Raw genomic sequence first — 57,671 nt, 5'->3', positions numbered from 1 at the left:
TCCTTTTCGCAGTGCGTCGACAGGCAGTTCCGGGATGACGTCCTGATCTATCCAGCCTTTGAAAAGCGAGACATTGCCGTCAGTGAATTTGGCCCATTCTGGATCTGCAGCCAGGCGTCCGGCAATTTTGGGCAAGTCAGATAGTTTTTCGAACGGCACTTTGGCAAGCGATTCACGCGTGGGTTCTGCTCCAAGACCTTGAGCAACGAACTCTGCGGCCCGATCGGCCTGTGCGTCGGAGCGCCATTGGGCAACTGCTGAGGGGCTCTGAATGATTGCCCCGCGAAGGAGTCCTTGCGCATAGGGGGATGCGACAACGTCAACCAGGTGCGTGCCGCCGGCAGACTGGCCGAATGCCGTGACGGACTGAGGGTCGCCGCCGAATGCCGCGATATTGTCCTTCACCCAGCGCAGTCCCATGATGATGTCGCGTACGCCCAGATTCGAGTCGCCGCCGCGGATTTTAAGGAACCCGTCAATGTTCACGCGATAGGCGAGCGTAACCAGAATGCAGCCGTGGGCAGCAAAATGCGTTCCGTCAAATCGCTCATCGTTTTGTGCACAGCGAATGGAACCGCCCCCAGGCACCCAAACCATGACGGGAAATCGGCTCCGCGGAGTGGCGTCGCGCGGAACCCAGATATTGAGGCAGAGCGGACCGTCGCCGCCGATCATGGCGCCGTTGGGTCCGGGCTGAAGCGGAAGAGCTCCGTGTTTAACGCAGTCGAGCGTATCGGCAATCCGTTCCATGGGCTGCGGGGCAAGAAAGCGCCGCACAGGCTCATACGGATTTTTCATGAACGGAATGCCAAGATAAACCTGAATGCCGGTATCGGGCTGTCGTACTCCGCGGAAGCGTCCGGCAGGTGCATCTGCGCTGGGACGGTCATCAGAATGAATATTTCGCTCATAGACTGCACAGCCCGGAAGGAGCGCTAGGGACGAAAGAAGCGGCAGACTCGCAAGTGCGGAGTTTTCAAGGAATCGACGGCGTTGCATGGCGTGAAAAGCAAGTTGACTCGATAGCACCGTGCGGTTTGCCGCGGTTAATTTCTCCCGTTGCAGAGCAGAGTGCATTTGGCCAACAATAGACCTTAGGTTAAAAAAGCTTGGCGATCATTTGTATATCGGTTTCAGAATGCTGTTCCATTATTGGAAACACCTTTACGTGCGTAAGTTGATGCCGCTCACGAAGCGCTTAGTCTTTCTGTCGCTTGTTTTTTCGACGCTTTTAGGTTTCCCCGATATCGATGCTGCTGCTGCGGATTCAATTCTTTCTGACCGTGTCGACGCTGTTTCCGGCGATCCGACAGCATCGTCCTCTGGGACGAAGGTGCGGTTGGGACTTCTTGATTTCGAATTTGAATCCTCTTATCTCAGCCGTGTGGAGGATATCCAGGCCACTGTGCTGAAGCATTTACAGGCTTCAACGCCTGGGATTGTGATTGAACCGCGTTATTACAAAACCAAAGATCTCGCAGAGGCTGTTCGCAAGGGAGAAGTGGAATTTTTTCTCGGTAGTTCGGGCTTCTTTGTTGAAATGCGGCCTTATGGCGTACGAGATATCGGAACGATTGTATCGTCGAGTTTCCCCGATCCTAATCAGTGTGTTGCTGGTGTGATCTTCGTGAGGAATTCACGTACGGATCTGCAGACGATTACAGACCTCGAGCACCGAACGGCTTCGGCCACGGATCCTCGAAATTTCATGACATATCAGATTGGCATGGGTGAGATTGCCAAAGCTGGATACGATCCGGATAGTTTTTTCCGTCGAACGATCTTCACCGACAGTGAGCCGCAGAAAGTAGTGGAGAATGTATTGTCCGGCAAGGCGGACGTCGGTTTTCTTCGTGCATGCATGCTCGAAGCAATGGAGCGGCGCAACCCGCAGTGGCTGGGAAAGCTGCGCGTGATTAATGAGCGTACTGGTCCCCGTGCTGAACGTTTAGGGTGCCGTTATTCCACCGACATGTATCCCGGTTGGACCTTTGCGGTGACGCCTCACACGCCGCCCATTCTGACCCGCCACGTAGCGACGGCACTGCTGTCGCTGGACCCGAAAAGTACGCCGTCGGGTTTTGAGGTTTCCTTTGCAACCGACTATGCGCGCGTCAATGATCTCTTAAAGACACTCAGAATTGGGCCCTATGCCTATTTGCGCGAATGGACGCTCAGAGGCTTTCTTAAAGTCTCCTGGCCGTTTTTGATGCTCGCTGCAGCACTTGCGTTTGCGTGGATCCTGCATTGGCTGCGGCTTGAAACGTTGGTCCGTCAGCGTACTGCCGAACTGGAGAAAGCATGGGATCGCGAGCGGATTGCCGAAGTACAGGCAAGAAAGGCCGCCGACAAGCTCGATCGCATGCACTGCGTCTCGGTTGTCGGAGAGCTGTCGTCTATTTTTGCGCATGAGCTTGGACAGCCGCTTTCAGTCATGCGATATCTCACGAGAAGTCTCGGAGTGCTCATGAAGAAGCCCGATCCGGATCGAAAACTCGTAGAGGAATGTGTCGGCGGTCTGCAGAAACAAATTACTCATGCCGCAGAGATCCTTGAGCGGGTAAGAAAGTACGCCAAACAGGGGGCAAAACGGGGGCAAAATATTGATCTCACGGCAGTCGTGCGTGATGCTTTGAGTGAACTTGAAGAGTCGCGCCGACTCACTCATGCGGCAGTGTTGGATGCCCCGGATCCCGTTATGATTCGGGGCGATCCGGTTGAGCTTCGGATACTCGTTCGCAACCTTCTCAAGAATGCGGACGAGGCGCTTTGCGCAATGCCCGACGATGAGCGTGAGTCGCTTTTGCTCCGCCTTTCCCGTCTAGGGATCGCCCCAATACGCATCACCGTGAAGCGGATTGCTGCGCAGGAACGTGCAGAGCTCAGTGTTGAAAATTCTGGTTCAGTTCTTTCTTCAGAGGCGCTTTCGCGGCTAACTGAATCTGGGCGATCCGAAAAGGAAAATGGTCTGGGTTTGGGACTTCTCATCTGTCGCTCAATCGTTGAGAGACACTTGGCAAAGCTGAGCTTTGAGGCCATTGCTGCAGAAGCGGGCGGAGGACTGAAGGTATGTGTTTCCTTTGCCGTTGTGGATATGACACATCAGATACATCACCATTCGGAGAACCAGAAAAATGACGCAGTCGCTCCCTGATGCAGCCGAACAGGTAGCTGCCGCAGAAAAAGAATCCGCTCTCGTGCGGATCATTGATGATGAAATCGATGTGCGTGAGGCACTTGCTTTAATGCTGCGTATTGAAGGGTGGACGGCAAAAACTTATCCGAACGCACGAGCCTTTCTCATTGAGGATGACGTCAGGCGTCCCGGGTGTCTTGTTCTTGACGTGCGTATGCCTCTGATGACGGGACTCGAACTCCAGAACGAAATGCTTCGTCGAGGTCTGATGCTGCCCACCATCTTTCTGACGGGGCATGCCGATATTGATGTGGCGGTTTCGAGTCTCAAGCGGGGAGCGGTCGACTTTCTTATTAAACCCGTGAACGATGAAATACTTCTGGAGTCTATCGCTGCAGCTGTTCATTGTGATTTTCTGCGCCGTGCGGGTGTCGCCGGCGGAGAAGGCGTGCGTGAAAGGCTGAGACTTCTTTCGGCGCGCGAACTCGACGTACTGGGATATTTTCTTAACGGCGAGACCGATGAGCAGGTCGCAGATAAGCTTTCGCTTTCTGAACGTACGGTTGAGGGACATCGAGCCCGGATATACCGCAAATTCGGCATTCACACCGCTAAAGAGCTCGCACTGCTGATGCCTGATATCAAGGCGGTTTGGCAGAGGTGAGCACTTCGGCACGGGACACTGACCGAAGTCATCTTACGTGCGTAAGGCTGCGGGCAAAAATGCGGACGGATCAAAGATAACAGGCAGGCTTTAGCCTCCGCGTCATGTTTTTTTGAGAGGACCGCTATGAACGAAAAAACCATCTCCCGCCGCAGTCTCTTGAAGCTTGCTTCTGCTTCCACTGTAACTGCCGCTGCCGTGCTCCCGAGCGCAGTTCGTGCAGCTCAAACCGATCAGTGGGACGAAACTTATGAAATCATCGTTGTCGGTGCCGGCGGAGCCGGCATGGCAGCCGCAGTCAAGGCTGCACAAAAAGGCGCCAAGCACGTTGTGGTGCTTGAGAAGCTGAATTTCCCTGGCGGCAATACACTCATCTCTCAAGGTTTCATCAACGCGGCCGACCCGGTTCGCCAGCCGAAGCAAGGTATCAAGGATTCTTGGCAGCACCATGCAGAGCAGACGCTTGAAGCCGGCGACTTCCGCGGGCAGAAAGATCGCGTGGACGTGCTTTGCCGCAATGCGTATCCGACGATCGAGTGGCTCGAGAGTCTTGGCATGCAATTCAAGCCCAAGGTGATTCAGATTTTTGGTGCGCTCTATCCGCGTTCGCACGTTCCGGCGCTGCCTAAGGGACAAGGCTATGGGACGGTGCTTTCCAAGGCCGCAAAGGAGCTCGGCGTAGAAGTGCGCACCGGCATGGGTGTTGAGGAAATTATTCGCGAGAAACCTTTTGAAGGTGATGTGCTTGGTGTGGTCGCAAAGAACGCGAAGGGAGAAATCAAGCGTATTCGTGCTACCCGCGGTGTTGTTCTCGCTGCCGGCGGTTTCAGCGCCAACAAATACCTGCGTGAACTCCATGATCCGCGCGTTGCAGGTCTTGGTACCGACAATCTGCCCGGAGCGACGGGCGAAGTTGCAATGGCAGCCGTCCGGGTGGGCGGTTATCTCGTAGGCATGGATTTCATCCAATCGACGCCGGGTGCTCCGGCAGGCAAGAAGATGAAGCTGCTGCTCAACTTTAACGTCAACGGTTCCATCTATGTTGACAAGCGCGGTGCCCGTATTGTTAATGAAGGCGCCCGACGCGATGTGATTCGTGACGCTGTGCTCGGCACACCTGAACGCTACGCCTATACGGTCTGCGACAACGAAAACTTCACCTCCTACGATGAAGTAAACCGTGCGGCAATTATGAAGGGCATCGAAGCAGGGGAGGCTTGGACGGCTCCGACGATCCGCGAACTTGCGCAGAAGATGGGCGTCGATCCGGATGGTCTGGAGAAGACGATCAAGCGCTATAACGACGTCTATGTGAAGAACCAAAAAGACGAGGACTTTGGCAAGACTGCAGTTAATTTGACGAAGCGCATCGATCAAGGCCCCTTCTGGGCTTGTTATACCGGCATGACCGTTCACCACACAATGGGCGGTCTCAACACCAACGTCAAGGCGCAGGTACTTGACTGGACGGGAGCAGTCATTCCAAGACTCTACGCCGCAGGCGAAATTACCGGCGGCATCCATGGGACGAACCGAGTCGGAGGCAATGCTGTGCTCGATTGCTTCGTCTTCGGTCAGATCGCTGGTGAGAACGCTTCCCAAGAGACCATTGCGGCATGAGTTTGACGCACTGAGTCATGCCTATTGAGAGGGAATGGGCGTCAGCCCATTCCTTCCTGTACTGCGTGAAAATTCCACCGTCAGCTTGCGCCTCGCTTTATTTCTGACGTTTGTTGGTCAGAATGGCGCTGGCTGCCGGGTGGGTCATGGCAGTCTTCAGCCCGTTGGGCCGCCTGCTTGGAGAGCTCAAAAAGGTGAAGCACCAATACGCTTCTCAGTTAAGGAGCATGCTTGGAATGCTGGGTTTGGGCGTAGAGTCCGGCTTAATGAGCGGGCGCTGAAGATTGTGGATGGAGTTATAGAGCCGGTCCATGGAGTCCGGTTCGGCAACGAGCAGCGGGCAAAGCTCACCGACCGGGTGGCGGAAGCGAATGCCTTCAAATTCAAACGAAGCGCGTACCAATTTGGCGAGCTCTTCTGCCGACTGTTCCGTCATGGGCGACGGCAGCGGAATCGGCACGCCGTTAATGAGTTCATCCGGGGCGCTGGGGAGCGCAAAAGCAACGCGCAGCTCCGAATACCCGCGCACCGGATCGGTGAAGGCGCCGAAACTCACAATCAGATCTTCGGGGTTGACATTGGCGTCTAGCGCCGTACGCGTGAAGGCCACCATGACACGCTTGAGGCCTACGACGTAATCGAGCTGACGAACCGTATCGTTGAGAAGGTAGGGTTCAGTGACGGCATAACGCAGCCCGCGTCCGCAGCGGCGGGAAATGAGGACGGAAAATTCTGCGCCCCAAGGCGTAGCGAGAATCATGTCGTTTGAGAGCGAGATGTTTTCACCCTTGGGCACCGCAAAGCCGTTAAAGCGGAAAGGCGTCTTCTGCATCGGCTTAGAAGCGTCCTTTTGCTTGACCGTGAAGAGTACGACGCGGAAGCGGGCGGCAATGTCGCTGTCGTCCTCTTCGTCATAGTTGGCCGATACGCCAGGGTAGTCGACTGACGGCGCTGTCGGTACGAAATGAGATTTCGCCGTGGCCATCACTTCGAGAAACCGCTGACTTTCATCGGGATTGGCAATGATCAGGTGATTGAGCGGAATGAGATGCTCATAGATGCGAATCTGAGCATTGGATTCGTCAAAATATTCGCGGTAAAGCAGTTCGCGAAGCTTTTCGCCGTCTTCGGGTTCAAGCAGCTCACTCGCGAGCGGCTGATTTTCCAATCCATAGGCAAAAAAGCCCGCTGCATAAACGGCGATCGTTGTGCCGTCGCTTTTCGTTTCGGCGACCGCCTGATCTTCCAACTCCGAGAGCGCGGCACTGTCAATCAAGTCGGCGCTTTCGTGGGGGTAGATCTTGCGGATTTCCGCAATCGCCGCGTCGTAGGCATCCAGGAAGGCGTTCGGCTGTTCGGCGAGCATCCTGCGGAAGCGCTTCATGGCAAGCTCCCGGTCGCTGTAGCAGACATTGCGTCCGAGGAACGGGAGAAGCTTAATGAGCTGGGCAACGAGCGGATTGGTGTTGGACATGACGGCGATGGACGCAGCAGACAATGCTGCACAGATAGAACAATGAGAAAAAGGAACCCGCCATTTTAGCGCGGAGGTGAGAGCGGTATTTCTTAAGAACGCAGAGATTTCTGAGACTTTGCAAAAGGAAAAGGGACGCTTGCAATGACAGCAAACGTCCCTCGTAAACCTAATTCACTTTGAGCGGACTAGAACTTATTCCTGCCAATCCGCCTGATAGAAGTCGAAGCTTCCGTCGGGGAGCACGGCAAAGTTTTTGAGCGGCTTGACAGCGCCCGCCGTCATCATTTCGAAAACAAGGGGCGCCCAGGGACTGTCAGCATTGACGGTATCCTGAAGTTCCTTATAAAGCGCGGCGCGCTTTTGCGGATTGGGTTCGGCAGCTGCCTTATCGAAGAGTTCGTCTACCTTCGGATTCTTGTAATAGGAATCATTATTCAAAACCGGCGGCGCACTGCGGCTGTCGAGCAACGGACGCAGACCCCAGTCGGGCTCCGCGGCAGAGTTGGTCCAGCCGATCAGATAGAGCTGATGCTGACTGTCGGCCGGTGTCTGGGCGCTGTAAATGAGCGAGCGCTGGCCGGCTTCAAGTGCGCGGGTCTCGACATGGATGCCGACTTGAGCGAGCTGCTGCTGCAGGAACTGCAGCGTTTTGAGCGTCTTGCCGTCGTTGTAGGCCGACCAGAGCGTCGCATGGAAGCCCTCCGGGAAGCCCGCTTCCTTCAGAAGTTCGCGAGCAGCCTTGGGGTCATACGGGAAGGGGCCGTAGTTGACAGCGCCCTCAATCTGCGGGGGCAGATAGCCGGTGGACGGCACCGCAAGGCCGTTATAGGCCACCTTGATAAGTGCGTTGCGGTTGATGGCAAGACTGATGGCCTTGCGTACGCGCACGTCGTTAAAGGGCTTCTTCGTCTCGTTCATGGAGATGTAGCGGGTCACTACCGAAGGCGTCTTTTGAATGGAAAGCTTGTCGTCGGCTTCGAGTGCCTTCACTTGTTCCGCCGGCACGGGCCAGATGAATTGCGCTTCACCGGTGCGAAGCATCATGGCGCGGGTGGAGTTTTCAGCAACAGGAACCCAGCGAAGACTGTCGAATTTGGGCAGTCCCGCGACGCGGTAGTTGGGGTTCTTTACCACTTCGAGCACTTCGGTGGGTTCAAAGTGCTTGAGTGTGTACGGCCCCGTGCCGCAGGCTTCATAGGCCGTTACTTTCTTGGCTGCTGCAGCATCACCGGCGGCAGCCGCCTTCTTGAGCAGGCTCGGGCAGACCATTGAGGCGGTGCCGTTGGAGAGACGAGCAATGAAGCCGGCGGTGGGCTGCTTGAGCGTAAAGCGGACGGTAAGCGGATCAACGGCCTCCACCTTGTCCACGAACGAGAAGAAAGTGCGGCGGGTAAGCTTGGAAGCGGGATTCATGCCGCGGTCAAAGTTCATCTTGACCGTTTCGGCGGTGAAGTCCGAGCCGTCCTGATACTTGACGTTCGGACGGAGCTTGAAGGTGTAGACCAAGCCGTCGTCGGACACGGTATAGGACTCGGCGAGCTGCGGCTGAGGCGTGAGGTTGGTGTCGAACCGGTAGAGCCCTTCGTAGATGGAGGACGAAACGGCGCGCGACAAGTTGTCGATCGCGTCCCAGGTGTCGAGCGTCGAGAAGTTGGAGTTCACGGCCGCCGTTAAATCCCGTGCCTGCACGTTAATCGAACCAGCCGCGGCAATCCCGGCCGCCGCAATGATTGCAAAAACGGACGAAAGGCGGAAGGTGCGGGTGCGCGCGCTGCGTGAGAAGTGTTGAACAGCCATGATTTTTTATCCTAAATATGCTGTTGATATCGTTGAAATGATCGATGCGGAATGAAGGAAACTGCATCGATTGACCTAAAGGATGAATAGAAGCATAGTCAGTGCAAAAATTCAAAAACTGCAGACTATCTATTTGTTCTTAAGGGTTCTATCCTAGTTTCCTGCTGCCGGGGTCAAGCTCTGAACGAATAAAAAATGTCAACACTTCTGGAACGACAAAACCCGACGTTCGCTTGAACGTCGGGCTTTGAGAGGAGAGGCTGCGTGCGCCGCAGCGCACGCGGGAAATTTAACGCACGCCTGCGGCCTTCACTTCAGCCTCTACGGCGTCGAAAGTTTCGGCCACTTCGTCATCAGGTTTGCGGTCAAGCATGCTGCCGAGATAGATCGCAATCGAGGCAAAAAGGAATCCGGGAATGATTTCATAGAGCCCAAACCAAGCGAAATGGTTCCAAATGAGCACCGTGGCAGCTCCCACCACCATGCCGCAGAGCGCGCCCATGCGGGTCATGCGCTTCCACCAGAGAGAGATGAGAATCACAGGACCAAAGGCTGCGCCAAAGCCAGCCCAGGCGTAAGAGACCAGTGAGAGCACCAGGCTCGAGGGGTCGCTTGCCATCCAGACAGAGACCACCGAAATGGCGAGCACCATGGCGCGGCCTACCCAGACGAGTTCGCGCTGTGTGGCCTTGGGGCGAAGGAAACTGCGGTAAAAGTCCTGCGTCAGGGTGGAGGAGCAGACGAGCAGCTGGCAGGAAAGCGTGGACATAACGGCCGCAAGAATGGCTGACATCAGCAGACCGGCGATCCAGGGGTTAAAGAGGAGTGAGGAGAGAACAATGAAGACGCGTTCGTGATTTTCTTTGACGAGGCCCGCTACATCCGGGTGAAGCGAGAAGTACGCAGCACCGAAGAAGCCCACGCCCACAGCGCCCGCCAAGCAAAAGAGCATCCACAGCGTGGCGACGCGGCGGGCATTCGGAATTACCTTGATGGATTTGGCGGCCATGAAGCGCACGAGAATATGCGGCTGCCCGAAGTAACCGAGTCCCCATGCCAGAAGACTGATGACGCCGATAACCGTCTGACCTTCCATCATGTTGAGCATGCTCGGGTTGATTTCTGCCAGACGTGCTGTCGTCGCAGAAAAGCCGCCCGCGTCGTACATGACGGCAATCGGGGTGACGACGAGTGCAACGCACATGATGGCCGCTTGAATGGTGTCGGTCCAGCTGACCGCGAGGAAGCCGCCGATGAACACGTAAAGAATCGTCGCTGCCGCACCAATGATGAGTGCGGTTTCGTATTCCATGTGGAAGGTGTTTTCAAAGAGGCGGGCCCCTGCGACGACGCCTGATGCGCAGTAGATCGTAAAGAAGATGAGAATGACGGCAGAGGCAATGATGCGAAGAGCGTTGGACTTGTCTTCAAACCGATGCGTCAGATAATCGGGCAGCGTCAGGGAGTTATGCGCTTTTTCGGTATAGACGCGCAGTCGTGCAGCGGCAAATCGCCAGTTGAGCCATGAACCCAGAATAAGCCCGATAGCGATCCAGCTTTGAGAAACGCCAAAGAGGAAAACGGCGCCGGGGAGTCCCATCAGCAGCCAGCCGCTCATATCGGAAGCGCCGACGGAAAGCGCGGTCACAAAGCCTCCGAGACTGCGTCCGCCGAGAATAAAGTCGGTGTAGCTGCGGGTGTAGTAATAGGCAAAGACGCCGACGCCGACCATCACGATGAGGTAGCCGATGAAGGTGACGGCTGTAGGATTGGAAAACATAGGACTCGCGCGCTCTCTTGGTAGCTTTTTGTTTGTTAGCGGACGTCTCCCGATCCTGATCGGGTTCAGGAGGACGCGTGTTTTTGAGGGACGGCAGGCGCGAAGAGCCCTCAAAACCGACTCCTCGCCCATGCTGAGCCTGTGAAGTATAGGGCCCGATTGCGGTCAGCCGAGGGAGATCGCCTAATTGAGAAGTCGGATGCAGACCGATATTTACCAATAAAATGGCAAATTTCTCTGAAAACAATCGAAAATGATCTATTTATTCAATGGGCGGCGGCATCAGCCGCCAATATAGTTCATTTCGACTTTCTGACGACTCGGCGCCGCTCCCATGGAACGCAGTTCCGAGTAGCGGTCTTCTCGCGCGGACCAGATTCGGCCGATGGCAGTCTCGAGTTCGCTGTCCGTACAGCCGCCGCGAAGCATGGTGCGCAGGTCGCAGCCGATCGAGGCAAAAAGACAGAGGTAAAGGCGCCCTTCCATTGAGAGGCGCACGCGTGAGCAGGTACGGCAGAAGGCCCGCGTGACGGAGCTGATGACGCCGAATTCGCCGCCGCCGTCCAAGTAACGCCAGCGTGCGGCAGTTTCGCCGGGTGCTGTGGGTGAAAGCGATTCCACCGGCCAGCGTTGGGCAATGCGTGCCACGACTTCGCGTGAAGGGACCACTTCGTCCATGCGCCAGTCGTTGGCATTGCCGACGTCCATATATTCAATAAAGCGCGGCGTCACGCCGGTGCCGCGGAAGACTTCGCAGATCTTGAGGATTTCCCCTTCATTGACGCCTTTTTTGACAACGGTATTGACCTTGACCTTGAAACCCACCTGACGGGCGAAGTCGATGGCCTCGAGTACCTTCGCGGCGGGGTAGCCTACGTCGTTAAAGCTCTGAAAGATGTCTTCATCGATGCCGTCGAGACTCACCGTGATTCGGCCAAGGCCGGCGTCCTTCAAAGCCTGCGCCTTTTTGATGAGAAGCGATCCGTTCGTCGTCATGGCCAGATCGATGGGCTTGCCCGCGGGCGTCCGCAAAGCGGCAAGCTGCGCTACGAGGTTTTCAATGCCCTTGCGTAAGAGCGGTTCCCCGCCGGTGAGACGAATCTTCTCAATGCCGTTGGCAACAGCAATGCGCGAGACACGCAGAATTTCGTCAAAGGTGAGGAGCTCCGTCATCGCCAAAAAGTTGTGGTTCTGGGCATATTTTTCCTTCGGCATGCAGTAGCGGCAGCGGAAGTTGCAGTGGTCGGTGACGGAGATCCGCAGGTCGGTGAGCGGTCGGCCAAGGCGGTCGATCCAGCGCGTGCCGGGAAGTCCGTCGGGACGCGGCGCACGCGCAACGGGGCCGGACTGCGGAATGGGCAGCGCTGGGCGAGGCGTGATGCGGATGACCTTAGGCGCTTTGGGCGCTGAAGGCTTTGGATCCGTGCTCGACAGGGTAGGGTCGGTGATCATGACTGGTCTGTATTCTTTATCCTTGCGGCCGCTTATTGGGCGGCGAAAGATTGTAGGAAGAGATCGGCCGCAAAAACTATCCGTCGAGAGAAGTAACCTGCTGCGGAATTGACGATGTCCAAAGATCCTCTGCCGAATTTGCTTCAGAAAAAAGGGCAGCCGTTAGCGAGGCAGCGGATCCGCATCCTTAGCCGCTGCCTCATAAAAGGCGTAGCGGGCGGGGTCAATCAAACCGGCCTCAAGTGCTGCTTTGACGCCGCAGCCGGGTTCATGGAGATGGCGGCAGTTGAAGAAGCGACAGCCGACGGCGTGCTCGGCGATGTCAGGCATGGCGCGAAGAATGTCTGAAAGCGACAGATGAGCGAGCCCGAACTCCTGAAAACCCGGTGTGTCGATGACGGCACCCTGCCATTCAGGGGCTGCATGCCAGGCAGCCGCCGTCGTTGTCTGCTTGCCGAGGTCAAGTGCTTCGGAAAATTCTCGCGTCTGCGCATTAGCTTCCGGCACGAGGAGATTGAGGATCGTCGACTTGCCCATGCCGGACTGTCCGACGAGGAGCACGGTTTTGCCCGTAAAGACTTCGAGCAGTTTGGCGCGGGCTTCATCAGGCCGCTCTGACGCTGATATTTCAATCGTCTGTGCGCCGATCGAGCGCAGCAGCGCTGTTTGCTGGTCGGCGGCCGTTCGGCCGTCTGACAGATCGAGCTTGTTGCGGATGACAACTGCCGGAATCCCGGCTTGGTGGGCAGCCAGCAGCGCTTTCCAGATGAACCACGGATTAAAGGTCGGCCGCGGTGCAAAAACGACGGCGCAGAGATCCGCGTTGGCGGCTAAGGTTTTTACGCGCCACTCGTCAGAGCGGTATAGGAGCGTTCGACGATCTTCAATCGTCTCAATTGCGGCAATGCCCGAGACGGGAGGCGTGCAGCCCACCCGGTCCCCCACGGCGACATCTCCCTTTTTCCCGCGGCGGTGTGCTACGAGCTGTTCACCGGTATCGAGCGTGACGACATAGTGGCGCCCGTGACCGGCAGTGACTCGGCCGAAAAGGAGTGTTTCGGGCTGTGCGGCAGAGGCCGGACGTCGGCCGGAAGAGTTGCGTTTAGCCATGCTGAGAAGGTGAGGATGCCGCAGGAGTCACTGCGGCAATATGGGGGACGTCAGGCATTGAAATTGAAGCTTTCGGTGTTGGGCGTTCGGATTTTCCGGTTTTGCTGGGATCGTCATCAAAACCGTCATCGTCAACCCAATCGTGCTGCGTGAGCAGTTCCTGAGTGAGCGCTTCTTCGGCTTCCCGCCGGGCAGCGTTAAAGGACGTGCGTTCACGGCGCAGCGCTCGTGTAATGGCTTGCTCCTGAGAGAGGACCGTTGGGAGCGCTGGTGCCGGATCTGCAAGGTGCGGCTCGAGTTTGCGTGCACGCATGTACTTTAGAAGATGCGCAACGCGCATGGCAGCATGCGGGTGATCGTAGTGCAAAACCGAATAAAAGCGCGAGGGTGTAAGCGTATTGGTGTAGTCGCGGTGAAGCTTGGCGAGTGCCCGTGCGAGCGTATCGCCGCCCATTTTTGCCGCGCCGCACCGGTCTGCGGCGTAGCGAAGCTGCCGGATGATGAAGTTGTTGAGCGCCCGCAGCGGAAAGAAGACGATCGGGAAGGCAATAACCGCCGCAGCCATGGCAAATCCGGCGTGGGTGCCGGGCTGCATGACGGTGAGAATAGGTGAGAATCCAAGCCCTTCAAAAAATACCGGCGTGTTTGCGGCCCAGCCGAGTACAGCACAGGTGATAAAACCCCCTGCTGCCGAGAGCGCAATGCGCCAGGGGCCGTGGTGAAACTTGATGCGCGCAGCCTGCGAAGCAATGACGGCGAGCAGTTCGTCCTCCGTGAGTTTGGCTGCTGTATCAGCAAAAACAACGACGCGGCGAAGTTCTCCGCTGCCCGGCAGCAGCACGTGTGCGTACTTCCAGGCCGGCGGCCGCGTCATGATGACCAAATCCTCCATGCGAAAGCCCTCCTCTGCGAGCAGCGAGCGGACCTTGCGGCGAAGGGCTTCATTTTGGATTGGCCGAGAAGCTCGGCTCCAAAGTTGTCCGCGCATCAGCGAAAGCCGCCAGCGCCAGAAAAGCCACGCCAGATAGAGCATCCAGAGGAGGAGCCACCAATAGGGGCCCGTCACTTCGCACAGTATGAGCAGGAGCGCTGTTGCGGGGAGCGCAGCTGCCAAGCCGGCGGTTGAAATGCCGACGGTTCGCTTAAACCATTCCTTGCGCGATCGCCGCTGATAGCCGAACCGTTCCCGCAGTCGGTACCGAATCAGCCACTCCAGCGGAAGAGACACGACGACCATGAGCCCCATGATGCTCACAAGGAGCGACCATTGCACGAGAAGCGTGTTGTCCGTGAGGGTTTCAAAGAGGGCTGTGAGATAGGTGAGACCATGCCCCGTGGTCATCAGCACGGCGAATGCCGCGGAGACAAAGGCGAGCACCAGGCGCGACTGGGCCGATTCACTTGTAAAAGCTGCGGCTTTCTGATGAGCCGCCAATGACAGTTTGTTTCGGAATCCCGTCGGCACCTTGCCGATTCCGCGTTCTGCAGCAATGACCTGACGCGCGCAGGCAAAGCACTCGACAAAGACGTAGAGCGCGCAGGAGATGAGAAGAATGTGCTCGATGTTGTTGGCAGAAAGTTGCATTCGTTGACAGGAGGTCTCTGACTTCAGGCGTTTTGATCGCGCGGCAGCCGCTGTGGTTTGGCCAAATTATCGCAGGTCGGATGGCTGATGCTTCATCTTGACGGCAGGAAGTATTCGCCGCCTGCGTTAGACTTCCGGCAAGTTGACTTGCAGGTCGGCGGTGAGCAGACGGTCTGGCGTCGCAGTTTCCCAATGCCGGCACTTATTTATTAGAGATTAGAGCGAAGATGACTACAGAGCCTTGCGCAAATGCCATGGAACGGGATCCGTCCTATGCCGACGACAACCTCATTTGGATTGATATGGAAATGACGGGGCTGCAGCCCGAGGTGAATCGCGTCCTGGAGGTGGCTGCGATCATTACGGACAAGAATTTGAACATTCTTCATGAAGGTCCTGTCGTGGCAATTCATCAGCCCAAGGCCGTGCTCGACGGGATGGATGCTTGGAATACGGAAACGCATACTAAATCCGGACTTGTTGCACGATGCCTTGAAAGTACGGTGGATGAAGAAAAATGCGCGCAGATATTCACTGAGGTCTTTCGCCGCTATGTGCCAGAAGGCAAAAGCCCAATGTGCGGCAATACGATCGGTCAGGACCGCCGTTTTATGGCGCGCTGGATTCCCGGCATGGAGCGTTATTTCCACTATCGCTCGATTGACGTGTCAACCATCAAGGAACTCTGCCGCCGGTGGGCTCCGGAAAAAGTTTGGGTCGGAACTTGTGTCAACAAGCATCAAGCCCTTGCGGATATTGCGGAAAGTATTCATGAACTTTCTTGGTATCGGCAGGAAGTATTTCGTATCTAATTGATAAACGCAGTTATTACAAAAAAATGTGGTCTACCACGCGTATCTACTAGTCCTGAAGTATGCAAAACCGTGCATAATGAACTCGCCTAATAATAAATAATTAGATACAACATTTCTTCCATCAAGGAGATCTCGCCATGGGTATTACCGAATGGGTTGCCGTATTGGTGATATTTGCAGTCGTGTACTGCCTTATCAAACGCTATGAAACACGCCTTGTGCTGATTGGCTCCGGCCTTCTGCTCTGCTTGATTTCATGGAACCTCGTCGGCGGCCTGAATGCCTTCGCCAAATCGATGACCAACGCCTCGCTGGTGATGGCCATCTGCGGCTCGATGGGCTTTGCTTTCGTTGCTAAGTACACAGAGGCTGACCGCTCGCTCGTTCACTACCTCTCCGCGCCGATTCGCGGTCTTGGCATCTTCCTCGTTCCGGTCTGCACGGCGATTACCTTCTTCGTTAATATCGCCATCCCGTCAGCTGCCGGCTGCGCGGCAGCCGTCGGCTCCACGCTGATTCCGGTGATGCTCCGCGCGGGCATCAAGCCTGCCGGCGCCGCTGCTGCGGTGCTTGCCGGTACGATCGGCTCATACCTCTCGCCGGGTACGTCCCACAATCCTTACGTGGCAAACATGGCGCACATTGACGTGATGGAGTTCATCGGCTTCCATGCGCCGTACTCGATCATGATCGGTGCTTTCGGCGTGATCGGTACGCTCATCATGTGCATCCTGCTGGGTGACGGCAAGGGCGACAAGAACGCCAAGATTGATGAGTCCAAGGCACAGAAGACGGACGACTTCACGCCCAATCCCATTAAGGCGCTGGTTCCGCTCGTTCCGATCACCATTCTGGTTGTCGGCAACCTCTGGTGCCCGTTCATCAAGATGGGCGTGGCGCAGGCCATGGTGCTCGGTGCGGTGATCGCGCTGGCGGTTGCTCGTCCGAATCCCGAAACCTTCACGAAGGAATTCTTCAACGGCTGCGGCAAGGGCTATGCTGACGTGATGGGCATCATCATTGCTGCGGGCGTGTTCGCTGCTGGTCTGCGTGAAGCCGGTTTGATCGATGTCTTTGTGCAGTCGCTCAAGGAATCCAATGAGATCGCCCGCTGGGGCGGTTCGATCGGCCCGTTCATCATGGGTGTGATCACGGGTTCAGGCGACGCGGCTACGCTGGCCTTCAATGAAACGGTTACCCCGCATGCTGAAGACTTCGGCATGTCAATTCAGGGTCTGGGCGGTCTCGCGTTCCTTGCTGGTGCTGCCGGCCGTACGGCCTCTCCGCTTGCCGGCGTGACGATTCTCGTCTCCGGTATCGCTATGGTCTCGCCGATCGAAGTGATCAAGCGCACGGCTCTGCCGATGCTGGCTGCGACCATCGTCTGCGCGCTGATCATGGTTTAATGCCTGCGCAATAGCGCTCGAACGTCAGGGCGGCAGTTCCGCCGCTCTTGACGTGATGGTCCAAAGCAAAAGCCCGTTTGCGGAAATTCTTTTCCTCGGACGGGCATTTTTTTGGTATACGAACATGCCGTTCTCATGGACTGTGTGCCGCTTGATACACTTTCCGACCGCCGGCGGGCAATCCTGCCGGCTATGTGCTTCACAACTCTTCAAATCTCCAAGATTCCGCCATGATCAGCGCCTTTGACATCTATAAGATCGGTATTGGTCCCTCGAGCTCACACACCGTTGGGCCCATGAAGGCCGGTGCTGCTTTTCTCAGCGAGCTCGTTGAGAAAAATCTGCTAGAGCAGACGGCGCGCATTCAGGTGGATGTCTACGGGTCACTTTCGCTTACCGGCCGCGGTCACCATACAGACCTCGCTGTCATCCTCGGGCTGGAAGGCTATTTGCCTGAGACCGTGCCGCTCGAAGAGATTGCTTCAATCATCAAGCGGGTGGAGCAAGACGAACGCATTGATCTTGGCCGCCGCCATGAAGCGGCGTTTCTCAGGGCTTCGGGGCTGGTCTTTCATGCGGAATTTCTGCCTAAACATGAAAACGGCATGAAGATTTCTGCCTGGGATGATGCCGGCAGACTGCTCTATTCGAATACCTACTATTCGATCGGAGGCGGCTTCATCGTTGATGATGAGCACTTTGGTTTGGAGCCGCAGGCCGAAAAGCCCGTGCCTTACCCCTATAAGAATGCTGCGGAACTGCTTGCCGCCTGTGAAAGAACGGGGCTCTCCATTTCCAGTCTGGCGATGGAAAACGAATTGGTGTTTCATACGCGCGAAGAAATCTACGCGCACTTTGCGCGAATTCGCGAAGTGATGGAAGAAGCCATTGCGCGAGGCATTCATACTGAAGGGCTGCTGCCCGGTCCGCTGAGAGTGCAGCGCCGTGCCCCATCACTTAACCGTGCGCTCGAATCGACCGCACGTCTTTCCGTGGATCCTATGGCGGTGCTCGATTGGATCAACATGTTTGCGCTTGCGGTGTCTGAAGAAAACGCTGCCGGCGGCCGTGTGGTTACAGCGCCCACCAACGGAGCCTGCGGCGTGATTCCGGCAGTGCTTGCGTACTGGGCGAAGTTTATCGGCGAGCCCAAGCCCGAACCCTGCCTGCGCTTCTTTCTGGCTTCAGCTGTAATAGGCGGACTCTTCAAAAGAAACGCCTCCATTTCCGGTGCAGAAGTGGGCTGCCAAGGGGAAGTGGGGGTTGCTTGTTCGATGGCGGCAGCCGGTCTTGCAGAAGTGATGGGCGGTTCGCCCTCGCAAGTGGCAATGGCTGCCGAAATCGGCATGGAGCATTCGCTGGGACTCACCTGTGATCCGGTGAACGGTCAGGTGCAGGTGCCCTGCATCGAACGCAATGCCATTTTTGCCGTTAAGGCTGTTAATGCCGCTCGTATGGCGCTTCGGCGCACGAGTGCACCGCGCGTGCCGCTCGATGAAGTCATTAAAACGATGTATGAAACCGGCAAGGACATGAACGCCAAATACCGGGAAACGAGCCGCGGCGGACTCGCGAAAATTCTGCGCTGCGAGTGATTCGGCTGCGCTTTCATTCTTGCGGCGGCTTCTTAAGCCGCCGCAGTGCTTCGTGAGGCTTAAAGCTTTTCGCTGTCCGCGGCCGCAGGCTGTTCCGCCGCAGAGGCTTGCTCCGCAGCATTGGCTAGCGCAATGACCGGGCGCTTAAGCCAGGCCGAGAAGAGCGCAATGCCGACGGCAAGCAGAAGCGGCCCGAGGATGAGGCCGAGGAAGCCGAAGGCGAGCACGCCGCCGAATACGCCGAGAAAGATGAGCGCGATCGGCATTGAAGTGCCGCGGGCAATCAAGAGCGGCTTGATGAAATTGTCTACGCTTGAGACGGCAAGTGTTCCCCAAAGAACGAGAAACGCCGCCATGCCAAGTTCCCCTTTGCTCCAAAGCCAGACGGCTGCCGGCAGCCAGATGAGCGGAGGGCCGATTGGAATGACAGACAGCACGCAGACGGCAAAGGACAAGATGAGTACGCCCGGAACTCCCGCAATCCAAAAGCCGATGCCGGCAACGAGTCCTTGACCAATGGCAGTGCCCACGATTCCGAAGACCACTGAACGAGTGGTGTTGACGAGAATCTTGGTGATTTCTTCGGCAATTCCGCCCGAAACGCGTTCAACCACGGCTGAAATGCGGTCGGCAAACCACGAACCGTCGCGATAGAAGAAGAACACGATGAAAGTCACAAAGGCGAGCTGCATGACGCCCGAGCCGACATTGACTGCGGCGTTAAGCACCCACGTGGAAAGCGGCTCGAGAATGCGCTGCATTGTGTGCGCAAAGGTCTGCGGATCGATGGCTGAAACGAGTTCTCCGTAAAGCCAATCGCCCGCATAAGGGATGCTCTGCACGGCCTGGAGAATCGGCAGCGGGTCCTTAAGCCAGGCCGCTGCGGCCTGCACCCCGCGAGGCACCTGCTGAGCCAAGGCGACGAGCAGGAAGGAGAGCGGGATGAGCACCAGCACCACAATCGACAAAACCATCACCGAGGCTGCGGCGGTAGACGACTGCCGCATGCCGCTGCGCAGTTTGTTGAAAACCGGCCAGGTTACGACTGCAAGTACGGCTGCGATCAGAATGGCCGTCAGGAACGGTTCGAGCACAAGGTAGCAGCCGACGGCCACCACGACCATAAAGACGATCCGAATGATGAGGTCGATGCGTTCCGTGAAGCCTTCTGAAAACCGTTTGGGAATTTGAGCGACGAAATCGCCGCGCACTCGCTTGGCGGCAGCAGATCGAGCAGTGCTCCTTCTTCGTTCTGCTGCGCCGGGGGCCGGCTGCTGGTCATCGGTCATGGCGGATTCCTTGGTTTGAGTGCTCGAAGCCGTCGAGATCAGCGCAGAAGTGCGGGTTCGTTAAGCGGCACGCAGCCATTCAGGCGAAGCTTCTTCATCTGCTCGCGCAGTGCGTCCACCGCCGCCATGCGGGTGAAGCTCTTGCGCCAGACGAGCACAACGCGGCGCGTCGGCGTGGGATTCTTGAACGGAATGATCTTTACAGTGTTGGAAAGCCCCGCAAGATAGGGCACGGCCGACGACGGCAGCACGGTGATGCCCAGGCCCTGAGCGACCATGTGGCAGATCGTCTGCAGACTAGAGCCTTCAACGGTGCGCTGCACAGTGGAGGCCGAAGCCTGGAAGCGCGCCATGGTGGGGCAGATGCCGAGAATTTGATCACGGAAGCAGTGGCCGGTGCCGAGCAGGAGCATCGTCTGGTCTTTGAGCTCATCGGGACCCACATAGGAGCGGTTCACCCAAGGGTGATGCGCGGGTACGGCCACGACCATGTTCTCTTCATAGATCTCTTGGGTCATGAAGCCTGTGTCGGAGAGCGTGTTGGCGGTGACGGCCACATCAATCTGCCCCGAGCGAAGCTTGTTGAGCAGCTCAGAAGTGAAGTTCTCTTCAAGGAAGAGCGGCATTTTGGGCGTGGCAACGGTCATCGCACTGATGAGCTCAGGCAGAAGATAGGGCGCAATCGTATAAATCACGCCGAGGCGCAGCGGTCCCGAGAGCGGATCCTGACCGCTGTGGGCAATGTCGATGATGCGGCGGCTTTCTTCGAGCACCTTCTGGGCTTGAGCGATTACTTGAGAGCCGATGGGCGTGACGGCAATGTCGTTCGAACGACGTTCGAAGAGCGTGACGCCGAGTTCTTCTTCGAGCTTTTTGATAGCTACCGAGAGGGAAGGCTGGCTCACGCAGCAGCTTTCTGCGGCGCGGCCGAAGTGCCGCTCCCGCGCGACAGCGATAACGTATTTCAGTTCAGTGAGTGTCATGATGGAAATGTTGGGAAGGTGTTAAAAAATCAGTACTTAACCAGCTGCAGTCAAGCTTTTAAGAGCTCCGCTTTAGCGGAAAACCACCTTGCGGCGTGGCGCGCGGCCTGCTCGGGGTATTGCTTGAGCATCAGGTCGGCCGTGCGTGATGCTGTCTCAACGAGCTCAGCGTCGGAATCCAGATCGGCAAACTGAAGCATGGGCATGCCGGACTGCTGTTCACCGAGAAATTCCCCCGGACCGCGCAGCTCGAGGTCGCGCCGGGCAATTTCAAAGCCGTCATTGCTTTCTCGGATGATTTTCAGGCGTTCTTTGCCCGTTTCGGAAAGATTGCCGTCAAAAAGCAGAACACAGGCGGCAGCCCCGCCGCCGCGGCCGACGCGTCCTCGAAGCTGGTGAAGCTGAGCAAGGCCGAAGCGCTCTGCATGCTCAATAATCATCAGAGTGGCGTTGGGTACGTCGACCCCCACTTCGATCACTGTTGTGGCGACTAAAAGCTCAATGCGCCCGGCGGCAAAGTCCGACATCGCTGCTTCCTTTTCAACTGCGCTCATTGCGCCGTGAAGGAGACCCACGCGAACGTTCGGAAGTCTGGCTGCAAGCTCTTCGGCGCATCGCGACGCAGGCGTCAGGTCCAGCATTTCGCTTTCTTCAATCAGCGGACAGACCCAGTACACCTGCCGTCCTTTGCTGACGGTATCGTTGACAACGGCGAGAACGGCATCGCGTCGGTCCAGACGAACGAGCTTGGTGGCAACGGGGGTTCGGCCCGGCGGAAGTTCGTCGATCACGGATACATCAATGTCGGCGAAATAGCTCATTGCCAGCGTGCGCGGAATGGGCGTAGCAGAAAGCATCAGAAGATGCGGACGGCGTCCGTCCGGCATGAGACGCGTGAGTGCTAAGCGCTGCTCGACGCCGAAGCGGTGCTGTTCGTCGACAATCGCGAGGCCGAGTGCCTTAAAGGCAACGCCCTCTTGAATGAGCGCATGCGTGCCGATAACAAGCTGAGCCTCGCCGGACGCGGCAGCGGCCAGCGCGGCGGCTTTTTCCGAGGCTTTGAGGCGGCCGGTAAGGCGCACGATTTTTACGCCGAGGGGCTCAAGCCAGCGGGCGATTTTCTCCAAATGCTGGTCGGCCAGAATTTCCGTCGGCGCCATTAAGGCTGCCTGCCGTCCGGCTTCAATCGCGCGAAGCGCCGCCATGGCGGCAATGACGGTCTTGCCGCAGCCGACATCTCCCTGAACCAAGCGGTGCATGGGACGAGGCTCGGCAAGATCGTGCGCGACTTCATCCCACACGCGCGTTTGGGCCCGTGTGAGTGCGAAGGGCAGCGCATTGAGAAAGGCTGTCGTGAGCTTTGCGGCCGAATCGGTGAGTGCTGGGGCACTTTCCTGCCCCACGGCTGCGCGCAGTTGTTTAAGCGTGATCTGCTGGGCCAGCAGCTCATCGAATTTAAGCCGCTGCCAGTGCGGATCCGTACGGTTCATCAGCGGTTCGTGGGGCGCATCGGCAGGCGGATGGTGCAGGTATTCAAGCGAAGCTTTGAGACCGGGCAGCTGCAGCGCTGCGGCAACTTCCGCCGGCAGCGGATCATCCATCCCCATTAGATCGAGAAGCGCACGGTTGATACGCTTTCTCAGCCAGGTTTGCTGTACCCCTTCGCCGAGCGAATAAACCGGCGTGAGTGACGAAGGAAGCGCATCTTCACCGGCCACGGGCTTCTTGAGTTTGGGATGAATGAGTTCAAGTCCGCCGGAATAGGCCGGACGAGGTTCGCCGAAGGCCCGCAGCGTCGTCCCTATTGTGAGCAGCGAGCGCGTCGTCGGGTAATAGTGGATGAAGCGCAGCGTCACCCTCCCGGTCTGATCAGCGAGTTCAGCCACCAGCTGCGGACCGCGGGCCGTTGAAATGGTGCTCGAACGCACCACTTCACCCTGAATTTGAGCCGTTTCCCCCGCCCGCAGGAGACCGATCGGATCAATGCGGGTTTCGTCCTCATAGCGCAGCGGAAGATGCAGCACGAAATCCCAGTCGGAGACAAGTCCTAAGCGCTTGAGACGCACCGGCAGCGGGTCAAGCTTGCCGCTCTTGATCTCGCCCGCAGGACGAGAGCCTCCTCGGCGCTCAGAGGCGGCTGAAGAGGATTCGGCGGCAGGCCGGGCATAAGGACGCGGCGGCATGGGTGCGGGGGCCTTCACGCTCAGAAGGGCTGACCGATGCGATCAACGATTGCCTCAATTTCAACGAGGCCGCCCTTCGGGAGCGCCGCCACGGCAAAGCAGGAGCGGGCAGGGAACGGCGCCGGCACAAAGGTTTTCATGGCTTTGTTGACGGCGTCGAAATTGGCCATGTCGGTAAGGAAGATCGTTACTTTGACGATATCGGCCATCGTGAGACCGGCTTCCGTGATGACTGCGCGCAGATTCTTGAAGGCCTGCGTTGCTTGTTCTTCAATGCCGTCAGCCAATTTCCCCGTGGCCGGATCAATGCCGAGCTGCCCTGAGCAGTAAAGCGCAATCTGCGTGAAGGCGCCCTGGCTGTACGGACCAATGGCGGCGGGAGCGTAATCAGTCTGAACGATACGGTTGGCCATTTGAGTTCTCCTCTTGTAGGTGCTTCCGAGAGCATCTAGGAAAAAAGTTCTGATGCTTGATTCTATCGATTTTGGGGAGTTAATAGAGGTCCTGGTTATGAATGTTGTTAAGCACAAACTATTTATGACCCATGATGCGATCTAAGTGAAATGTCGAAAGGCATATCTCGTTAGGGTTTTCCGAAGAGATTTATAAAATGTATTTCTAAAAATAATTTATTAATATTTAATTAGAAGTGAAATTTGAAGAAATATAGGTAAAAAGACTTATATTCGTAAAGCAAAACCGAACAATATGTTCGGTGAGTTATACTATGGTGTTATTAACGTAAATACCTACCTACAATAGAGTGCCAATGCTTTAGATCCCTTCTATCTGTAATAGAGACTTAAAGATTTTATTATTTATATGAAATAAAAGGAATAAAACAGAATTTTTCTGCATTCGACAGAACAAAAGCTTCGCTTTAAAAGTCAGGCTTTATTAGGGGTTTATACGAATATTCTAGGGATAGGTCGACGGCTAAACTGCGCGCCGACGACTCAATACTTATCCGTTAGAAATAGATCAGAAGGCCAAGGGAAATCCACGGGTTCTTTGCGTTGGAATAAGCAATTAACGCAGTCTGAACGTAAAACACTGTGGTTCCAGATGCAACAGGTTGTTAGACTTCTAAGTAGAAGAGCTTAGAGACCCAACAGTTTTGTGCAGACCGTTCAGGATCCGTTTGCCGGAAAAAAGATCGGGTTGCCGCAGAAACGCCGTCAGGAATGGCTTCGGATGCCTTTAGTTTGACTGAGCCGCTCGAAGGAGAACAGCGACTCAGGTGAATTGGGTGCAGATGTTTTCATCCCTCCCTAAGCGTCTTCCGGGTTCTAGCCGCGGGGCTTCATCATGATGCCTCGGGTTTTGATGTCCTCCTTGGGTGCGAGTCCCAGAAACGGAACGTCGACAATGCGCTTTAAGACCTGTATAGGAAGTTTTCCCCGCTTCCAATACAGAAGTTCCGTTCAGACGAACGCGGGCAGATGCGGCGGCGGCGGCGAAAACCAACGGGAATAGGCTCAAAAAGCCGGAGCGGTTCTGCGAACGGCCTCGAAAGAAGGCAGGCGCAGGGCTTCTTAGAAGACTGGGCGGATGCGCAGACAGGAGCTGCGTTCCGATCCTCCCGCCCAATAGGCGGGATTTCCGAGGAAAAACTCATGAAAATCATTTACACCGACGTGCTGGTCATCGGCGGCGGCCTTGCTGGACTCCGCATGGCTGTTGCTGCCAAGCGCCGCGGTCACGACTCGATCGTCCTTTCCCTCGTTCCGCCGAAGCGCAGCCACTCCAAGGCCGCTCAGGGCGGTATGCAGGCATCGCTCGGCAACGTGATCAAAGGCTTGGGCGACAATGAAGACGTCCATTTCGGCGATACGGTCCGCGGTTCGGACTGGGGCGCTGATCAGGAAGTCGTCCGCATGTTTGTGAACACCTCGCCCAAGGCTGTGCGCGAACTCGCCGCCTGGGGCTGTCCCTGGAGCCGCATCACCCCGGGCGACCGTCAGGTGATCATCAACGGTGAAAAGGTCACGATTACCGAACGCAAGGAAGCAGCGGGTCTCGCCAATCAGCGTGACTTCGGCGGCACGAAGAAGTGGCGTACCTGCTACGTCTCCGACTGTACCGGCCACGCCATGCTCAACGTGGTGTCCGACCGCCTCATCGCAGAAAAGGTTCCGGTGATCGAACGCGTTGAAGCGCTTCGTCTGATTCACGACGGCAAGCGCTGCTACGGCGCTATCGTCCGTGACCTGATCACGGGCGAACTGATGGCCTACGTGGCCAAGGCCACTGCCATCGCCACCGGCGGTGCCGGCCGTATCTACCGCGTCACGACGAACGCGGTCATTTGCGACGGCGTGGGTTACGACCTGGCGCTCACCACCGGCGTTGCCTCGCTTTCGAACATGGAAGCCATTCAGTTCCACCCGACGGGCATTTTCCCGGCCGGCATTCTGGTGACGGAAGGCTGCCGCGGTGACGGCGGTCTGCTCCGCGACGTTGACGGCTACCGCTTCATGCCGGACGTGGAACCGGAAAAGAAGGAACTCGCCTCCCGCGACGTGGTTTCCCGCCGCATGGAAGAACGCATTGCCATGGGCAAGGGCGTCAAGACCAAGTACGGCGAACACCTCTGGCTCGACATCACGCTGCTTGGCGAACATCACATCAAGCATAAGCTTCGTGAAGTTTACGAAATCTGCCACTACTTCCTCGGCGTTGATCCGACGAAGGAATGGATTCCGGTTCGTCCGGCCCAGCACTACACGATGGGCGGCGTCCGCACGAACCCGACCGGCGAATCTCCGCAGCTCAAAGGTCTCTTCGCTGCCGGCGAAGCCGCCTGCTGGGATATGCACGGCTTCAACCGCCTCGGCGGCAACTCGGTTGCTGAAACCGTCGTCGCCGGCATGATCGTCGGTGAATTCATCGCCGACTTCTGCGAAAAGCCTGAAAACGGCATCGACATCCCGACTTCGATCATTTACGAGTCGCTCGCCAAGGTTCAGAACGAACTCAACGGCTTCATTAAGTGCACCGGCAATGAAGACGCCGTCAAGCTGCGCACCCGCATGCAGGAAGTGATGACGACCAAGATCGGCATCTTCCGCCGCGGCAAGGATATGGAAGAAGCGGTGACGGAGCTCGAAGAACTCTACAAGCGCTCCTTCAACATCCCGGTCAAGGACGTCGTGGGCAACAACCCCGAGCTCGTCTATGCCTACCGCACCCGCTCGATGCTGCGCGTCGCTCTGACGGTCGCTTACGGCGCTCTCAATCGTCAGGAATCCCGAGGTGCTCACTACCGTGAAGACTTCTCGGTTCGCGATGACGTCAAGTGGCTCAACCGCACGATTGCGACCTGGAAGGACGGTGATACGCTGCCGACTCTTTCGTATCAGCCGCTCGACATCAGCAAGATGGAACTTCCCCCGGGCTTCCGCGGCTACGGTGTGAAGAACTACATCGAGAACCCCGAATCTGCCAAGCGTCAGGCTGAAGTTGATGCTATCCGTCAGAAGATGGAAGCCGAAGGCAAGGATCGCTGGGCCATTCAGGACGCGATCATGCCGTATCAGCACCTGCTGCCCAAGCGCCTGCTGGGCCGCAACGAACGCATCGACGAACCGCTGAACGACTAATTTGGAGCTGGTAACAAAAATGACCCAAGAAGCTCAGAAGACCCCGGCGGCTCCCGCCACCCCGGCCGCTCCCGCTGCTAAGAAGCAGCACCGCATGCTCAAGATCAGCATCCTGCGCTACAACCCGCAGGATCCTGACAGCGTTCCGCACATGCAGACGTACGAGCTCCAGGAATCGGACTCGATGACGCTCTTCATTGCGCTCAACGATCTGCGCAACGAGCAGGATCCGACCCTGCAGTTCGACTTCGTTTGCCGCGCTGGTATTTGCGGCAGCTGCGCCATGCTGATCAACGGCAAGCCCGGCCTCGCCTGCCGTACGCTTACCAAGGATCTTCCGACGGAATTCACGCTCGCCCCCTTGCCTGCGTTCGAACTCATCGGCGACCTTTCGGTCAACACCGGCAAGTGGATGCGCAACATGTCCGAACGCATGGAAACATGGGTTCACATGAAGAACGAGGAAATCGACCTTCGCAAGAAGGAAGTGCCGATGGACCCGCAGCTCGCCGAAGACATTTACGTTCTCGACCGTTGCGTGGAATGCGGCTGCTGCATTGCCGGCTGCGGTACGGTTCGCGTCCGTCCGGACTTCATCGGTGCTGTGGGCATCAATAAGATTGCCCGCTTCCGCCTTGACCCGCGCGACGAACGCAACGACGCTGACTACTACGAAGTGGTCGGTGACGAGTCCGGCGTGTTCGGCTGCATGTCGCTGCTCGCCTGCCATGACTTCTGCCCGAAGGATCTGCCCCTTAAGACGCAGATCGCCTTCATCCGCCGCAAGATGGCTGAGCAGGGTATGGGGAATTACGATAAGGTCCTGCCGACGCAGAAGAAATCTATTCCCATCAAGCCGATTACGCAGTAATATTTAGTTATTCGGTAGGTGCCCGAGCTCTGATAAGCAGATTCCCTTAGCTTGAAGAGCTCGGAACCGAAAGAAAACACCTTTTGATTCGGTGGACCAACGAGTTTCTACTTAGAAATTCGACTGAATCCAAAGGTTCAACACAAAGCGGATGAAAGCGGACCCAAACGCAGAAATCTCGCTTAGGACATATTGAGGAGCATATACATGTCCCGTATTGAAAACGACTTCCTTGGTTCCCTCGAGATCCCTGATGACGTCTACTACGGCGTCCAGACGATGCGCGGCAAGCAGAATTTCCACATCACGGAAATGCCGATGTCGCAGGAACCGTTCTTTGCCATCGCCTTCGCTTATGTGAAGAAGGCCGCTGCGCTCACGAACAAGGAACTCGGCACGATCCCGGCTGATGTTGCCGATGCGCTCGTGTGGGCTTGCGACCAGCTCATCGCCGGCAAGTACAACGATCAGTTCGTCACTGACTGGCTCCAGGGTGGTGCCGGCACGTCCACGAACATGAACTGCAACGAAGTTATCTGCAACCTCGCTTGCGAACACCTTGGTCTCGCAAAGGGTGACAAGAAGGTCTCCCCGAACGACCACGCCAACTTCGGCCAGTCGACAAACGACACGTATCCGACGGCTCTTCACCTCTCGCTGATCCTTCGCTCCAACGTCCTCGTGAAGGCCGTTGAGGACCTCGTCGCCAGCTTCTACAAGCAGGCAGAAAAGACGAAGGATGTCCTCAAGATGGGCCGTACCCACCTGCAGGACGCCGTTCCGATGTCCTTCGCTCAGGAATTCCACGGCTGGGGCACCACGATCGGCGACGAAATCAAGACGATCCGTGAAGCTCAGGAACACCTCAAGGTCGTGAACCTCGGCGCCACCGCCATCGGCACGACGGTTACCTGCCATCCGGAATACCCGGCCAAGGCTGTCAAGCGCCTCGCTGAACTGACGGGCATCCCGTTTGTCAACAGCGATGACCTGATCGCCGCCACGTCCGACTGCGGCGCCTATGTCGCCCTCTCGTCGGCCTGCAAGAGCCTCGCCGTCAAGCTCACGAAGGTCTGCAATGACCTGCGTCTCCTGGCCTCCGGCCCGCGTACCGGCCTTGGCGAAATCGTTCTGCCCCAGCTCCAGCCGGGCAGCTCGATCATGCCGGGCAAGGTCAATCCGGTTATCCCGGAAGTGACGAATCAGGCTGCGTTCCTCGCCATCGGTCTCGACACCTCCGTCATGCTTGCCGCCTCCGCCGGCCAGCTTGAACTGAACGTGATGGAACCGGTCATCTCCTTCGCTCTGTATATGCAGATGAAGGTTCTGACGAACTCCTGCAACGCTCTGCGTGAAAAGTGCATTGACGGCATCGTTGTCAACGCCAAGCACTGCGAAGACCTCGTGATGGGCTCGCTCGGCATCATCACGGTTCTCAAGCCCCACTTCGGCTACAAGCCCTGCGCGAACATCGCTCGCGAAGGCTTCCTCACCGGCAAGTCCCTGCATGAACTCATCGTCGACGAAAAGAAGATGCTCACGCAGGAACAGTGGGACAAGGTCTTCACGCACGACAACCTGATCAACCCGAAGTTCGAACAGTAATCGGGTGACGTCCGGACGCAAGATCCGGAAATAGAACACTGCGGTCGCTCCTAGCGGAACGGCCGCAGGTTCAAATACCACCAAAGCGGGATTCTCAGGTACTCAGATATCCGTAAAGGGATCGAGGACAGACAGTCTCCGCATCCTCTGATGCAAGCTGCAGCGGCCAATAGAGCCAAATAATGAAGCAGCGGCAGACGGGGTTTCTCATCCATGCCTGGAGGCATTATGGATATCATGCTCATTCTCCAGATCATCGTCCTTTTGGGCGCGATCTTCCTCGGTGTTCGCTTGGGCGGCATCGGCATCGGCTATGCCGGCGGCGCCGGCGTTCTCGTACTTGGTCTGATTCTCGGTATGAAGCCGGGCAACATTCCTTGGGACGTGATTCTGATCATCGCATCGGTGATCGCAGCTATTTCGGCGATGCAGCTCGCCGGCGGTCTGGACTATCTTGTTCAGATTGCTGAACGCATCCTGCGCAGCAACCCGAAGTACATTAACTACCTCGCTCCTGTCGTGACCTATGTGCTGACGATTTTCGCCGGTACGGGTCATACGGCCTTCTCGATGATTCCAGTTATCGTTGAAGTTGCTAAGGAACAGAAGATTCGTCCCTGCTGCCCGCTCTCGATCGCCGTCGTGGCTTCGCAGATCGCCATTACCGCTTCTCCGGTTTCCGCAGCCGTGATTTACATGTCCGGCGTGCTTGAACCGTTCGGCTGGTCCTACCCGGCTCTGATCGGCATTTGGCTCGTTACCACGTTTGCCGGCTGCATGCTGACGGCCTTCGTCATGACGAAGATCCAGAACATGGATCTGGACAGCGATCCGGTCTACAAGGAACGTCTTGCCAAGGGTCTCGTCAAGATTGGTCAGGGTGCCGCTCAGACGGAACTCAAGCCTTTTGCCAAGCGCTCCGTCGGCATCTTCCTGATCGGCGTGCTCTTTGTGGTGCTCTATGCGTCCGCTATTTCGCCGGCCATCGGTCTGATCAGTCCCGTCATTGTTCCTCGTGACGCCGCCATCATGTCCCTGATGCTCCTCGTTGCAACGCTCATCACGATTTGCTGCAAGGTTGACATCTCTGATATCGCCTCTGAAAGCTCGGTCTTCAAGTCCGGTATGGTTGCCTGCGTCTGCGTGCTCGGCGTTGCCTGGCTCGGCGACACGTTTGTGTCCGGCCACACGGCTGAAATCAAGACGTTCGCTGCTGACACCGTTGTTGCCTATCCGGCTCTGCTTGCTGTCGTGTTCTTCTTCGCTGCCATGCTCCTGTACTCGCAGGCAGCTACCGCTAAGGCCATCACCCCGGCCATCGTTGCGGCGCTCGGCATCACCGCCGCCAACCCTGGCGATTCCGGCATGCTCGTCGCTTCGTTCGCTGCTGTGTCTGCTCTGTTCGTTCTGCCGACCTATCCGACCCTTCTGGGCGCGGTCCAGATGGACGACACCGGCACGACCCGCATCGGCAAGTGGGTGTTCAACCACGCCTTCTTCATCCCGGGTGTCCTCGCGATCGTCTTCTCGGTTGCTCTGGGCTTCCTCGCGATCAGCATCTTCTAATCAGCTTTGCCTGAATAGATAGTTTGTGCGAAATCGGGATTCTCTTCGGAGAGTCCCGATTTTTTGCTCAGCAGTCTAAAGATAGGTGATAACCCGCTCCCATTTATATGTAGAGCCGCTCTGATGGGCTGTCTTGACTTATTTTGGGTTTTCATTAAAATTAATTTTCTCAGTGCGGGAGTAGCTCAGTTGGTAGAGCGCAACCTTGCCAAGGTTGAGGTCGCGAGTTCGAGACTCGTCTCCCGCTCCACTGACGGCGCGATAGCAAAGTGGCCATGCACCGGATTGCAAATCCGTTTACGGCGGTTCGATTCCGCCTCGCGCCTCCAAAAGAATTCACGCGGGAGTAGCTCAGTTGGTAGAGCGCAACCTTGCCAAGGTTGAGGTCGCGAGTTCGAGACTCGTCTCCCGCTCCAGATACAAAAGAAGGGAAACACTGAGCAGTTTCCCTTTTTTCGTATGTGGTCCCAGAATGACGGAACTGGTAGACGTAGCGGACTTAAAATCCGCCGCCCCTAAACGGGCGTACGGGTTCGATTCCCGTTTCTGGGACCAAACCAAAATCCCGAGCCGATCTTAGCGGTTCGGGATTTTTTTAATGATTTCTCCAAAATTCTCTGTGGTGCATTCGGTCCCGGCATACTCGCGGAGGTAACTGCAGCCCAGCAGGGGCAAGAGATTTCGGATTTTCTTTGGGATCTCATTAGGAATGAATAAGCGGGGCGACTTTGCGCCCGATCGGGCGTGACGTTAAAGGCTGGGTTAAGCCGAAATTGAAACTAAAGTCCCTCTCGAATCTGAAATGCGCCGGTGTATTCCATCCCATTGCATTTCGTGGCGCACCGTGCTGTGCCGTAGTCCAAAGGCAAGAGGAGGGGTGATGATCAGAGCGATATCAGTGAAATGGTTCGGGAGCGTCAGGATATCCACTAGGGCTCGGCTAACAAAGACAGTAACAATCTGGGCAGAGGAGGCTCCGTCCGCACGCTTGATAATCATCAGTGTCCAACAGTAGTTTCTCCTACGATGGATTCCATCGAACCAACGCCCGCGGGCAAAGACAGAGAACACCATGAAATTTGACGCCATCATTATTGGTTTTGGCAAGGCCGGAAAGACCTTAGCGGGATTCTTGGCAAAGAAAGGCGAAAAGGTCGCCCTGATCGAGCGCTCCGAGAAGATGTATGGCGGCACCTGCATCAATATCGGCTGTATCCCAACAAAGACGCTCGTGCATTCGGCACACCTTGCGCGCCGTGATGGTTCCTGGAAGGAAAAGCAGGAATACTTCCGTGCGGCGATGGAGCAAAAAGACGCCGTTGTAAGCTTTCTGCGCGAAAAGAACTATGAAAAGCTTGCCGACGATCCCAATGTGACTATCTTCCTGGGCGTGGGTTCGTTTGCAGGGAAAAATGCGGTCGAGGTACGCGGCAAGGATTTGGCGGTCACCTTGGAGGCGCCCAAGATCTTTATCAATACGGGTTCGGAAACGGTCATCCCGGATCTCCCCGGCGTTACAGGTAATCCTCGCGTCTTTACGAGTACGACGCTTTTAGACCTCAAGGAACTGCCGCAGCGTCTCACTATCGTCGGCGGAGGCTACATTGGGCTCGAATTCGCTTCAATGTTTGCCTCTTTTGGTACGCAGGTCACGGTGCTCGAAAAAGGGCCCCAAGTATTGCCGCGCGAAGACCGGGATATTGCCGCAGCCGTGCAGGGCATTTTGGAAAAGAAAGGCGTGCAGTTTAAGACGCATGTGAATGTGACCCAGATTGACGGCGGCACCGTGGTCTATGAAGACCGTGCCGCCCAAAAAGAAGTTCGGCTGGAAGGGGACGCGGTGCTTTTGGCGGCTGGCCGCCGTCCGAACACTGAAGCGTTGGCACTTGAAAAAGCGGGCGTTGAAGTCAATGCGCGCGGAGCCATCATGGTCGACGAACACCTGCGCACCACCAACCCGCAGGTCTACGCCTTGGGCGACGTCAAGGGCGGGCCGCTTTTCACCTATATCTCCTTAGATGACTTCCGCATTGTGTGCAGCAGTCTTTATGGGACCGGAGACCGCAGGATTTCCGACCGCGACCCCGTGAGCTCAACGGTCTTTATTGACCCGCCGCTCGCGCACATCGGGCTTACGGCCGAAGAGGCGCAGTCTCTAGGGCGGCACATTAAGGTCAACACCTTGCCCGTAGCGGCAATTCCGCGTGCCAGAACGCTCAATCAGGCCGAAGGGCTCTTTAAGATCGTGGTGGATGCTGACACCCAGGAGATTTTGGGCTGCACGCTTTTTGGGCCGGAGGCCGGGGAAGTCATCAACACCGTAGCAGTGGCCATGAAGACGGGACAAAAGTACACGTTCCTGCGCGACTTCATCTTCACGCACCCGAGCATGAGTGAAGCGCTTAACGACCTGGCGAACTTCTGAGGAACCGTTCAAGGGGAAAGCGCCTCCTTCATAGTGAGGGCGGCGTTCTGCGTTTTGGGCAGTAAAGTCCAGAAGAAAGCGGGCATTTAAAGTCTGATGCGGTCCTCCGTATCGGGAACTCACTCAACAGTACGTGAATACCGTCGTTTGCTTGACAAAATCCCGTAGCTTCGTATAATTCGCATTCTTCGCTGGAAATGCGGGAGTAGCTCAGTTGGTAGAGCGCAACCTTGCCAAGGTTGAGGTCGCGAGTTCGAGACTCGTCTCCCGCTCCAAAGATCCCTTTGGAACCCTTCCCCACGCAGGCGATGCGGGAGTAGCTCAGTTGGTAGAGCGCAACCTTGCCAAGGTTGAGGTCGCGAGTTCGAGACTCGTCTCCCGCTCCATCGAATTCTGTTCGAACTGCAGTTAAGGGAACACCAAGCGGAGCGTGCGGGAGTAGCTCAGTTGGTAGAGCGCAACCTTGCCAAGGTTGAGGTCGCGAGTTCGAGACTCGTCTCCCGCTCCAGATTTCCGGGAAGGAGGGCAGTTGCCCTCCTTTTTTATTGGACTGAATTCTTCGAACCTAAAAAAAGATGCTTTTTGCATGAGGTTCTTCAGGGGATTTGGTACAATCCGCCGCTTGCCGTCCTGTCAATTTAGACGGCGGCGCAATCATGGAATTCCGTGTTCTGGAACGAGTGCCTGGTCACGGAAGTAATTTAGTTCGACACTCGCTTATACCTACGTGGGGTTTGCCATGGCTGTTCAGCAGAATAAGAAATCGGTCGCCCGTCGCGGCAATCGTCGTGCTCATGACTTTTTGAAGAATCCTCCGACGGCTGTCGAAGCGACGACCGGCGAAGTCCATCGCCGTCATCACATCAGCCCGACGGGCTTCTATCGCGGCAAGAAGGTCATCGCGACGAAGCAGGACGAATAAGTCCGCACCGAACAAACCGGTACGCTTCTGCAGCGTTAATGAACCTCGCGCGAGATGCCGCGCGCACCCCACGGTGAAAGTGCTCTTTGCAAAAGGTTTCAGTTTAACGTCAGGGAGTCTCGAAGGCCAAGAGCTTCTGAAGGAAGCGGCCGGGGCGATTCGAAAAGAAGGGGATCCAGAAGTGGGTCCCCTTTTTCATGTCTGCCGAATCCGGTTAAAGTCATGGCTGATGTTCCGCAGCCGTATGGCGCAAATGAGTTACGCCGTGTGGTTGAAAAAACGGACTTCAAACGCAGGCTTTAAATCGGTAAGATCCAACGTTCACGCGACTTGTCTATAAGGACGGCTCATGTCAGCCAAATACTCCCGCATCATTTCCACAGGGTCCGCGCTTCCTGCGGCCCGCATCACCAATGAGGACCTTGCCCGACGGCTCGCTGCCGACGGCATTGAAACTTCTGATGAATGGATTCGTACGCGTACCGGCATTGAAGCTCGACGCTTCGTCAATGGAACGACGGAAACGACTACCACGCTGGCTGCCGCAGCCGCACAGAAGGCGCTTGAAGGGGGCGGCGTTGATCCCAAGACGATTGATCTGATCATTGTGGCGACGACGACGCCTGATCAGGTATTTCCGTCGACGGCAGCGGCCGTGCAGCGTTTGATCGGCGCGGCGGGGTGCGCGGCGTTCGACGTACAGGCCGTGTGCGCGGGCTTTATTTATGCGCTTAATGCTGCCGATGCCATGCTCCGTGCAGGTCCCTATCAGCGTGCGCTGGTCATCGGGGCGGAAACGATGTCGCGCGTTATCGACATGAAGGACCGCGCAACGTGCGTACTTTTTGGCGACGGCGCAGGGGCAGTGGTGCTGGAGGCCTCGGCAAAGCCCGGTATTCTGGCCGCTCGGATGTATGCCGACGGATCCTACGATGAAAATGTGCTCGGTCTCACGGCACGGATTGATCACGGTGAACTTTGCGGGCGTCCCTACATCAATATGGACGGCCGTCAGGTCTTTAAGCTTGCCGTTGACGGATTGACGTCGTCCGCGCAGGAAGTTGCCGTCTTGGCGGGCGTGGATCCGCAGGATGTGGACGTCTACATTCCCCATCAGGCCAATCTGCGCATTATGACAATGGTGGCCAAGAAGCTCGGCATTCCCGACGAACGGATGATCAAGACCGTGTCGGAACAGGGCAACACGTCAGCGGCTTCCGTGCCGCTTGCGCTTGATGAAGCCGTGCGAAGCGGAAAGATTTCAGACGGCAGCCTGGTGCTGCTGCAGGCTGTCGGTGCCGGCATGGCCTGGGGATCGGCGATTGTGCGCTGGCGCAGCGAATAAGGCCGAGCGGCTTTGGAAGCGAATCGTCTCGAACACCAATTACGGAACCAAAGGAAAAAACTCATGCGCATTGCATTCGTATTCCCCGGCCAGGGCAGCCAGTCTGTCGGCATGCTTTCGGGCTTTGCCGACAATGCTGTCGTTGCGGACTATATGGCTCGCGCCAATGCTGCTCTTGGAGAAGATCTTGTCAAACTCATCGCAGAAGGTCCGGCGGAAGTGCTCAGCCTGACGGTGAACACGCAGCCCGCACTGCTCGCGGCCTCTGCAGCGTTTTATGAAGCTTGGATCGCTGCCGGCGGCCGCCGTCCGGATGTGATGGCCGGTCATTCTTTAGGGGAATATTCCGCGCTCACGTCAGCGGGAACATTTGCCTTTGAGGATGCCGTGAAGCTTGTGCGTTTCCGTGCGCAGGCCATGCAGGAAGCGGTGCCGGTCGGTGTGGGCGGCATGGCAGCCGTCATTGGCCTCGATGACGAAGCCGTTATTGAAGCCTGCCGCGAAGCCTCTGCCGTGGGGCCCGTGGAGCCGGTGAATTTCAATTCGCCTGGGCAGGTGGTGATTGCCGGGCGCAGCGACGGCCTTGCCAAAGCGGTAGAGCTTCTTAAGGCCCGCGGCTGCCGGAGAGCCATTCCGCTGGCCGTTTCGGGGCCCTTTCATTCGAGCCTTTTGGCGCCGGCAGGTGAACGCCTTGCCAAACATTTGGCCGAAGTTAAAGTCAGCGCTCCGTCTGTGCCGGTGTATGCCAACGTTACGGCGCAGCTTCACACTACCCCGGACGAAATCCGTGCGCTCCTCGCGCAGCAGGTATCGTCGGCGGTGCAGTGGACCAAGATTGTGAAGGCCATGGAAGCCTCCGGCGTCACAGACATCGTGGAATGCGGGCCGGGCAAAGTGCTGACGGGGCTCGTCAAGCGCATTGCGCCGGAGATCAGACTCCACGGCATCAGCAGCGAAGCGACGCTCGAGGCGACTCTCGAGGCGCTCGCAGCTTGAAGTATTCATTGAATTTTCACCTTTGATTGAGAACCAACGACATGGAAAAAATGATCTTTGCGGCGGACGCGCTCGCCGGGCAGATTTGTCTTGTTACCGGTGCGAGCCGCGGTATTGGCCGTGCGGTCTTTGAAGCTTTTCTTCAGGCGGGTGCCGTGGTTATCGGCACGGCCACTTCGGAAGCGGGCGCGGCTGCGCTCGACGAGGCCGGCAAAGCCTTTGAAGGCCGCGGCCGCGGCATTGTGCTCAATGTCTGTGATGCTGAAGCTTCGAAGAAGGCCGTCGACGACATCGTGGCCGAATACGGCCGCATTGATGTGCTCATCAATAATGCCGGCATTACCAAGGACGGTCTCGTCATGCGCATGAAGGACGAGCAATGGGAGACGGTGATTGAAACCGATCTGACCGCAGCCTTCCGCCTGGCGCGCGCCTGTGTTCGTCCGATGATGAAGCAGCGCTCGGGCCGCATTATTTCCATGTCCTCGGTTGTGGGGGCGATGGGCAATGCCGGTCAGGTGAACTATGCGGCCGCCAAGGCCGGTTTGGTCGGCATGACGATGTCGCTCGCGCGGGAAATCGGTTCTCGGGGCATCACTGTCAACTGCATCGCACCGGGCTTCATCGACACCGACATGACAAAGGATCTTCCCGAAGAGCACAAGACGGCGCTGATCGGTCAGACCGCGCTCGGTCGTCTCGGCCAAACGGATGATGTGGCCAACGCCTGCCTTTACCTCGCATCGCCCGCGGGCGCTTACGTGACGGGCATTGTGCTTCATGTGAACGGCGGCATGTACATGGGTTGATCTGCAGCGGCGACAACCGATTGGTTTTGGTAAAATTAAAAGCTAAATTCTTTTTTAACGACCCTGTATGCTCCATCAAGCGCGGGGTTCATCTGAACGCTCAACCCCACCCGGAGAGACAATCAAATGGACGATATTGAACAGAAGGTCAAGAAGATCATTGCTGAACAGCTTGGCATCAAGGAAGAGGACATCAAGAACGAATCCTCCTTTATTGAAGATCTCGGTGCCGACAGCCTGACGACGGTTGAAATGTCGCTCGCGCTCGAAGATGCTTTCGACATCGAAATCCCCGACACCGAACAGGAAAATCTCCGTACGGTTCAGCAGGCCATCGACTTCGTCAAGGCCGCCGTCGCGAAGTAATTCGCACGTTCGGGCAGCGTCTCGAAGCAAGCTGCCGCTGATCACCGTCTGAAGCTGCTCGATTGGGCTCCATACGGCGAGGCAGGGCAATGAAAACGGGATCCGGCAACGGATCCCGTTTCACGTAATGAATGGGCAAAACCCCGTTTTTCTGCTAATCCGAATAGTTGTAAATTCCCTGAAATGCCTGAATACAGAAGGCAAAGGGGAAGTTTGAACGATCTCGAACCACCTATTGCACCGCATTGGCAATGCTCAGAGGCGTCTCTGCGCTTGCATCGGTTTTCACTAGGGGCTTCAATCCTTTGACTTTGAAGGAAACTGCAACATGATGAATCGCCGCGTAGTCGTTACTGGTCTCGGCCTGATCTCCCCGCTCGGCAACAATCTGGCTTCGAGCTGGGCTGCCGCGCTTGAAGGCAAGAGCGGCATCGCTCGCATCACCGGCTTTGACGCCTCGGAGTTCGGCTGTCAGATAGCGGGCGAAGTGAAGGGCTTTGATGCCGGGAAATACCTGGATGTGAAGGAAGTCCGCCGTTTCGACAAGTTTGTGCATTTCGGCGTGGGCGCGGGTCTGATGGCGCTCGAGGATTCGGGACTGGAAGTCACCGAGGAGAATGCGCCGATGATTGGCGTTGCAATCGGCGCCGGCATCGGCGGCCTGCCCTCTATCTGCGCCAATAACGACGCGATGGTGTCCCGCGGTCCGCGCCGCATTTCACCCTTCATGATTCCCGGATGCATCATCAATATGACTTCGGGTCAGCTCGCGATTATGAAGGGACTCAAGGGCCCCAACATTGCACACGTTACGGCCTGCTCGACGGGGCTGCATGCTATCGGCGAAGCTGCCTATATCATCGCCCGCGGCGACGCGGATGTGATGCTCGCGGGCGGCACGGAGTCGACAGTCTGCAAGCTTGGCATCGGGGGGTTTGACGCCATGCATGCCCTCTCGCGCCGCAATGACGCGCCGGAAGCCGCATCGCGGCCGTTTGACAAGGACCGCGACGGCTTTGTGATGGGCGAGGGCGCAGGCGTTCTCGTACTCGAAGATCTGGACCACGCCAAAGCACGCGGCGCCAAGATCTACGCAGAAATTGCCGGGTACGGTCTTTCGGGCGACGCGCATCACATCACGACGCCTTCGACCGACGGTCCGGTGCGCTGCATGCGTATGGCGCTGCGCCACGCCGGCATGAATCCCGACGAAATCGATTATCTGAATGCGCACGGCACGTCCACGTCGGTGGGTGACGCCAATGAGGTGAAGGCTATTCGCGAAGTTTTCGGCGATCACGCTGCTCGTCTGGCCGTCAATTCGACCAAGTCGATGACGGGCCACCTGCTCGGCGGCGCCGGCGGTATTGAAAGCGTCTTCTCGGTGATGGCCATCCGTGATCAGGTGTCGCCTCCGACCATCAACCTCGACAACCTCGATCCGGAATGTGCCGGCGTTGACATTGTCGGCAAGACGGCGCGTCAGATGAAGATTCGCGCTGCGATGAAGAATTCGTTTGGCTTCGGCGGCACGAATTCAACCGTCATCTACAAGGCCTTTGCGGACTGAACCAGACGGAACCGCTGATTTCGAATCGTGTTCGATCCAGCAAAGTGATTTGGGAGGCTTCCGGGAACCTTTTGGGCCGGAAGCTTCTTTTTTATGATTTTGGGGCAACCGAAGCACCGGCTGAGCTGCGGCGCTGCGGACGAGCTTTGATAAAATGATCTGTTCACGCGGAAGTCCCAATCCGCGCCCGGAACAGTCGGACTCAGGCTGGAGGCGATGACGAAGTGTCGGCTAAAAAAACGCATTTCGTCAGACAGCTTCGCCCAAGCGGCTGCCCGGACGTTTCAATGAATTCATCTTGAATCTCTCAGCACTCTGCCGTTCAGACCGCCGGCCATTGATTCATCAATGGGCCCGCTGCCGGCAGAGCTCTAAAGGGCTTCCTGAAGACCCAAAGCATTTACAACATCGACGATGCAGAACATCCGAAACTTTTCGATCATCGCCCACATCGACCATGGTAAGTCCACGCTTGCCGACCGCCTGATTCAGCGCTGCGGAGGCCTCTCCGACCGCGAAATGAGCGAGCAGGTCCTCGACAGCATGGATCTTGAGCGCGAACGCGGCATTACCATCAAGGCGCAGACGGCGTCGCTGCGCTACAAAGCGAAGGACGGTCAGATTTATGAGCTTAACCTGATCGATACCCCGGGGCATGTCGACTTTTCTTATGAAGTGAGTCGTTCGCTCTCGGCCTGCGAAGGGGCGCTCCTCGTGGTTGACGCTACGCAGGGCGTAGAGGCGCAGACGGTCGCTAACTGCTACACCGCTATCGATCTCGGTGTCTCCGTGATCCCTGTGCTCAACAAAATGGATCTGCCGAGCGCGGATCCGACAGCAGCCGCAGAGGAAATCGAAGACGTGATCGGTATTGATGCGACCGATGCGATTCCTTGTTCGGCCAAAACCGGCATGGGCGTTGACGACATTCTCGAGCGCGTCGTGCGCGATGTGCCGCCGCCCAAGGGTGATCCGCAGGCGCCGCTCCAGGCGCTCATTATCGACTCATGGTTTGACAACTACGTGGGCGTAGTGATGCTGGTGCGCGTCGTCAACGGTACGGTGCGTCCCAAGGACAAGATCACGCTGATGGCGACCAATGCCACGCATTTGGTCGAGCAGATCGGTGTCTTTACGCCGAAGAGCAAGATGCGCGAATCGCTTTCCGCAGGCGAGGTGGGTTTCATCATCGCGGGCATCAAGGAATTGAAGGACGCTCGCGTGGGCGACACCGTAACGCTTGCGCAGAAACCGGCCGAGGAACCGCTCCCGGGTTTCAAGGCGGTGAAGCCGCAGGTGTTTGCCGGCCTCTTTCCGGTGGAATCAAATCAGTACGACGCGCTGCGCGACGCCCTCACGAAGCTTCAGCTTAACGATGCGGCGCTGCGTTTTGAGCCCGAAAGCTCCCAGGCGCTCGGCTTCGGCTTCCGCGCGGGCTTCCTTGGTCTCCTGCACATGGACATCGTGCAGGAGCGGCTGGAGCGCGAGTACAACATGGATCTCATCACGACGGCTCCGTCCGTCGTTTATGAGGTGCTGATGACCGACGGCGAAGTCGTGCAGGTGGAAAACCCCTCGAAGCTCCCACCGGTCGACAAGATCGATGAGATTCGTGAGCCGATCGATACGGTGACGATTTTTGTGCCGAATGAATATGTCGGCGCCGTCATGAAGCTCTGTCAGGATAAGCGCGGTGTTCAGACCAATCTCGCCTATCACGGCCGTCAGGTGCACCTCACTTATGACCTGCCGCTCGCGGAAATCGTGCTGGACTTTTTTGACCGCATGAAGTCTCTCACCCGCGGCTACGCTTCGATGGACTATGAGTTCAAGGAATATCGTGCGGCCGACGTGGTGCGTGTTGATATCCTCATCAACGGCGACAAGGTGGATCCGCTCTCAGCGATCATGCATCGTTCGAACGCCGTGTTCCGCGGCCGAGAGCTCGTGCAGCGGCTTCGCACGCTGATTCCCCGTCAGATGTACGAAGTTTCCATTCAGGCGGCCATCGGTGCGAACATCATCGCCCGCGAGAACGTGAAGGCGCTGCGCAAGAACGTTTTGGCCAAGTGCTACGGCGGCGACATCACGCGTAAGCGCAAGCTGCTCGAAAAGCAGAAGGCTGGTAAAAAGCGTATGAAGCAGGTGGGCAGCGTCGAAATTCCGCAGGAAGCCTTCCTCGCGATTTTGGAAGTTGACGAAAAGTAGTAAGCAATGGAAAGAAATGACGGTGTCAATGCTGACGAAGTCTGACTATTTCTATATACAAACAAGAACGCAATCGGGCATGGAAGCACGAACCCATTTAAGGCCATGAACTTCGCACTTATTCTTTTTATTCTGACGGTCATCACCGGCATTTTTTGGATTTTTGAGCGCACGGTATTTCTGCCGCAGCGCCGCCGGAAGGCCGAGGAAGCCGCGTCAGCTTTTGAAGCTGCCAACCGCGAGGCGCTCGGACGCGGCGATGCTGCTGTCGGCGAAGATCTGCGCCGTCTGAAGGCGACGGCGCTTCGTCAGCCGTGGTGGCTCGAGTACACCGCCGGACTTTTCCCGGTCATTCTGATCGTCTTTTTGCTGCGCAGCTTCCTTTTCGAGCCCTTTCGCATTCCGTCGGGATCGATGCTGCCGACGCTGCATATCGGCGACTTCATTTTGGTCAATAAGTACGACTACGGCATTCGTCTGCCGGTGCTCAACACCAAGGTGCTCGAGGTGGGCGCTCCGCAAAAGGGCGACATTATCGTGTTCCGCTATCCGATGGACGAATCCGTTGACTTCATTAAGCGCGTCGTGGCAACGCCGGGCGACCGGGTTGAATACCGCGACAAAGTGCTCTACGTGAACGGCGTTGAACAGGCCCAGTCTCGTCCGCGCGACTTTGTTGACGATTCGACGATGGTGACGCTCGAAGAGCGTACGGAAAACCTCTCCGGTCTGGAGCACTCCATCGCGGTTGACCATCGCCGGCCGAGCTGGGTGCCCATGCAGGCCGTGATGAAAAAAGAATCCACCTGCAGCTACAACGACCGCGGGTTCGTCTGCACGGTGCCCGAAGGCAAGTACTTTGCCATGGGCGACAACCGTGACAACAGTGAAGACAGCCGCTTCTGGGGTTTTGTGCCGGATGAAAACTTGGTCGGCAAGGCTGTCTGCATCTGGGCGAACTTCAGCGATATGGGCCGCATCGGCAGCATTTACTAATGCGTGACGATGAGCGGCACAATTGAAATAAACAAAGACAAGAGACCATCACAAATGCTTTCGCTTGAAGCGCTCGAGGAGCGCATCGGCTACGTCTTTCAGGATAAGAAGCTTTTGCGCCGTGCGGTTACGCACCGCAGCTTTGCGCAGGAGCACAATGAACGTCTGGAGTTTCTCGGTGACTCGGTGCTTAACTGCGTTATCGGCTATGCGCTTTTTCTGCGTGACAAACACTTCAACGAAGGTGAGCTCTCACGTGTGCGCGCCAATCTCGTGTGTGAAAAGACGCTCCACGAAATTGCCCTGAAGATTGATGTTTCAAGCTTCCTCTACATGGGGGAAGGTGAGGTAAAGACGGGCGGCGCACATCGTGCGTCGATTCTTGCCGATGCCATGGAAGCGATTTTCGGCGCTGTTTTTCGCGAAGCCGGTTTTGATACGGCGCAGCGCGTTATCCTGAAACTCTACGACCCGATCCTGACGGGGCTGACCCCGGAGCAGATGAGCAAGGATCCCAAGACCCGCCTGCAGGAACTCCTGCAGGGAGATCATCTGCCTCGACCCGAATATGCGATCGTCGCCGCCACGGGTGCAGCTCATGAGCGGCGCTTTGAGTGTGAATGCCGCATCGAGCGGCTCAAAATCGTGACGCGGGGCACTGCCACGAGCCGTCGTGAAGCCGAACAGGCTGCGGCGGAATTGGCCCTGACAGCTGCCAAGGAGGCGCTGAAATGACTGACGATTTGAAGAATTTTGAAAAAGCGCCTGAGGCCGATACGCCTCAGACGGAAGACCCGACAACGCTTGAGATGCCGACGGATGATCTTGAGGCCGACATCGAGCCGGGCAAACCCGACGATGATTTCGAGCGCATGCTCGCGCAGGCCGGAGCGCTCAGCTCCGCCAAGGTTCCCGAGGGCTTCCGCTGCGGGTATGTTGCCGTGGTGGGACGCCCCAATGTCGGTAAATCGACGCTCATCAACGCCATTGTGGGTGAAAAGGTTTCCATTACGTCAAAGAAACCTCAGACGACCCGCAACCGCGTGCTCGGCGTGCTGACGACCGATAAGGCGCAGTTCATTTTTGTGGATACGCCGGGCTTTCAGACCAAGGTGAAGAATCAGCTGACGCGTCGCATGAACCGTTCCGTGCGCTCGACGCTTTCCGAGGTCGATGCCGTGGTGATGGTGATCGAGTCAAACGGCTGGAAGCCGGGCGATCTTGAAGTGCTTCGGCTGCTCCCGACGGAAGCGTCCAACGTCATTCTGGCGGTGAGCAAGACCGATCTCTCGAAGGACCGCAACGCGCTTTTGCCGCTGATGGCTGATTCGATGCGCCGCTATCCCTTCGCCGCCATTGTGCCGGTGTCGGCTGAAAAGCACCGTCAGCTCGACGATCTGCTGCGCGAAATCGAAAAGCTTCTCCCCGAAAGCATTCCGTACTTTGATCCGGACCTCTATACGGACAAGTCGCCGCGCTTTCTGGCTGCGGAAACGATCCGCGAAAAGGCCTTCCGGCTGCTCGGCGACGAACTGCCCTACGGCACGGCTGTCACGATTGACAAGTGGAAGGAAGAGACGGACGACAAAGGCGTGCGCCGCGCGGATATTGTGGCTACGCTCATCGTCGACCGCGAAAGCCATAAGCCAATCGTGATCGGTGAAAAGGGCGCCAAGCTGCGTGAAATTTCGCGTCTCGCCCGTGCCGATATTGAGGAGCAGCTCGGCTGCCCGGTGCATCTTGAAGTTTGGGTGCGTGTGCGCCGCGGCTGGTCCGACGACGTGAAGGCACTCAAGACCCTCGGCTACGATTGATGCTGCGCCTTGCCGCCAGCCGAAAAGGAGTCCGACGAGCGTGACCGCTGATGCGCCGCAGCCCGATCCCAGCCTGCCGCCGCCCATGGATGCCGTGGGCGGCGCTGACGCCTTGGCGGAGGGCAGCATGCTGACGTCGGCGGGTGCGGACGATGGAGCTGCGCCGTCCCCTTCACTCGATGCCGAGCAGGCTGAAGGCCGATGGGGAGATGATGCGCTCCTTGACCTTCCGCGGCTCCCTGACGGCAAAAAGGAAGTGCTCGCTTCGAGCAAAAGCGCTACCGTTGAGGGCGTTGTAGCCAGAGGCCGCGCTGCCGAGGCCATTCTTGAAGAACTCGCCCGCACCGAGGCGCTGGGCGCCTCGGGCGGCCGCAGCGGCGTGAGGCGCCGCCAAAGGCCGCAGCGGGAACCCGGGTTTGTGCTTCATGCGCGTCCCTGGAGCGAATCGAGCATGGTGGTCGACGTGCTGACTGCCCATTTCGGCCGCGTTTTTCTGGTGGCGCGGGGCGCCAAACGGCCGGGATCCAATTTAAGAGGGCTCTTAACGCCCTTTTCGCCGCTCGCCCTTACTTGGACGGGCAAAAAAGAAGCCAAGGTGCTTACGCAGGCCGAGTGGCTCGGGGCGCTTGCGGCACTTCGGGGCGAGGCGCTTCTCTCGGGCTTTTATGTGAACGAATTGGTGCTTCGCCTCACGGAGCGCGAAGACGTCCATCCGGGCCTCTTTCAGAGCTATGTGCACGTGCTCTCTGCGTTGGCAGACGAGGATCCGGCTGTGCGGCAGACGGGGCTGCGCTCTTTTGAAGCGGAGCTTCTCGCGCACTGCGGCTGGGGCCTGGCGCTCGAGGATCGTGATCTGCAAAAGGGCGCCGAGTGGTTTCTCCTCACCCCCGAAGGCGCCTTGAAGGGCGTAGAGGGGACGCCTGAAGACGCCGCCAATCTGCCTTTTGCTTCCATGCTGTGGCCTAAAACGGTAGCGGCGGCTGCTGCCTGCGGATCTGCGGAGCGCAAAAGCCGGATTGCGGCGCTCAGTCCCCGCGAGATGAAGCGGCTTCGCGAACTGCTTAAGACCGCCATCGACCTTCATCTGGAAGGACGGCCGCTGCGCAGCCGGCGTCTCCTTGCCGACCTCAAAAAACTCTGAATACGCGGATTTTCTCGTTCGGCCAATCTGTTTATTTTGAATTGATGCCGAATTGATGGCGATCCGGTGAATGGCTGAGTTATGCCGCGCAGGCCGCGTGCTATTCTGCTTGGCGGCAAGATTCCCTTCTCAATTTTCAATGGGTGCACTTCCATGATTCGGACGCAGCTTTCCGTCAATCTCAATAAAGTCGCGCTGGTGCGCAATTCTCGTGAAGGCAATTGGCCTGACCCCGTTTTCTTCGGGCGCATTGCGCTCGAGGCGGGCGCTGCCGGCCTGACCGTTCATCCTCGTCCCGATGAGCGTCATATCCGCCGAACGGACTTGGCACCCCTGAAGGCGCTCGTGGATGCCTATCCGGGCCGTGAATTCAATATTGAAGGGAATCCGTTTGAAAATCTGATGCCGATTCTCAAGGAGATTCGTCCGCATCAGGCGACGTTTGTGCCCGATGCTGCAGATCAGAAGACCTCTGACCACGGTTTTGAATTCAATAACCCCGAGGTGCGCGAAAAGCTGGCTGCTGTCGTGGCCGAAGCGCAGTCCTACGGCTGCCGCGTCAGTCTCTTCATGGATCCCGAACCCGAATTCACCCGCTGGGCCAAGGAGACGGGGTCCGACCGCATTGAGCTTTATACGGAGGGTTACGCCGCAGCCTACGGCACGGCGCTCGAAGAAGATATCCTGCAGCCCTACGTTGACAGTGCGCTTTTATGCGATGAGCTTGCGCTCGGCGTCAATGCCGGTCACGACCTGTCGCTTGAAAATCTCGAGAAGCTCCTCACGGCCTGCGGCAACATTCAGGAAGTGTCGATCGGCCATGCGCTCACGGTTGAAGCGCTCCAGTTCGGTTTTGCCGAAACGATTCGCCGCTATAACGAACTGCTCGACCGCGTGGCAGCAAAGCCCCGCGTGTTCCCGCAGGAGTAAGCGGCGCACGCAGCGTTCCTCTTTTGCCCGCCCGTACTCTGCCGGCTTTGGCCTTTTGCACCCAAAGCCGGCGCTTTATCTTTTGGAATCTCCGTCATGCTTACGCCGAAGAAGCTCGCTCTTGCACATACGCTCGGCCCTGTTGTGGTCGATATTGCCGGCACCGTTCTCACTGAACACGAAATTCGGCGGCTGGAACACCCGATGACCGGGGCGGTGATTCTCTTTACCCGCAACTTCACATCGGCGGAAATGCTTCGTGCGCTTTGCGGCGCCATTCATGCCGTGCGCCCCGGGATTCTGATCACCGTGGATCACGAGGGCGGTCGGGTGCAGCGTTTCCGCGAAGGGTTCACTGAGGTGCCGTCTATGGCTGCCTGCCGTGCTGCCGGTGATCAGGCTCAGGCACGCTTGGCGGCCGCGGGCTACGTGCTCGCGAGTGAACTTCGCGCTGCGGGGGTCGACATGACTTTCGCACCGGTGCTCGACATCGACTATGGGCGCTCTGCCGTGATCGGGAACCGCTCGCTCGGATCTGACCGCGATGAAGTCGAACGCAATGCCCGAGCGCTCATGTCCGGACTGCGGCTCGCCGGTATGGCCAACTGCGGCAAACATTTTCCCGGTCACGGCTGGGCCGAGGCCGACAGCCATGTTGCCTGCCCGACCGACAATCGTTCGACAGCGCAAATTCGGCGTGATCTTTCGATCTATCGCGGTTTGGCGCTCGAGCTCGAAAGCATCATGACCGCGCATGTGGCTTATCAGTGCTTTGACGGAGAGGTGGCCACTTACTCTCCGAGGCTTTTGAAGACCATTTTGCGCGAGGAGCTCGGTTTCAGCGGGCTGATCTTCTCGGATGATTTGTCTATGAAGGGCGCCTGCGGCGACGAGCCGCCGCTCGTGCGTGCACAAAAGGCGCTGGCCGCGGGCTGCGACATGGTGCTGCACTGCAATCACCCCGAAGAGGCCGACGAAATCCTCGCGGGCCTTGAGTGGAGCCGAACGCCTGCCTTTGACGAGCGGCTGGCGCGCCTCTTGCCCGATGAAGCCGAGAGTGTTCTTTCAATGGAAGCGCTGCGGGCGGAACCGCGCTGGCAGCGCGCAGAGGAGCTCCTCGCCGATATTGAGGGCTTTCGAGCCGCTTGAAAGGGCTTAGAGCGCTCTGAAATGGTCACGGACGCGGGCGCATTTTGCGAAAAAGAACAGTGTTCAAAGGCGGAACGGATATCTCTGGGGGGGAGCATGTGCGGATGGCCTTACCCGCATATAGCTTCATTGCGTAACGCCTCAGATCCTGCAATAGTGGAGGGCGACCCAGCCGCTTTTTTGGGGGCGGCTTTAGGACCTCACGACGAGCTGATCAAATAAGGAGAAGCGTCCATGTACGATCTTTTGCTCAAAGGTGCTCATGTGGTTGACCCGCTTAACGGCGTCAACGGCGTGAACGATGTTGCCGTTGAAGGCGGCAAAATCGCTGCAGTGGGACCGGATTTAACCGGTCCCGCCCGCGAAGTCATCGATGTTTCCGGATGGGTGCTCCAGCCCGGCATCATCGACAGTCACGTGCACCTCGGCAGTATGTGGGGGTCGCCCTACGGACCGCGTATGCTCGCGATGAACGGCGTGACGACGTGTCTCGACATGGCCGGTCCCTTGGACGATATTCTCGAGAAGACGCCGCAGTACGGGGCGGGTTTGAATACGGCCATTCTGCAGTTTGCGTCGCCGCCCTTCACCTTCAAAACCAATGCGCCCTCCAAGGCGGAAATGGTAGAGCTGATCGACAAGTCGCTCGCCGAAGGTGCGCTCGGGGTGAAGCTCTTGGGCGGCCATTATCCGCTGACGCCAGAAGTCTCCTCCACGCTCATTAAAACCGCACTTGAGCGCCGTGCCTATGTGGCCTGGCATGCCGGCACGAGTGCACACGGCTCCAATTTGGAAGGCATGATCGAGGCGGTGCAGATGGCCGACGGCTATCCGCTCCATCTCGCGCACATCAATGCCTACTGCCGCGGCGTCATTAAAAATGAAATCGACGAGGCGCGCACGGCAGTTGAGCTCTTGAATGCCAACCCGAATATTTTCAGCGAAAGCTATATTTCGCCCAAGAACGGCACACGTCTTACCTGCGGCCCAGACGGAAAGATCCAGTCCAAGGTGACGGGCAACTGCCTGCGTCACTTCGGCTTTACCGAAGACCTCGACGGCGTGCGCAAGGCGCTCCTCGCGCACAAGGCCTTTGCGGTCTATGACGCGGGCGGATACTCTGACCTGATGACGGGCGAAGATGCAGTGAAGCTCTGGGAGTCCCACAACACGGACGTGGGCGGGAGCTTCAACATCAATCCGCCGATTCCGCGCATTCTGCTCGCACAGGTCAAGCGCCCCGACGGCGCCTTTGTGGTGGATGCCATATCCACCGACGGCGGGTGCATTCCGAGAAACGTGATTCTCTCGCAGGGACTTTCGCTCGTTAAGCTCGATATTCTGACGCTCACTGAGTTTGCTCAGAAGACGTCGCTCAATCCTGCCCGCATGCTGCGGCTTACGAATAAGGGGCATCTCTCCGTCGGCGCCGACGCAGACATCACTATTTACGACTACGCCACGCAGACGCCGAAGATGTCTTTCGTCGAAGGCCGCAAGGTACTCTTTAAGGGCGAAGTACTCGGCAAGAATGCCAACATTATCTGCACCGAGCGCGGGCAAAAGGCGATTGAGGCCCGCGGTCTCAAGGCCATTGTGGTGGATCCGGGACTGCCGGTGGATCGCGTCAAGGCGCTTTGAGCGTGCCTCACGGCAGCGGAGCTGCTGAGCGCGTCGGTCTTTGAGGCGCTCGGCAGCTTTAATACCGCACTTTCATCCAGGGGATGCGGAAGCTCGCCATGCGCACGATCATGATGAGGGCGCAGCAGCCCCAAAGCGCGATGTCTGCCGGCACGATTTCGGCGTGCACCAGCCCGAGGTATACCCAGCAGCCCGCAAAGGCGACGGAAGCGTAAGGCTCTTCGTTGGAGAGCACAGAGGGGAGCTTTGCACAGAAAACGTCACGGAGCATGCCGCCGAAAACCCCCGTCACCACGCCGATCAGCACGCTCACAATCAAGGGGTGGCCCAGCCGGTCGCTCGTTGCGCAGCTGCCGACGGCAAAGAAGGCGAGCCCGACGGCATCGGCCCAGAGGAGAATGCGCCGCTGCCAAAAGCGCTGCACGCGGCGCACGATGACGGGGGCCAAAATGGTGAGTCCGAGCGTCATCCAGATCCACTGCGGGTGCGAGAGCCAGTAAAAAGGCCGCAGATCCAGAAGAATGTCGCGAATGATGCCGCCGCCGAAAGCGGTGGTAAAGACGCTCACAAAAACGCCGACGGGATCAATGCGGCGGCCGGCAGAGGCGAAAAGTCCGGCGACGGCAAATCCGAACATGCCAATGCCGTCGGCAACTTCTGCAATGATGGTGAGGGACTGCATCACGGCGGCGTCTCCATTGTGATTCCGAGCTGAGTCCGCCGGATTGTTCTCGCTCTTGTCTCTTCAAGTGCCTGCAGAACGAGCTGCATCCGGCTCCTGAAAGCGGCGGACTTCGTTAAGGATGATTTTCGCGCGCTCTCAGCTTTGGGTGCAAACCGAAAAAATGAGGTTCCGTTCGTACAGTTTGAATTGCTTTCCCCCCTTGAATGCGGTTTTGAATGTGACGGACGAGTAGACTTCAAGGCTCTAAAGCGCTACCGGCCAAGGAGGCCGCACATGATCATTGAGTCGCTTCTCGACACGGACCTCTATAAGTTCACGATGCAGCAGTGCGTGCTGCATCAGTTTCCCGCGGCGGAAGTGTCCTACCGCTTCAAGTGCCGCACGCCCAACATCGACTTGTCGCCCTTCATTGATGAGATCAATGCGGAGATTGACCACCTCTGCAGCCTTTACTTTAAAGACGACGAGCTCGAATATTTGGGCAATCTGCGCTTTATGAAGTCGGACTTCATTGAGTTTCTGAGTCTCTTTCACCTCAAGCGCAAGTACATCACGGTGGAGCGCGATCCGTCGCGGCCTTTCGGCATTGATATCTGCATCAAGGGTCCCTGGCTTCATACGATTCTTTTTGAAATTCCGGTGCTCGCGATCGTCAACGAGGTGTATTTCCGCCGCACATATCCCGGACTGTCTGACGCCGAGGGGCGCCGCCGGCTCGATGCCAAGATTGATCTGCTTCTCAATGAACCTCATGCTGAGAATCTCCATATCTCCGACTACGGCACGCGCCGGCGCTTTTCGCGGCAGTGGCAGCGAGCGGTGATTGAGCGCCTCGCAGAGCGTCTCGGCAGTCGGCTTTCAGGCACTTCAAACGTGCTTTTTGCCAAGGAGCTTGGCCTCATTCCGCTCGGCACGATGGCGCACGAATACCTTCAGGCCTGTCAGGCGCTTGGCCCCCGTCTGCGCGACACGCAGGTTTTCGGGTTCGAACAGTGGGCCAAAGAATATCGCGGCGACTTGGGGATTGCGCTTTCTGACGTCTACGGCATGAAGCCCTTCCTTGAAGACTTCGACATGTATTTCTGCAAGCTCTTTGACGGCGCCCGTCATGATTCCGGAGACCCCTTCCTCTGGGGCGAAAAGATGATCGAGCACTGGAGCCGGAATAAGTGTGATCCGAGAACCAAGCTTTTGATCTTCTCCGACGGTCTCAACATCCCTCGCGTGCTCGAACTCTGGCGCCGCTTCAACGGCCGCGTGCGGCTCGGTTTCGGCATCGGCACCAACCTGATGAATGACCGCGGACCAGAACCGCTCAACGTGGTCATCAAGATGACGCAGTGCAACGGCCAGCCCGTGGCAAAGATTTCCGATTCGCCCGAAAAGAGCATGTGTGAAGATGAAAGCTATGTGCGGTATCTGCGTCAGGTCTTTCACATGGATGACCCGACGGCTGCAGCCAAAGGGTTGAAGTAAGTACTTACTTTTCAAATTAAGCACGGCTCAAAAAAGCCGGCGCTGCGGATGGGCTGCAGCGTCGGCTTTGCTTTTTTATCGCCGAACGAGAAGCTTACGCAGGAGTCCGATGAGTTCAAGCCGTTCTTCGGGACTTAAAACAGAGGCGAATGCTTCAACGCGCTGGAAGTGGCCTGGAAGCAGGTCTGTGAGATATTTCTGACCGGCATCGGTGAGCGCAATGAGCGTTGAGCGCGCATCCGTGGCGGAGGGCGTTTTGACGATGAGCTTTTCCGGGCTCACCAGCATGCGCTGCAGCATGGTTGAGGCCGTGGGCGTACTCACTCTCAGACGAGCGGCCAGCTCCCCGACGGGGAGCGGCATCCCCGCATCATGGAGCACCATCAGAAGGGCAAATTTGCCCTCCGTGACGCCGGTGCTTTTGGTGAGATTGGAAAAAACCATGTTGCGGCGTTCCAGATCGACCATCTGCAGCAGAAACGACATTTCGATGCAGGACACTTTTTCGCAGCTCGGTTCGGTATTCAGATTGCGTCGAATGACGCGAAGAATGTCTTCGTGTGAAGGCGGCTGTGCGTACTGCAGCTCCATGGATAACTCCTCCGTTTTTTGACATACCAAAATCTAAATTCTTTTATGGATTTATGCTCGAAGCCTCTCGTTGTTGGACGCCGATGAATTTTGGTACCTGGTTTGTTGGAGAAACAATTATTGCAAAAGTGCAAGCAAATTTTTATTCGACTACATTTAGTAGTTAGCTACATAACTTTGCATTTGATTTGAGTAATCTCTCCTCTATCGATGACTGCTCGCGGACCTGTCTGCGGACCCGCGGCATCGAAAAGAAAACGTCCCGCATGCAGCCGCTACCGAGCTGTTTGGTTTGTGCGGCAAGGTGCGCTGCTGCGGGACGTGCCTACAGCAATCCCTGAAATGTCAGGAAAATAAAGAAGGAACATAACCATGTTCAAGAAAACCATTGCAGCGCTCGCAGTTGCAGGTGCTTTCGGCACTATGGCCGCTGGCGCGGTATATGCAGCCGATGTGACGCTTTACGGCGTGGTGGACTTGGGGCTTAAGTATTCTCACGTCGACGCCGACCAGAGCGGCGTCGATGCCGTTGACAAGCTTGAAATGAAGTCCGGCTCCCAGTCGGGCTCGCGTTTTGGCATTAAGGGGGCTGAAGACGTCGGCAACGGTCTCAAGGTCGGCTTCCAGCTCGAAAACGGCTTTGATGCGGATACCGGCAGCCTCGGCTACAACAGCCGCTTGTTCGGCCGTGAAGCGCGCGTTTATCTCTCCGGCGACTTCGGTGAAGTGGCTTTCGGCCGCATGGGAACACTGGGTTCGGGCAACGGCACGTACGGTCTGCTCGGCGGCATGACGCCCTTTGGCACTTCGTGGGGCGGTTCGGTGGAAAACGGCACCTATTTTGTGGGCAATGCTCGTGCAGACAATACGGTGACCTATAAGACGCCGACCTTTGCGGGCTTCACGGCTTACGCGCAGTATTCGTTTGATATGAATACCAAGCAGGATACGCCGCTCGGACAAACCGAAGGCAAGGCCTCGGCCAACCGCTATTACGCTTTGGGCGCCAACTACAAGGTGGGTTCGCTCGACGTGACGGCCGTGGTTGACAGCTACAACTGGTCGAGCAAGATTGATACCTACGGCGGCACCAGCCGCAATTTGGACGACGCATTGACCGTGACGCTGGGCGGCTCCTATGACTTTGGCGTTGCCAAGGCCTATTTGAGCGGTCAGTATTTCGACAACATGCTCGCCAATGACGCCACGGTTGCGGCTGATCAGAAGGACACGATGGATACCTATGCGTCCTTTGGCAGCTATTTCAGCGGCAAGGCGTTTAAAGGCTACAGCATTTTGGCCGGCATGGATGCTCCGGTGCTGGGCGGCAAGGCTTTGTTCGCCGTCGGCTACACGGACGCTAAAGATGCGGACGGCAGTGATGCTCTCGGCAAAACGGAACTTTCCCGCTACGGCGCCTCGGTGGGCTACACCTACGACTTGAGCCGCCGCACGAATGTTTATGCCGTTGCTGCCTACTATAAGGACAGTGTGGATAAGGATGCGTCTTTGAGCCATCAGGATCACGATCCCTCGACGGCGACTATTTATGCCGGTATCCGCCACACGTTCTAAGGGGGCATAAGCGGGCAGCGGCGCTGCGGCGCTCCAAAATGTCTCTGCTGCGGTTCGAGAGGATTTCAGGCGGGTTTTTGAGAGTCTTTCCTTACTGAAATGTTTTCTGAGCGGCGTGCAGAGGTTTCTTGGGCGGCGCTGGACGCTTCCCGTTTTTCGAGCGCTTAAGCTCGAAAAAGAGGTTCGGTTGAAAAATCGAACCTCTTTTTTGGCCTCTTCGTCGCAAAAACAATCATCCTGCATGCCGTTAACATCGTTTTCGGTGTAAGGTACTTTCCGGTGCGCCCAGTCCCGTCAAGAGAAGCGGACAAAGGGGTTGCAAGGTAGGAAACACTTCTTTTGTTTACCAATCTCCAATTTCTTTGCCCTGGGCAGACCAAATTCCACTGGTGCGTTTCGCATCCCTAACCGGCGAAACCGCATCTTCCGACAAGAAAAAGATTGGAGTATCTCGTGACGCTTCTCTCCTCTGCGCGCATGTCTGCCGCAATCCTCGCGCTTGGCGCGCTCACCGCCGTACCGGCCCATGCGGCAGGCATCGACGGCAGTTCGCTTGGGTTAACGTGGGCCGTTCCCTTCGCCGGGATCCTGCTTTCCATTGCGCTCTGTCCATTGTTCCTGCCGCATTTCTGGCACAAAAATTTCGGCAAAGTTGCGGTGTTCTGGGCGCTCTGCTGTGCCGTACCGCTCTGCGCCGTCCTCGGCTTTTCCGTGGGTACTGACGCTATCGTCCACGTGCTTTTGGCCGACTATGTTCCCTTCATCATTTTTGTGGGATCGCTCTTCGTCGTAGCCGGCGGCATTCACGTCCGCGGCTCATTTGTGGGCCGTCCGATCGTCAATGTGGCGTTTTTGGGGCTCGGTGCAGTGCTCGCTAACTTCATGGGCACGACGGGGGCTGCAATGCTCCTCATTCGCCCGCTGATTGAAGCCAACGCCGGCCGCACCCGCAAGATGCAGACCTTTATCTTCTTCATCTTTCTCGTGGCAAACGTGGGCGGCGCGCTCACGCCGCTCGGTGACCCGCCTTTGTTCCTGGGGTTCCTCAAGGGCGTGGGGTTCTTCTGGACGGCCGAACACCTGATGCTGCCGTGGCTTTTGTGCTCGGGTCTGCTGCTCTTTATTTACTTCCTCATTGACAGCGCCTGCTTCAAAAAAGATGTGGCCGACGGCTTCAAGGCGCCGGTGGAAACCAAGACCTTTGCCATTGAGGGCGGCATCAATGTGCTCCTTTTGGCCGGCATCATTGGTGCCGTGCTTTATTCGGGCTTCAGCCGCTCCGGCATTGAATTCACGTTCCTGAACGTGCACTTTGCGCTCGAATCGATCGTTCGTGATCTCTGCTTCCTCGCGCTCGCTGGGCTTTCGCTCATGCTCACTGCCAAGGCTACGCGTGAGGCCAATCACTTCACATGGGACCCGATTCTGGAGGTTGCCAAGCTCTTCTTCGGCATCTTCGTGTGCATCGTGCCGGTGCTCGAAATGCTGCGTGCGGGTCACGACGGCGCCTTTGCGTCGCTCGTGGCGCTCGTCACCAATGCCGACGGGAGCTTTAACAACACGTTCTTCTTCTGGCTCACGGGTTCGCTCTCCGCGTTCCTTGACAATGCGCCGACCTACCTCGCCTTCTTCAATTTGGCGGGCGGTGATCCGGCAGTGCTCATGACCACGGATGCTCAGACGCTGATGGCCATTTCGATGGGGTCGGTCTTCATGGGAGCGGTGACCTACATCGGCAACGCACCGAATTTCATGACGGTTGCGATCTGCAATGAACGCGGCGTTAAGATGCCGTCCTTCTTCGGCTACATGCTCTGGTCGGTCGGTATTCTCTTCCCGGTCTTCTTCCTGATGGATATGGTCTTCCTCACCTAATCGTCAGTTTGGTCTCATCCCCGGCGGGCGCTTCGAATGTTTAGCGAAGCGCCCGTTTTTCGTCCTGTCCGGCCGCCCAGATGCCGGCAGTTGTGGCAGAGTAGGTTCATGGCCGGACTTTAACGCCGCGGCTTTTTTGCTTTCCTTTCGGCGATGTCTGAGCATGTCTGCAGCTTTTCGCAACCCTCCAAACGATCAGAATGACCGGTCTGCGCCGCCCGGAGCGGAGCGCCGATCCGGCTTAAGGCGTTTCCTGCCGGTACTGCTCCCGGCAGTCATTCTCTTGGGCTGGTGGCTCGTGACAAGTTCCGGCGCTGTGCCGGCGCTTTTGCTTCCCGGACCGGGGGCGGTGGCCAAGCGGTTTTTGTCGCTTCTCGATTCCGGCGAACTCCTCACGCATGCGGCGGTCTCCATGGGCCGCGTGTTTGCGGGCTTTTTGCTTTCAGCTTCGGCCGCCTTGGGGCTCGCACTTTTACTCTATCGACGTCCGCTTTGGGAGAGTGCGCTTTCACTCGTTCTGGAAGCACTCCGCGTCATTCCGCCGCTTTCGCTGGTGCCGCTCCTTATTTTGTGGCTGGGCATTGATGAGGCGCCTAAGCTGGCGATTGTCGTGTTAGCGAGCTTCTTTCCCATTTATTTGTCGGCGCTCACAGCCCTGCGAAGCGTCAGCAGCAAATATAAGGAACTCGCGCAGATGCTCGGACTCACGGAATCGGCGCGTGTGCAGGAAATTCTGCTCCCGGGGGCGGCTCCGGGCATTTTGACGGGACTGCGATTGGGATTTGGCTACGCCTGGCGCGCACTGGTGGGCGCAGAACTCATCGCTGCCGCCTCGGGTCTGGGCTACCTGATTGAAGATGCATCGTCCTTGGCGAGAACCGATGTGGTGATGGTGGGTATTCTCACCATTGCGGGCTTAGGGATCCTCTGCGATCAGCTCTTTCGCCGGGGGGCGGAAGGCTGGACCAAGTCGCGCCTTAACCGCAGGCGGAAAATCGACGGAGGAGAAACTGCCCTTGAGACAGGTTCCTCATCCACAGCCGATCCCGAACGCAGCCTCTGGGGCATTGCGTTCGAGGGTTTGGTGGTGAGCTACCCGGGACTCACCCAGCCGCCGGTGAATCACTTGACGCTCTCCATAGCGCCCGGCTTCGTAACGGCGGTGCTCGGCCGTTCGGGATGCGGCAAAACGACGCTCCTCAAGGCAGCCGCGGGACTGCTCCTCCCGCAGGCGGGAGCGGTGCGGTTTACGTCCCCGAATGCGTCCGGAAGGACGCATCCGAAGGTTGCCATGGTGTTTCAGGAGCCGCTCCTTTTGCCCTGGAAAACGGTTCGAGAAAATGCGGCGCTCGCCCTTTCTGCCCGCACGGGGGAGGCGCTTTCCGAAGCCTGCAAATCTGCAGCAGTTACGCAGGCGCTGACGCTTGCCGGTATTGCGGATTTGGCTGAACGCTTTCCCGCGGAACTCTCGGGCGGTCAGCAGCAGCGCGCGGGGCTCGCGCGTGCGCTTTCGGCAGAGCCGGACGTTTTGCTGATGGATGAACCCTTCGGTGCGCTCGATGCGCTCACACGCCTGGAACTTCAGGATGAAACGCGAGCGCTCTTTAACCGCCGGCGCATGACGGTGCTCATGATTACGCACGATGTGCGTGAAGCCCTTCGCATGGCAGACCGTGCAGTCGTTCTGCGCGGCGGCAGCGCCGCGGCGGATCATTCACTTCTTATGCCGTTCCCTCGGCGCTTTTCGGATCCTGCGGTCGGCGCGGCCGAAGATGGGCTTCTTGCCGAGCTGCTCCACCATTGATCGTGCCGTTTTTATTTGCGCGGCTCGGGTTTCGGAGGTTTGCGCTTCGTCTGAGCGCAATGGGCGTCGATCCATCTGCGCACCGTTGCGGGCGGCGCGCCCGTTGCTGCGCGAATTGCTTTCCAGGTGCTGCCGCTCAGCCGCATCGCGATGGCTTTCGTGCGGACGGCATCGCTGTAGCGATAAAGATTGGGCGATATTTCAACGCTGAATTTGCCGCTTTTCCAGGCTTCAGCCCAGTCGCGAAGCGTCGTGGACGGGAGGTCGAGGATTCTTGAAGCCTTGGTGTAGCCAATGCCGGCTTCGAAGAGCGCTATAGCGCGGCGGCGTTTGTCTGCCGAAGCATATCCCGGCGGACGATAGCGTCCTGGGGGCGACTCCGACAGCTCGTCCGGTAAATTATTTTCCGACATGAGGTATTCCTGCTGCTCGTCAACCGTGCTGGCACTGCGCAAAAAAGACCCGTCCCCGCGCGAGCGGCAGACGGGTGCCAGAGAGCGGGATGACATACCCTCACTAGGCGAGTGAGTGCAGTTGTCTCCCGAAAACGGTATGAGTCCCCGAGAGCCTTCCTTCATCCTTGGAGCACAATGAAAGAAGGCCCCGGGCGGGTTCTCAGGGGCTAAGCACTACGGAAGCGCTGAGCCCCTATAGAACGGGTTGGTTAGAACGAGTAGCGGAGGTTGGCGTTGAAGGCATTGTTCATGCGATCGTCGCCGCCAGCCGTCAGACCGTAGTTGAGACCAAACGTCCAGGCGCCGTTCTGAGCGGAGACGCCCAGCGTGGCCTGAATCGGATTGGTATCCACAACGCGGGT

General features: G+C 57.4%; 43 protein-coding genes and 7 tRNA genes (1 of these 50 running past the window's edge). 36 read left to right on the top strand and 14 right to left on the bottom strand.

Translation table 11 applies throughout. From position 1 onward, the window contains the following. A protein-coding gene (locus DES29_RS03210; RefSeq protein WP_113854479.1) for a carboxylesterase/lipase family protein crosses the window boundary here: on the bottom strand, positions 1-999 show its 5' portion. Its footprint begins 588 nt before the window's first position; 999 of the gene's 1,587 nt are visible here — the first part of the coding sequence; the start codon lies at positions 997-999; the stop codon falls past the left edge of the window. A gap of 169 nt (positions 1,000-1,168) precedes the next feature. On the opposite strand from DES29_RS03210, the gene DES29_RS03205 reads away from it, so the two are divergent. The 3 genes from DES29_RS03205 (at position 1,169) to DES29_RS03195 (ending at position 5,420) form a co-directional block, all read left to right on the top strand. Continuing rightward, complete coding sequence (locus DES29_RS03205) at positions 1,169-3,154, top strand: sensor histidine kinase (protein WP_236578888.1); 1,986 nt, start codon at positions 1,169-1,171, stop codon at positions 3,152-3,154. Beyond that, positions 3,135-3,800 (top strand): response regulator transcription factor, encoded by a 666-nt coding sequence (locus DES29_RS03200; protein WP_005430475.1) that lies wholly within the window; start codon positions 3,135-3,137, stop codon positions 3,798-3,800. Before DES29_RS03205 ends, DES29_RS03200 begins: the two co-directional genes overlap by 20 nt. Before the next feature lie 126 nt (positions 3,801-3,926). Continuing rightward, positions 3,927-5,420 (top strand): FAD-dependent oxidoreductase, encoded by a 1,494-nt coding sequence (locus DES29_RS03195; RefSeq protein WP_005430474.1) that lies wholly within the window; start codon positions 3,927-3,929, stop codon positions 5,418-5,420. A 214-nt stretch (positions 5,421-5,634) separates the two neighbouring features. Here the strand turns inward: DES29_RS03195 and DES29_RS03190 are convergent, their stop codons facing one another. The 6 genes from DES29_RS03190 to DES29_RS03165 all read right to left on the bottom strand — a co-directional run bounded on the left by DES29_RS03190 (position 5,635) and on the right by DES29_RS03165 (position 14,621). Next, entirely contained in the window at positions 5,635-6,894 is a 1,260-nt protein-coding gene (locus DES29_RS03190; protein WP_021995065.1) for a hypothetical protein, read from the bottom strand. Between the two features lie 195 nt (positions 6,895-7,089). Further along, the gene (locus DES29_RS03185; RefSeq protein ID WP_021995064.1) at positions 7,090-8,694 is read right to left on the bottom strand and encodes an ABC transporter substrate-binding protein; all 1,605 of its coding nucleotides are present in this window, start codon (positions 8,692-8,694) and stop codon (positions 7,090-7,092) included. Between the two features lie 289 nt (positions 8,695-8,983). Beyond that, positions 8,984-10,474, bottom strand: coding sequence for a sodium/proline symporter PutP (gene putP / locus DES29_RS03180; protein WP_046445988.1), 1,491 nt, complete (start codon positions 10,472-10,474; stop codon positions 8,984-8,986). A 282-nt stretch (positions 10,475-10,756) separates the two neighbouring features. Beyond that, positions 10,757-11,926: a GTP 3',8-cyclase MoaA gene (moaA, locus tag DES29_RS03175; RefSeq protein ID WP_046445989.1), complete on the bottom strand. Its 1,170-nt coding sequence runs from the start codon at positions 11,924-11,926 to the stop codon at positions 10,757-10,759. A gap of 162 nt (positions 11,927-12,088) precedes the next feature. Then, complete coding sequence (gene rsgA, locus DES29_RS03170) at positions 12,089-13,036, bottom strand: ribosome small subunit-dependent GTPase A (RefSeq protein ID WP_021995061.1); 948 nt, start codon at positions 13,034-13,036, stop codon at positions 12,089-12,091. Continuing rightward, positions 13,029-14,621 (bottom strand): M48 family metalloprotease, encoded by a 1,593-nt coding sequence (locus tag DES29_RS03165; RefSeq protein WP_021995060.1) that lies wholly within the window; start codon positions 14,619-14,621, stop codon positions 13,029-13,031. The genes rsgA and DES29_RS03165 overlap by 8 nt, the downstream gene beginning before the upstream one ends. 227 nt (positions 14,622-14,848) lie before the next feature. Here DES29_RS03165 and orn point away from each other — a divergent pair, with 227 nt between their 5' ends. The 3 genes from orn (at position 14,849) to DES29_RS03150 (ending at position 18,437) form a co-directional block, all read left to right on the top strand. Further along, entirely contained in the window at positions 14,849-15,433 is a 585-nt protein-coding gene (orn, locus tag DES29_RS03160) for an oligoribonuclease (RefSeq protein WP_021995059.1), read from the top strand. Positions 15,434-15,573: 140 nt separating this feature from the next. Continuing rightward, entirely contained in the window at positions 15,574-16,842 is a 1,269-nt protein-coding gene (dcuC, locus tag DES29_RS03155; RefSeq protein WP_005430466.1) for a C4-dicarboxylate transporter DcuC, read from the top strand. Between the two features lie 230 nt (positions 16,843-17,072). Continuing rightward, positions 17,073-18,437, top strand: a complete 1,365-nt coding sequence (locus DES29_RS03150) for an L-serine ammonia-lyase (RefSeq protein ID WP_016474976.1) — start codon at positions 17,073-17,075, stop codon at positions 18,435-18,437. A 59-nt stretch (positions 18,438-18,496) separates the two neighbouring features. Here DES29_RS03150 and DES29_RS03145 read toward each other — a convergent pair whose 3' ends face one another. The 4 genes from DES29_RS03145 to DES29_RS03130 are packed head-to-tail and all read right to left on the bottom strand — an operon-like array spanning position 18,497 to position 23,305. Next, complete coding sequence (locus DES29_RS03145; protein ID WP_050790499.1) at positions 18,497-19,726, bottom strand: AI-2E family transporter; 1,230 nt, start codon at positions 19,724-19,726, stop codon at positions 18,497-18,499. A 38-nt stretch (positions 19,727-19,764) separates the two neighbouring features. Next, a complete protein-coding gene (locus DES29_RS03140) occupies positions 19,765-20,709 on the bottom strand; it encodes a LysR substrate-binding domain-containing protein (RefSeq protein ID WP_005430463.1) in 945 nt (314 codons plus the stop codon). A 50-nt stretch (positions 20,710-20,759) separates the two neighbouring features. Further along, positions 20,760-22,892, bottom strand: coding sequence for an ATP-dependent DNA helicase RecG (gene recG / locus DES29_RS03135; protein WP_201638756.1), 2,133 nt, complete (start codon positions 22,890-22,892; stop codon positions 20,760-20,762). Between the two features lie 20 nt (positions 22,893-22,912). Further along, positions 22,913-23,305 (bottom strand): Rid family detoxifying hydrolase, encoded by a 393-nt coding sequence (locus tag DES29_RS03130; RefSeq protein ID WP_005430460.1) that lies wholly within the window; start codon positions 23,303-23,305, stop codon positions 22,913-22,915. 1,203 nt (positions 23,306-24,508) lie between these two features. Between DES29_RS03130 and DES29_RS03125 the strand changes: the two genes are divergently transcribed. The 26 genes from DES29_RS03125 (at position 24,509) to DES29_RS02995 (ending at position 48,848) form a co-directional block, all read left to right on the top strand. After that, positions 24,509-26,494 carry a fumarate reductase flavoprotein subunit gene (locus DES29_RS03125; protein WP_005430458.1) on the top strand — a complete coding sequence of 662 codons (1,986 nt, stop codon included), beginning with the start codon at positions 24,509-24,511 and terminating at the stop codon, positions 26,492-26,494. 19 nt (positions 26,495-26,513) lie between these two features. Continuing rightward, positions 26,514-27,365 (top strand): fumarate reductase iron-sulfur subunit, encoded by an 852-nt coding sequence (locus DES29_RS03120; RefSeq protein WP_113854431.1) that lies wholly within the window; start codon positions 26,514-26,516, stop codon positions 27,363-27,365. A gap of 207 nt (positions 27,366-27,572) precedes the next feature. Beyond that, the gene (locus DES29_RS03115) at positions 27,573-28,970 is read left to right on the top strand and encodes an aspartate ammonia-lyase (protein ID WP_005430455.1); all 1,398 of its coding nucleotides are present in this window, start codon (positions 27,573-27,575) and stop codon (positions 28,968-28,970) included. A gap of 228 nt (positions 28,971-29,198) precedes the next feature. Beyond that, positions 29,199-30,536 carry an anaerobic C4-dicarboxylate transporter gene (locus DES29_RS03110; protein ID WP_005430454.1) on the top strand — a complete coding sequence of 446 codons (1,338 nt, stop codon included), beginning with the start codon at positions 29,199-29,201 and terminating at the stop codon, positions 30,534-30,536. 174 nt (positions 30,537-30,710) lie between these two features. After that, positions 30,711-30,786: transfer RNA gene (locus tag DES29_RS03105), tRNA-Gly, on the top strand. Between the two features lie 5 nt (positions 30,787-30,791). Beyond that, positions 30,792-30,865: transfer RNA gene (locus tag DES29_RS03100), tRNA-Cys, on the top strand. 11 nt (positions 30,866-30,876) lie between these two features. Continuing rightward, positions 30,877-30,952 (top strand) — tRNA-Gly (locus tag DES29_RS03095). A gap of 50 nt (positions 30,953-31,002) precedes the next feature. Continuing rightward, positions 31,003-31,091, top strand: a tRNA-Leu gene (locus DES29_RS03090). A 517-nt stretch (positions 31,092-31,608) separates the two neighbouring features. Continuing rightward, a complete protein-coding gene (locus DES29_RS03080) occupies positions 31,609-32,961 on the top strand; it encodes an FAD-dependent oxidoreductase (protein WP_021996016.1) in 1,353 nt (450 codons plus the stop codon). A 199-nt stretch (positions 32,962-33,160) separates the two neighbouring features. Next, a tRNA-Gly gene (locus DES29_RS03075) sits at positions 33,161-33,236 on the top strand. A gap of 35 nt (positions 33,237-33,271) precedes the next feature. Beyond that, positions 33,272-33,347 (top strand) — tRNA-Gly (locus tag DES29_RS03070). A gap of 46 nt (positions 33,348-33,393) precedes the next feature. Then, positions 33,394-33,469, top strand: a tRNA-Gly gene (locus DES29_RS03065). 231 nt (positions 33,470-33,700) lie between these two features. After that, positions 33,701-33,883: a 50S ribosomal protein L32 gene (gene rpmF, locus DES29_RS03060; protein ID WP_005430449.1), complete on the top strand. Its 183-nt coding sequence runs from the start codon at positions 33,701-33,703 to the stop codon at positions 33,881-33,883. Positions 33,884-34,232: 349 nt separating this feature from the next. After that, positions 34,233-35,228, top strand: a complete 996-nt coding sequence (locus tag DES29_RS03055; protein ID WP_005430447.1) for a beta-ketoacyl-ACP synthase III — start codon at positions 34,233-34,235, stop codon at positions 35,226-35,228. A 63-nt stretch (positions 35,229-35,291) separates the two neighbouring features. Continuing rightward, positions 35,292-36,224 carry an ACP S-malonyltransferase gene (gene fabD / locus DES29_RS03050; protein WP_005430445.1) on the top strand — a complete coding sequence of 311 codons (933 nt, stop codon included), beginning with the start codon at positions 35,292-35,294 and terminating at the stop codon, positions 36,222-36,224. A gap of 41 nt (positions 36,225-36,265) precedes the next feature. Further along, a complete protein-coding gene (gene fabG, locus DES29_RS03045) occupies positions 36,266-37,033 on the top strand; it encodes a 3-oxoacyl-ACP reductase FabG (RefSeq protein ID WP_005430444.1) in 768 nt (255 codons plus the stop codon). A gap of 126 nt (positions 37,034-37,159) precedes the next feature. Then, complete coding sequence (gene acpP / locus DES29_RS03040; protein ID WP_005430442.1) at positions 37,160-37,399, top strand: acyl carrier protein; 240 nt, start codon at positions 37,160-37,162, stop codon at positions 37,397-37,399. Between the two features lie 328 nt (positions 37,400-37,727). Beyond that, positions 37,728-38,969 (top strand): beta-ketoacyl-ACP synthase II, encoded by a 1,242-nt coding sequence (gene fabF, locus DES29_RS03035; RefSeq protein ID WP_113854425.1) that lies wholly within the window; start codon positions 37,728-37,730, stop codon positions 38,967-38,969. 414 nt (positions 38,970-39,383) lie between these two features. Beyond that, a complete protein-coding gene (gene lepA / locus DES29_RS03030; RefSeq protein ID WP_005430426.1) occupies positions 39,384-41,177 on the top strand; it encodes a translation elongation factor 4 in 1,794 nt (597 codons plus the stop codon). Positions 41,178-41,282: 105 nt separating this feature from the next. Further along, on the top strand, positions 41,283-42,173 hold the full coding sequence (gene lepB, locus DES29_RS03025; RefSeq protein WP_005430424.1) for a signal peptidase I: 891 nt from the start codon (positions 41,283-41,285) through the stop codon (positions 42,171-42,173). Between the two features lie 54 nt (positions 42,174-42,227). Then, a complete protein-coding gene (gene rnc / locus DES29_RS03020) occupies positions 42,228-42,908 on the top strand; it encodes a ribonuclease III (protein WP_005430422.1) in 681 nt (226 codons plus the stop codon). Further along, positions 42,905-43,987 carry a GTPase Era gene (gene era, locus DES29_RS03015; RefSeq protein WP_016474967.1) on the top strand — a complete coding sequence of 361 codons (1,083 nt, stop codon included), beginning with the start codon at positions 42,905-42,907 and terminating at the stop codon, positions 43,985-43,987. Before rnc ends, era begins: the two co-directional genes overlap by 4 nt. 40 nt (positions 43,988-44,027) lie before the next feature. Then, on the top strand, positions 44,028-45,128 hold the full coding sequence (gene recO / locus DES29_RS03010) for a DNA repair protein RecO (RefSeq protein WP_113854423.1): 1,101 nt from the start codon (positions 44,028-44,030) through the stop codon (positions 45,126-45,128). A 153-nt stretch (positions 45,129-45,281) separates the two neighbouring features. After that, the gene (locus tag DES29_RS03005) at positions 45,282-46,058 is read left to right on the top strand and encodes a pyridoxine 5'-phosphate synthase (protein WP_113854478.1); all 777 of its coding nucleotides are present in this window, start codon (positions 45,282-45,284) and stop codon (positions 46,056-46,058) included. A gap of 96 nt (positions 46,059-46,154) precedes the next feature. Then, positions 46,155-47,207 carry a beta-N-acetylhexosaminidase gene (nagZ, locus tag DES29_RS03000; protein ID WP_021996022.1) on the top strand — a complete coding sequence of 351 codons (1,053 nt, stop codon included), beginning with the start codon at positions 46,155-46,157 and terminating at the stop codon, positions 47,205-47,207. A 234-nt stretch (positions 47,208-47,441) separates the two neighbouring features. Then, on the top strand, positions 47,442-48,848 hold the full coding sequence (locus tag DES29_RS02995; RefSeq protein WP_021996023.1) for an amidohydrolase family protein: 1,407 nt from the start codon (positions 47,442-47,444) through the stop codon (positions 48,846-48,848). 58 nt (positions 48,849-48,906) lie between these two features. Here the strand turns inward: DES29_RS02995 and DES29_RS02990 are convergent, their stop codons facing one another. Further along, positions 48,907-49,530, bottom strand: a complete 624-nt coding sequence (locus DES29_RS02990; protein WP_021996024.1) for a trimeric intracellular cation channel family protein — start codon at positions 49,528-49,530, stop codon at positions 48,907-48,909. Positions 49,531-49,806: 276 nt separating this feature from the next. Between DES29_RS02990 and pncB the strand changes: the two genes are divergently transcribed. Continuing rightward, entirely contained in the window at positions 49,807-51,009 is a 1,203-nt protein-coding gene (gene pncB, locus DES29_RS02985) for a nicotinate phosphoribosyltransferase (protein ID WP_046446660.1), read from the top strand. Positions 51,010-51,084: 75 nt separating this feature from the next. Here pncB and DES29_RS02980 read toward each other — a convergent pair whose 3' ends face one another. Further along, positions 51,085-51,600 carry a MarR family winged helix-turn-helix transcriptional regulator gene (locus DES29_RS02980; protein WP_005430408.1) on the bottom strand — a complete coding sequence of 172 codons (516 nt, stop codon included), beginning with the start codon at positions 51,598-51,600 and terminating at the stop codon, positions 51,085-51,087. 372 nt (positions 51,601-51,972) lie between these two features. On the opposite strand from DES29_RS02980, the gene DES29_RS02975 reads away from it, so the two are divergent. From DES29_RS02975 to DES29_RS02965, 3 genes are all read left to right on the top strand, one after another. Continuing rightward, on the top strand, positions 51,973-53,175 hold the full coding sequence (locus DES29_RS02975; RefSeq protein ID WP_021996028.1) for a porin: 1,203 nt from the start codon (positions 51,973-51,975) through the stop codon (positions 53,173-53,175). A gap of 453 nt (positions 53,176-53,628) precedes the next feature. Continuing rightward, positions 53,629-55,050 (top strand): sodium:proton antiporter, encoded by a 1,422-nt coding sequence (locus DES29_RS02970; RefSeq protein WP_021996029.1) that lies wholly within the window; start codon positions 53,629-53,631, stop codon positions 55,048-55,050. 163 nt (positions 55,051-55,213) lie between these two features. Next, the gene (locus DES29_RS02965; protein WP_236578889.1) at positions 55,214-56,854 is read left to right on the top strand and encodes an ATP-binding cassette domain-containing protein; all 1,641 of its coding nucleotides are present in this window, start codon (positions 55,214-55,216) and stop codon (positions 56,852-56,854) included. A gap of 11 nt (positions 56,855-56,865) precedes the next feature. Here the strand turns inward: DES29_RS02965 and DES29_RS02960 are convergent, their stop codons facing one another. Continuing rightward, a complete protein-coding gene (locus tag DES29_RS02960) occupies positions 56,866-57,267 on the bottom strand; it encodes a helix-turn-helix domain-containing protein (protein WP_021996031.1) in 402 nt (133 codons plus the stop codon). Positions 57,268-57,671: the final 404 nt, after the last annotated feature.

Source organism: Sutterella wadsworthensis (genome assembly GCF_003315195.1).
In the GTDB taxonomy this organism is placed as follows: Bacteria; Pseudomonadota; Gammaproteobacteria; order Burkholderiales; family Burkholderiaceae_F; genus Sutterella; species Sutterella wadsworthensis.
The sequence above is the reverse complement of the archived record's forward strand: the minus strand, read 5'-3'. Positions and strand labels throughout refer to the sequence as shown.

What these genes read in the sequence shown, in the direction of transcription:
- DES29_RS03200 (WP_005430475.1), top strand. Translation starts at nt 3,135, where the DNA reads ATGACGCAGTCGCTCCCTGATGCAGCCGAACAGGTAGCTGCCGCAGAA.
- DES29_RS03195 (WP_005430474.1), top strand. Translation starts at nt 3,927, where the DNA reads ATGAACGAAAAAACCATCTCCCGCCGCAGTCTCTTGAAGCTTGCTTCT.
- DES29_RS03190 (WP_021995065.1), bottom strand. Translation starts at nt 6,894, where the DNA reads ATGTCCAACACCAATCCGCTCGTTGCCCAGCTCATTAAGCTTCTCCCG.
- DES29_RS03185 (WP_021995064.1), bottom strand. Translation starts at nt 8,694, where the DNA reads ATGGCTGTTCAACACTTCTCACGCAGCGCGCGCACCCGCACCTTCCGC.
- putP (WP_046445988.1), bottom strand. Translation starts at nt 10,474, where the DNA reads ATGTTTTCCAATCCTACAGCCGTCACCTTCATCGGCTACCTCATCGTG.
- moaA (WP_046445989.1), bottom strand. Translation starts at nt 11,926, where the DNA reads ATGATCACCGACCCTACCCTGTCGAGCACGGATCCAAAGCCTTCAGCG.
- rsgA (WP_021995061.1), bottom strand. Translation starts at nt 13,036, where the DNA reads ATGGCTAAACGCAACTCTTCCGGCCGACGTCCGGCCTCTGCCGCACAG.
- DES29_RS03165 (WP_021995060.1), bottom strand. Translation starts at nt 14,621, where the DNA reads ATGCAACTTTCTGCCAACAACATCGAGCACATTCTTCTCATCTCCTGC.
- orn (WP_021995059.1), top strand. Translation starts at nt 14,849, where the DNA reads ATGACTACAGAGCCTTGCGCAAATGCCATGGAACGGGATCCGTCCTAT.
- dcuC (WP_005430466.1), top strand. Translation starts at nt 15,574, where the DNA reads ATGGGTATTACCGAATGGGTTGCCGTATTGGTGATATTTGCAGTCGTG.
- DES29_RS03150 (WP_016474976.1), top strand. Translation starts at nt 17,073, where the DNA reads ATGATCAGCGCCTTTGACATCTATAAGATCGGTATTGGTCCCTCGAGC.
- DES29_RS03145 (WP_050790499.1), bottom strand. Translation starts at nt 19,726, where the DNA reads ATGACCGATGACCAGCAGCCGGCCCCCGGCGCAGCAGAACGAAGAAGG.
- DES29_RS03140 (WP_005430463.1), bottom strand. Translation starts at nt 20,709, where the DNA reads ATGACACTCACTGAACTGAAATACGTTATCGCTGTCGCGCGGGAGCGG.
- recG (WP_201638756.1), bottom strand. Translation starts at nt 22,892, where the DNA reads ATGCCGCCGCGTCCTTATGCCCGGCCTGCCGCCGAATCCTCTTCAGCC.
- DES29_RS03130 (WP_005430460.1), bottom strand. Translation starts at nt 23,305, where the DNA reads ATGGCCAACCGTATCGTTCAGACTGATTACGCTCCCGCCGCCATTGGT.
- DES29_RS03125 (WP_005430458.1), top strand. Translation starts at nt 24,509, where the DNA reads ATGAAAATCATTTACACCGACGTGCTGGTCATCGGCGGCGGCCTTGCT.
- DES29_RS03120 (WP_113854431.1), top strand. Translation starts at nt 26,514, where the DNA reads ATGACCCAAGAAGCTCAGAAGACCCCGGCGGCTCCCGCCACCCCGGCC.
- DES29_RS03115 (WP_005430455.1), top strand. Translation starts at nt 27,573, where the DNA reads ATGTCCCGTATTGAAAACGACTTCCTTGGTTCCCTCGAGATCCCTGAT.
- DES29_RS03110 (WP_005430454.1), top strand. Translation starts at nt 29,199, where the DNA reads ATGGATATCATGCTCATTCTCCAGATCATCGTCCTTTTGGGCGCGATC.
- DES29_RS03080 (WP_021996016.1), top strand. Translation starts at nt 31,609, where the DNA reads ATGAAATTTGACGCCATCATTATTGGTTTTGGCAAGGCCGGAAAGACC.
- rpmF (WP_005430449.1), top strand. Translation starts at nt 33,701, where the DNA reads ATGGCTGTTCAGCAGAATAAGAAATCGGTCGCCCGTCGCGGCAATCGT.
- DES29_RS03055 (WP_005430447.1), top strand. Translation starts at nt 34,233, where the DNA reads ATGTCAGCCAAATACTCCCGCATCATTTCCACAGGGTCCGCGCTTCCT.
- fabD (WP_005430445.1), top strand. Translation starts at nt 35,292, where the DNA reads ATGCGCATTGCATTCGTATTCCCCGGCCAGGGCAGCCAGTCTGTCGGC.
- fabG (WP_005430444.1), top strand. Translation starts at nt 36,266, where the DNA reads ATGGAAAAAATGATCTTTGCGGCGGACGCGCTCGCCGGGCAGATTTGT.
- acpP (WP_005430442.1), top strand. Translation starts at nt 37,160, where the DNA reads ATGGACGATATTGAACAGAAGGTCAAGAAGATCATTGCTGAACAGCTT.
- fabF (WP_113854425.1), top strand. Translation starts at nt 37,728, where the DNA reads ATGATGAATCGCCGCGTAGTCGTTACTGGTCTCGGCCTGATCTCCCCG.
- lepA (WP_005430426.1), top strand. Translation starts at nt 39,384, where the DNA reads ATGCAGAACATCCGAAACTTTTCGATCATCGCCCACATCGACCATGGT.
- lepB (WP_005430424.1), top strand. Translation starts at nt 41,283, where the DNA reads ATGAACTTCGCACTTATTCTTTTTATTCTGACGGTCATCACCGGCATT.
- rnc (WP_005430422.1), top strand. Translation starts at nt 42,228, where the DNA reads ATGCTTTCGCTTGAAGCGCTCGAGGAGCGCATCGGCTACGTCTTTCAG.
- era (WP_016474967.1), top strand. Translation starts at nt 42,905, where the DNA reads ATGACTGACGATTTGAAGAATTTTGAAAAAGCGCCTGAGGCCGATACG.
- DES29_RS03005 (WP_113854478.1), top strand. Translation starts at nt 45,282, where the DNA reads ATGATTCGGACGCAGCTTTCCGTCAATCTCAATAAAGTCGCGCTGGTG.
- nagZ (WP_021996022.1), top strand. Translation starts at nt 46,155, where the DNA reads ATGCTTACGCCGAAGAAGCTCGCTCTTGCACATACGCTCGGCCCTGTT.
- DES29_RS02995 (WP_021996023.1), top strand. Translation starts at nt 47,442, where the DNA reads ATGTACGATCTTTTGCTCAAAGGTGCTCATGTGGTTGACCCGCTTAAC.
- DES29_RS02990 (WP_021996024.1), bottom strand. Translation starts at nt 49,530, where the DNA reads ATGCAGTCCCTCACCATCATTGCAGAAGTTGCCGACGGCATTGGCATG.
- pncB (WP_046446660.1), top strand. Translation starts at nt 49,807, where the DNA reads ATGATCATTGAGTCGCTTCTCGACACGGACCTCTATAAGTTCACGATG.
- DES29_RS02980 (WP_005430408.1), bottom strand. Translation starts at nt 51,600, where the DNA reads ATGGAGCTGCAGTACGCACAGCCGCCTTCACACGAAGACATTCTTCGC.
- DES29_RS02975 (WP_021996028.1), top strand. Translation starts at nt 51,973, where the DNA reads ATGTTCAAGAAAACCATTGCAGCGCTCGCAGTTGCAGGTGCTTTCGGC.
- DES29_RS02965 (WP_236578889.1), top strand. Translation starts at nt 55,214, where the DNA reads ATGTCTGCAGCTTTTCGCAACCCTCCAAACGATCAGAATGACCGGTCT.
- DES29_RS02960 (WP_021996031.1), bottom strand. Translation starts at nt 57,267, where the DNA reads ATGTCGGAAAATAATTTACCGGACGAGCTGTCGGAGTCGCCCCCAGGA.